Raw genomic sequence first — 56,105 nt, 5'->3', positions numbered from 1 at the left:
GTGGTTGCCGGTGCCGGTTCCAACAACACCGAGGAAGCCGTCGGGCTCGTGCAGTATGCCGAAAAGGCCGGCGCCGATGCTGCCCTGGTCGTAACGCCCTATTACAACAAGCCGACACAGCGCGGCCTCTACGAGCATTTTGCCGCTGTCGCCCGGGCGACCAAGCTGCCGATCATCATCTACAACATCCCGCCGCGCTCGGTCATCGACATGATGCCGGAGACGATGGGCCGGCTGGCGCACGACTTCAAGAACATCGTCGGCGTCAAGGACGCCACCGGCAAGGTCGAGCGCGTGTCGGAGCAGCGCATGACCTGTGGCAAGGATTTTATCCAGCTTTCGGGTGAGGACGCTTCCGCGCTCGGTTTCAACGCGCATGGTGGTGTCGGCTGCATCTCAGTGACCTCGAACGTCGCGCCGCGGCTCTGCGCCGAATTCCAGGAAGCAACGCTTTCGGGCGACAGTGCGAAGGCGCTGGAGCTGCAGGACCGTCTCTTGCCGCTGCACAAGGCGATCTTTATCGAGCCCGGCGTATCCGGCGCGAAATATGCACTGTCGAAGCTGGGCAAGGTCGAGAACGTGCTGCGTTCGCCGCTGGTGACTGTCGAGCCGGCAACGGCCGAGAGGATCGATGCGGCCATGAAGCACGCCGGCTTGATCAATTAGCGAGCCCGTTTGGGAAGTCTGCTCCCGCGGTCATCTGAAGGCGCCACCTGCGCTTCCGGTGTTCCCGTACTATATGTACGCTCCGCTCCGGTTCTCGGTAGCACCATCATCTGACTCGCGGGAGCGAGTTTCGAAACGGACTCTAGACCTCATGAACCAAGTCAGAAAAGCCGATCCCAACAACAAGACCGTTGCCGAAAACCGCAAGGCGCGGTTTTCCTATGAGGTGCTCGACACGATCGAGGCCGGCCTTGTGCTGACCGGAACCGAGGTCAAGTCGCTGCGTCAGGGCCAGGCCAACATCCAGGACAGCTATGCCTCGGTCGAAGGCGGCGAGATCTGGCTGATCAATTCCTATCTGCCCGAATATCTGCAGGCCAACCGCTTCAACCACGAGCCGCGCCGCCGCCGCAAACTGCTGCTCAACAAGCGCGAAATGGCCAAGCTGTCGCAGAGCGTGGACCGCGAAGGCATGACGCTGGTGCCGCTGAAAATCTATTTCAACGACCAGGGACGCGCCAAGCTGCTGCTTGCCGTCGGCCGCGGCAAGAAACTGCACGACAAGCGCGAGACCGAAAAGCAACGCGACTGGTCGCGCGAAAAAGGCCGGCTGCTGAAGGAGCGCGGGTGATCGGGAGATAGCCTGCAAAGCCAACGGTCTGGTTTTCAACGCCGAACAACCGGCAAGTCCAACAGGGGTGGTCTTGAAGAAGCGGATTGTTCTCTGGGGCGCGGCCAGTCTTGCTCTGGCATGTGTCATCGCTGTGGGGGGAGTGGCCTATTTCCGCACCTACTCTCCCGACCGCGACCGATATCCGGTCAGAGGCATCGACGTCTCCCATCATCAGGGCCGGATCGACTGGCGGCGTGTTGCCGCCGATGATGTGGCTTTCGTCGTCATCAAGGCGACTGAAGGCGGCGACCATGTCGACGACGCCTTCGCCGGCAATCTGCGCGAGGCCCGCGCCGCCGGACTCGCCGTCGGCGCCTATCATTTCTTCACCTTCTGCCGGCCGGGCGCCGACCAGGCGAGGAATTTCATCTCGGTGGTGCCGCACGATCAGCCGCTGCTGCCGCCCGTGGTCGACATCGAGTTCGGCGGCAACTGTCCGCGGCGCCCGTCGCCCGAACAGTTGAATGCCGAACTCCACGCCTTCCTCGGACCTGTCGAGGCGGCATTCGGCAAGCCGGCGATCGTCTATCTTACGGATGAAGCCGAGGCCGCTTATGCCGGGCAAATCGCCGCTCGCCCACTCTGGCTACGCTCACTGCTCATGGAACCGGACCGCCCTGACTGGATCTACTGGCAGTACCACAATAGGGGGCGCGTGAACGGCATCGAGGGGGACGTCGATCTGAACATTTTGCAGGGCGGGCCGGAGAAGTTGGCGGCGCTGCTCGCCTCCACACCTTGATGAACAGGCCCGATCCGATGCCGGTCCCGTTCTTCGGCAGCCTGCCATGCCCCCAAACCATTCACGATCCAGCTGATGTCGAGACAGCCAGACTTTCCCTGGTGCTGCGTCGACCCATCGCCGAATAACCCATTCCGGCGGCCATGATGGCGATGGCCACGCATTGAATAGCCAGCGGGGTCTCGCCAAGCACGACCATGCCGACCATCACGGTGGCGACCGGCACACCCGGCAGGAACAATGATGCAGCCTGTGAGCCCAATCGGTCAACAATGTAAGTGTAGAGGAACATTGCGGCAGCGCCCGCGAGAAGACCTTGAATGACGATCTGGCTGGCGATTTCGGCGCCTGCGGCGGCATGGAGGCCGCTTGGCGCCAAGACATAAAGAAGTGGCAGCGGCAGGCAGGACAAAAGCACGACGCTCGCGGTCGCCGTGACCGGGTCGACACGCCATCGCTGCACAAGAACGGCATATGTGGAAAACATCGCGCCCGATCCGATAAACAGCAGGTCCCCGAACAGGACATCGCTGGCGCCGGTGCGCGCCGGCGCTATGAACAGCAACAAGCCGGCGATGATCGTGACGACGCCAATGATCCGCCGACGCGACGCGCTTTCCCTGAACAGCGACAATAGGAACGAGAAGAACACGATCGAGGCCGGGCAGAGCGCCGCGGCATGGGCGGCGGGCGCGTGGGTTAGACCCCAGTTGATGATCAGCGGATAGGGCAATCCGGCCAGTGCAGCCAACGTCAGTCCACGCCGCCAGCCCAGCGCCTTCATGGTCGCCAGGCCGCGCCTCCAGACGATCGGCAGGAACACCGCGCCGGCACCGGCAAAGCGCAGGCTGGCCATGTCGGTGGCCGTCAGATGCTCCCTGAGGCTGAAGCGGGCGGCGACGAACTGCGCTGCATAGATGGCGATCATGACAAGGCCGGCGATCACCGCCAGTCTTGTGTCTCCCGTGTCTCGTCCGTCCGCCATGTCAGTTCCGCCGCATGTTCATGTCGCCAGGAGGAGACAGCCCTCGACCTTGCGATGAAGCGCAGCCTATGGTCGAAATGATCGCGACAAAATACGCTGTTTTTTAGAATTTGAAGTGTAATTCACGCAAATAGGAGGGCTTGAACGTGAATCCTGAACCAGTTGACCTGGACGCCGTCGACCGCAGTCTTCTGCGACTGCTGCAGGAAGATGGGCGCCGCACCACGCTCGACCTGGCAGCGCGCGTCGGCCTGTCACCAACCGGGGCCAGCCAGCGCGTGAAACGCCTGTTTCGCGACGGGTTCATCACCGCCGTCAGGGCGGTGCTCAATCCGGCAAAGATTGGCCGCGGCATGCTTGTCTTCATCGAGGTGCGGCTCGATCACGCGGCCCCGCATATCTTTGACCGCTTCGCCGAGGCGGTGGCAAAGGCGCCCGAGGTTCTGGAATGCCACATGGTCGTCGGCGGCTTCGACTATCTCGTGAAGGCCCGCATTGCCGAGATGGCCGACTATCAGGACTTTCTCAAACGCGTCATCCTGCCGCTGCCGGGGGTGAAGGAGACACATACCTATGCCTCGATCGGCGACGTGAAGCCGGATGCCTTGCTGCCGGTGTGAGCAGGCACCGCAGACCGCGCGGTATCCGAGAGCTCAGTTCTTCAGGAATGCCGCGATCTCGCCAAATACCCTGACGAACATGTCTTCGGTCAACACACCGGTATTGGTGTTGTAGCGCGAGCAATGGTAGCTCGAAAACAGCATGATGCCGCCGGCTTCCAACTGGCCGCCATGTTTGAACGGATAGGCGGCGACGCGCCCGCCCAGTGCCCGCACGGTCGACTGGTGCGCGATCGATCCCAGCGCCAGCACGGCGCGCAGGTTGGGAAAGCGAGCGATCGTCGGCACCAGGAATGTCCGGCAGGTAGCGATCTCGGCACCGACCGGCTTGTTCTCCGGCGGCACGCAGCGCACCGCGTTGGTGATCGCCGTGCCGAGGAGTTCCAGCCCATCATCGGGCCGCGCCTTGAACTCGCCGCGTGCGAAGTTGTGGGCAATCAGTGTCGAATAGAGCAGGTCGCCGGCATAGTCGCCGGTAAAGGGGCGCCCGGTGCGGTTGGCGCCGCGCAGGCCAGGCGCCAGACCAACGATCAGAAGCTGGACGGTATCTTCGCCGCCCAGTGGCAGGAAGGTCGGCACCGGCGCGTTGAACCATGACGGCTCGCGCTGCCGCCATTCGGCGATGAAATCATGCAGCCGCGGGCAGAGCGGGCAATCGCGGCTGGGTTCGGAAAGCGAAGGGGCGGTCAAGTCGACCGGCCTCAGTAGTCGTCCTCGTCGACTTCAGCCGGTTCGGGCCGCCGTGCCGGTCGTTCGGAGGGATCGCGGCCGACTTCGTTCTTCAGCGTCGCCAGGTCGATGAAATGGTCGGCCTGCCGGCGCAGGTCGTCTGAGATCATCGGAGGTTGCGAGGCCATGGTCGAGACGATCGACACCTTGCGGCCACGCCGTTGCAGCGCTTCGACCAGCGTTCGGAAATCACCGTCTCCGGAGAATATGACATAGTGGTCGACGACATCGGCGAGTTCCAGGGCATCGACGGTAAGCTCGATGTCCATGTTGCCCTTGATCTTGCGGCGGCCCGTCGAGTCGGTGAATTCCTTGGCCGGCTTGGTGACCACCTTGAACCCGTTATAGTCGAGCCAGTCGATCAGTGGCCGGATCGAGGAGTATTCCTGGTCCTCCACCAGCGCGGTGTAATAATAGGCGCGCAACAGGTAACCGCGCTTGTGGAAGCTCGCCAGGAGCTTGCGATAGTCGATGTCGAACCCGAGCGCGCGCGATGTGGCGTAGAGATTGGCGCCGTCGATGAACAGGGCGATTTTTTCACGAGGGTCGAACATGGAAATAATCCTTTTCGAAAAAACGGCCGTCTAAACGAAATGCGGTAGCGACTATCGGTCAGGCTCTAATAACCGGCCGACCTTGGACCAATCGAGATAACGCCAGTTTGGTGGCAATCCAAGGGCATGTGGCGCACTGCAAGCAATTGTGATCGTGGCGCCGAACCCTGGACCCGGCTGCTTTGCTAGATCGGGAGTTCGATATTGAGATTGAGTGCCCTGTGGGCCCGCATTGCCATGATGCTTGTATTTTGGCGCCGTTCGGGTTATGGACCGCGCCTGTTTTCCATCAAATCCAGGCATGAAAGGGGCAGTCCATGGCCCGCGTAACCGTTGAAGATTGCATCGACAAGGTCGACAACCGCTTCGAGCTGGTGCTTCTGGCCGGCCACCGCGCCCGTCAGATCAGCCAGGGCGCGCAGATCACCGTCCCGCGCGACAACGACAAGAACCCCGTCATCGCACTGCGCGAGATCGCCGACGAGACGCTGTCGCCCGATGATCTCAAGGAAGATCTGATCCATTCGCTGCAGAAGCATGTCGAGGTCGACGAGCCCGAAGCCGATGGCGAAGTGATCGCCGATCAGACCGGCGGCGCTGTTGCGGCCGCCGAAGCCGACCACGCCGAGGAGAACGTCACCTTCGACCGGATGACCGAGGAAGATCTCCTGGCTGGCATCGAAGGCCTGGTGCCCCCGGAAAAGAGCGACGACTACTAAGCCCTCCGTTCCGGCGGTCGCTGGAACAATCTTCCGGCACTTCCGTCCCGGCGGTTTCGTGGCTATCTAGTACCAACTGTCGCAAATACCAGATGCAGCTTTGGCCGCACTTGGCATAATGCGTGAATCTGGTATTTGCGACAGTTGGTACCGGCATGCGCCGTACAACAGTGCGGCGCATGATTCATTTCATCGCCGAGAGATTTAGCCCATGATGCGTCAGTATGAGCTTGTCGAGCGCGTCCAGCGCTACAAGCCTGACGTCAACGAGGCGTTGCTCAACAAGGCCTATGTCTACGCCATGCAGAAGCATGGTCACCAGAAGCGCGCTTCCGGCGATCCCTATTTCTCGCATCCGCTCGAAGTCGCCGCCATCCTCACCGAGATGCACATGGACGAGGCGACCATCGCCGTCGCCCTGCTGCACGATACCATCGAGGACACGACGGCGACGCGGGCCGAGATCGACGATCTGTTCGGCCCCGAAATGGGCAAGCTGGTCGAGGGCCTGACCAAGCTCAAGAAGCTCGACCTCGTCTCCAAGAAGGCCGAGCAGGCGGAGAACCTGCGCAAGCTTTTGCTGGCGATCTCGGAAGATGTTCGCGTGCTGCTGGTCAAGCTCGCCGACCGTTTGCACAACATGCGCACCCTCGATCACATGCCCGAGGCCAAACGCCTGCGCATCGCCGAGGAGACGATGGATATCTACGCGCCGCTGGCCGGGCGCATGGGCATGCAAGGCATGCGCGAGGAGCTGGAAGAGATCGCCTTCCGCTTCATCAATCCGGAAGCCTACCGGGCCGTCACCGCGCGGCTCGCCGAGATATTCGAGCGCAACAAGGGCGTGCTGACCGACATTGAAAAGGCGCTGTCGGCCCTGTTTGAAAAGCACGCCATCAACGCCGGCGTGAAGAGCCGGCAGAAGAAGCCTTGGTCGGTGTTCCGCAAGATGGAGGCCAAGGCGCTGTCCTTCGAGCAGCTGTCCGACATTTTCGGCTTCCGTGTTGTCGTTGACAGCGTCGAGGACTGCTATCGCGCGCTGGGTGCCATCCACACCACTTGGTCGATGGTGCCCGGCCGTTTCAAGGATTACATCTCGACCCCGAAGCAGAACGACTACCGTTCGATCCACACCACCATCGTCGGGCCTTCGCGCCAGCGCGTCGAACTGCAGATCCGCACCCGCGAGATGAACAAGATCGCCGAATACGGCGTCGCCGCCCATTCGATCTACAAGGACACCGGCGGCAAGACGAACGGCGCCGGCCATGCGATCTCGAAGGAGACCAACGCCTACGCTTGGCTGCGCCGTACCATCGAGCAGTTGGCCGAGGGCGACAATCCCGAGGATTTTCTCGAGAACACCAAGCTGGAGCTGTTCCAGGACCAGGTGTTCTGCTTCACGCCGAAAGGCATGCTGATTGCCTTGCCGCGCGGCGCCACGCCGATCGATTTCGCCTATGCGGTCCACACCGATGTCGGCGATACCTGCGTCGGCGCCAAGGTCAATGGCCGCATCATGCCGCTGATGACGGAACTGAAGAATGGCGACGAGGTCGAGATCATCCGCTCCAAAGCGCAGGTGCCACCAGCCGCATGGGAATCGGTCGTCGTCACCGGCAAGGCGCGCGCCGCCATCCGCCGCGCCACCAAGAATGCGATCCGCAAGCAGTATTCTGGCCTTGGCGCGCGTATCCTGGAGCGTGCCTTCGAACGAGCCGGCAAGACCTTCACCAAGGAAAGCCTGAAGCCCGTGCTGCACAGGCTGGCACGCAAGGACATCGAGGATGTGCTGGCATCCGTGGGGCGCGGCGAACTGGCCTCAACCGATGTCATGAAGGCGGTGTTCCCCGACTACAAGGACGAGCGCGTCACGCCGGCAGCGCCCAAGCAGCGCGAGGAGGGCTGGTCGAAGATCCGCAACGCCGCAGGCATGCTGTTCCAGATACCTGGCCGGGCCGCGCGCAAGGACAAGGACCAGCCAGGCGCCGGCGCCGTGCCGATCCGCGGCGTGCGCGGCGACCTGCCGGTGCGCTTCGCGCCGGAAGGCGCGGTCCCTGGCGATCGTATCGTCGGCATCGTCCAGCCGGGCACCGGCATCACCATCTACCCGATCCAGTCTCCGGCGCTGCAGGCCTTCGACGATCAGCCGGAGCGCTGGATCGACGTGCGCTGGGACATCGACGAGCGCACCAAGGAACGGTTCCCCGCGCGCGTCTCGGTCACCGCCATCAACGCGCCGGGTTCGCTTGCCGATATCGCCCAGGTCGTTGCCTCCAACGACGCCAACATCCATACGCTGTCGATGGTGCGCACCGCGCCCGATTTCACCGAAATGCTGATCGACCTCGAAGTCTGGGACCTGAAGCATCTCAACCGGCTGCTGTCGCAGCTCAAGGACAATTCGAGCGTCAGCGATGCGCGGCGCGTCAATGGCTAGCGATAGCCGACCATGGGGGACGAGATGAATACCGACGAAGTGCTGGACATATTCCGTGAGGCTGGCGCTGTTCTGGAGGGTCATTTTATCCTGACGTCGGGCCTGCGCAGTCCAGTTTTCCTGCAGAAGGCACGCGTCTTCATGCATGCCGACAAGACCGAGCGGCTGTGCAAGGCGCTGGCCAAGAAGATCCGCGCCGCCGTGCCAGGCAAGATCGACTATGTCGTCGGGCCGGCGATCGGCGGCCTGATCCCGGCATACGAAACCTCGCGCCACCTTGGCGTGCCGGCGATCTGGGTGGAGCGGGAAGGGGGCGAGTTCCGCCTGCGCCGCTTCGAGATCGATCGAGGCGCCCGCGTCGTCATCGTCGAGGACATCGTCACCACCGGTCTGTCGATCCGCGAAACCATTGATTGCCTGCGCGACGTTGGCGCAGAGGTGGTCGCGGCCGCCTGCATCATCGACCGTTCGGCCGGCAAGACCCATGTCGGTGTGCCGTTGATCGCGCTTGCCGAATATGAAGTTCCAGCCTACCCGCCGGACAGGTTGCCGCCGGAGCTTGCCGCCATCCCGGCCATCAAGCCGGGCAGCCGCAACATCTGACGAGGAGGTCGAAATGATCGCCGGCATCGACCATTTCGTGCTGACGGTCCGCTCGGTTGAAGCGACCTGCGACTTCTACCGGCGCGTGCTTGGCATGCGGCGCCTGGATCAGCCGAACCGGCCGACAGCGCTTCTGTTCGGTTCGCAGAAGATCAACCTGCACGAAGTCGGCCGCACTTTCGAGCCAAAGGCGAGGACGCCGACGCCGGGTTCTGGCGATTTCTGCCTAGTGTCGGCGGTGCCTCTCGCCGAAATCCAGGCCGGCCTCGCGGCCGACGGCGTTGCCATCGAAGTCGGTCCGGTTGAGCGCATCGGCGCGCGAGGACCTATGATGTCGGTCTATTTCCGCGATCCCGACGACAATCTGGTCGAGGTCAGCGAATATCTGAAGTAGGCACCGCGCCGGAAGGATATCGTCTCGGCCCCGGATGGTGACCTTGTCGAAGCCGGCCGGAACCCCTGGCCGCAAATCGGTCATCCGGCTGCGACAATTAGCCGAAACCACTTCTCAAATTCGCCGCGATTGTCCGATGTGGAGAAGATGGATCTGACCAAAAATCTGGCGCTGCGGACGCTGAGCGTACGGCCTTCGGTTGTTGTTGGGCTTGCGGATGGCTATATCAAAGTCGCGATTGCCTTCTGGCGACCGTAAAGCGCAAGATGTGGCGGTCGCAGCCTGGCTGGAAACAGCCGGCGTGTAAGCTGTGAACTGTCGGGAATAGGAAGAGAGTGCTTTTTCGTCGCCGCAAGCCTGATGGCCTTTTCGAGCGGGTGCGTACCTATCTGTGGCCGCGCCGTTCGTTTTCGCGCTCGCTTCAATATTTCTCCAAGCGCATTCTGCGGCTGAAGGCCACCCCGCATGCGGTGGCGGCCGGCGTCGCCGCGGGTGTCTTTGCTTCGTTCTTCCCCGTCGGTTTCCACTTCATCATTGCCGCCGTTCTGTGTTGGGTGATCGCCGGCAATCTGGTGGCCGCCGCTCTGGGAGCCGTATTCTTCGGCAATCCGCTGACTTTTCCGCTCTTGTGGGGCGCATCCTGGGAAACCGGCAAGCTCATCCTGCACGATCGCCTGCCGACACACGGTCCGCCGGCGCATCTGGGCGAGATGCTGCACACGCTGTCCTTCGCCAAACTATGGCATCCCGTCCTGGAGCCGATGCTGATCGGCGCGGTGCCGCTCGGGCTGGTGTTCGGCCTGGTGTTCTACGGCATCACGCGCTGGGGCATGAATGTCTTCCGCGAACAGCGGCGCAAGCGGCTGGCCGAGCGCGCGAGACGCCGTGAGCATTCGCCTCATCCCGGCGGAAGCGTCGGTTCCGCCGCCCAATGATCATCGGCATCGGCAGCGACCTGATCGACATCACACGCATCGAGAAATCGCTTGAGCGTCACGGCCAGCGCTTCATCCAGAGGATCTACACCGAGGTGGAACAGGCGCGTTCGGAGAACCGGCGCGCCCGCGCAGCTTCCTACGCCAAGCGCTTTGCCGCCAAGGAGGCGTGCGCCAAGGCACTGGGCACTGGTCTGGCACAAGGGGTCTTCTGGCGTGACATGGGTGTCGTCAACCTGCCCAGCGGTGCGCCGACGATGGCGCTGACCGGCGGGGCGCTGGCGCGGCTGGAAAAGATCCTGCCTCAAGGTCATCGGGCGGCGATCCACCTCACCATCACGGATGATTTCCCGCTCGCTCAAGCCTTTGTGATCATAGAGGCGTTACCGGTCGAAGAAGCGCCACATTGATTGCATCTGACGACCGGCATGGACGTTGCCCAGCGCGCGCCGAGACTCTATACCATCCAACGCACAATCGAGGACGACATGAGCGTGGCTGAAAAATCTCAGAAGAAATCCGGTGGGCTTGGCGAAACCGTCAGCGTCATCGTCCAGGCGCTTTTGCTCGCCCTGGTCATTCGCACGCTGCTGTTCCAACCGTTCTCGATCCCGTCGGGCTCGATGCGGCCGACGCTTCTGGAAGGCGACTATCTGTTCGTCACCAAATGGTCCTACGGCTATTCACGCTATTCGCTGCCTTTTGGACCGGACATTTTCTCGGGCCGCATCTGGGGCTCCGAGCCCAAGCGTGGCGACGTGGTGGTGTTCAAGTTCCCGCCTGATCCGTCCGTCGACTACATCAAGCGCGTCATCGGCCTGCCCGGCGACAAGATCCAGATGAAGGATGGCCAAGTCTTCATCAATGGCGTTGGCGTGCCGCGCGTCAAGACCGGCCAGATCGACAATCCCGACATCACGGAAAAGGATTATCCGATCGACGTCTATCGCGAGACGCTGCCCGATGGTGTCAGCTACGACACGCTCGACCTGTCGCCGAACTCGATTGGCGACAACACCCGCGAATTCGACGTGCCCCCCGGCCACTATTTCATGATGGGCGACAACAGGGACAATTCCGCCGACAGCCGTTTCACCGTCGGTTATGTTCCGGCCGAGAACCTGGTCGGCCGCGCCAACCTTGTCTTCTTCTCGATCGCCGGCAAGGCTAGCCCGCTCGAAATCTGGAAATGGCCGTCGCTGATGCGCGCTTCGCGCCTGTTCCACTTCGTCAACTGATGGCCTTGAAGCGCCCGACAGGCGAGACTCTGGCCGGTTTGGTGATGGCCAGGACCGGCCATGTTTTCAGGGACATCCGCTTACTTGAGACCGCCTTGACGCATTCCAGCGCGGTCAAGGCGGCAAGCAACAATCAGCGTCTTGAATTCCTTGGCGACCGCGTGCTTGGTCTTGTCGTCGCCGATATGCTTTTCGAGAAATTCCCTGATGCACCGGAAGGTGAAATCGCGCCCCGTTTCAATGCGCTGGTCGATGCAAAGACATGCTCGGAAGTCGGCATCGAGATGCAGCTGGAGAATCTGGTCCGGGCCGACGCCGCCTTGAAGACGCGATCGCGCGGCTCCGGCGGAAATTATCTGGCTGATGCCGTCGAAGCCCTAATCGCGGCAGTTTATCTCGATGGTGGTATCGACGCCGCGCGGCGGTTCGTTCTGCGTTATTGGGAGCCACGTTCGAGCACGGTTGTGACGAAGCCACGTAATCCGAAATCCGATTTGCAGGAATGGATTGCCAAGACGAGTGACGCGCGCCCCGAATATGTGATCGAAAAACGCGAAGGGCCCGACCATCAGCCGGTCTTCACTATTTCTTTGCAGGTTAGCGGCTTTGCACCTTCCATCGGTACCGGCGGCTCCCGCAGGGCGGCCGAAGAAGCGGCGGCTTCGGCATTTCTCGTGCGCGAAGGCGTGTGGGCCAATAAAGGGAGCGCGGCATGACCGCCGAAGACACCGCAGCCGCTCCCGTCACGCACTCCGGCTTCGTCGCGCTGATCGGCGCGCCTAACGCGGGCAAGTCGACACTGGTCAACCAGCTGGTCGGCGCCAAGGTCTCGATCGTCACCCATAAGGTGCAGACGACACGCGCCATCGTGCGCGGCATCGCCACGCACGACAACGCGCAGATCGTCTTTGTCGACACACCGGGCATCTTCAAGCCCAAGCGGCGGCTCGACACCGCGATGGTGACCACCGCCTGGGGAGGCGCCAAGGACGCCGACATCGTGCTGCTGCTGATCGACGCCGAGCGCGGCATCAGGGGCGATGCTGATGCCATCCTCGAACGGCTGAAGGACGTGCGCCAACCGATGGTGCTGATTCTCAACAAGGTCGATCGGGTCAAGCACGAGGCGTTGCTGGCCCTGTCTGCCGCAGCGAACGAGAAAGTGCCGTTCCAGCGCACCTTCATGGTCTCCGCGCTGACCGGTTCCGGCTGCAAGGACCTCCTCGACTATCTGGCGCAGGCGCTGCCGGCCGGCCCCTGGTATTATCCGGAGGACCAGATTTCGGACCTGCCGATGCGCCAGCTGGCGGCCGAGATCACCCGCGAAAAACTCTATCTCAGGCTGCATCAGGAATTGCCCTATTCCTCGCACATCGAAACTGAGAAATGGGAAGAGAAAAAGGACGGCTCGGTGCGCATCGACCAGACCATCTTTGTCGAGCGCGACAGCCAGAAAAAGATCGTGCTCGGCCACAAGGGCGAGACCATCCGCGCCATCGGGCAGGCCGCGCGGATGGAAATATCAGGCATACTGGAACAGAAGGTGCACCTGTTCCTGTTCGTGAAAGTGCGCGAGAACTGGGGCGATGATCCCGAGCGCTACCGCGAGATGGGGCTGGAGTTCCCCCGCTAAGGCCGAAAAATCCTGGCGCGTCATCGCGCGGTGCTGGCCGACCACAAGCATTGGGCGTGAGGCTAATGCATGTCGCCCCGAAGCGTCCTCGGTTCCGGGACAACGACAAAATCAGAAGCTTACAGCAGGTCGGCGAATCCGATTCGCCGCGACGTGCTGTAGAGCACGTCGCGGTTTTACGCGAACCGCGAACGGCTCCCGGGTGGCGGAAAGCAGGCCAAAGCGAAACGCCGGCTCCACCATGCGGCCTGCGATTGGCGCGAGACCAACTCAGATTCTTGGCAAGCCGCCAACGAAGCGGCGACGCGTGCTGAGGCCGGCTTTCCGCGCCGTGATCTGGATCTGCTGATGGTGTTGTTTTCGCGCCGACAGCGATACGAGGACAGAAATCACAAATTTCTCAATTTATTTTAGATTTAGAGTTTAAAAGACCGCAATTCATAGAGTAAACTGGGTATATGCAGAAGGATACACTTAATTATTACAAAAATATGACGATGTTCCATTTGTGCCATTTTAAATTCAAGCAAGCTCTCATTAGTGTTATTTGTGCAACACGTATTTAATCTGTGGCGAGAATCCAGCGCATTTATGGAATTGTCATTGAAGGTGGACGATTGGTGGGTATGTTCGCCGCGAAAAGGGGACGCGGTGCGGGCCTTTTTCATTGTGGGGGTGAGGCGGGAAAACATATCGCCAGCCACAATTCAGAAGCCATTTTTTCAAACTTGACTGGAGAGGTCAGAAAATGAACATCAAGAGCCTCCTTCTCGGCTCAGCCGCGGCTTTGATCGCGGTGTCCGGCGCGCGCGCCGCGGACGCGGTTGTCGTCGCCGAACCGGAACCGGCCGAATACGTCAAGATCTGCGACGTCTACGGCGCCGGCTATTTCTACATCCCGGGCACCGAGACCTGCCTGCGCATCGGCGGCTATCTCCGCTATGACATCGGCGTCGGCGATTCCGGCACGCTGGATGGCGTCAACAACGTTGGCGATCACATGGACGGTGGAAACCACGACACCTACTACAAGAACATGCGCTTCACGCTGAGGACGTATACCGGCCAGGAAACCGAACTCGGCACGTTGAAGACCTTCACCGAGACCCGCTTCCAGTTCGGCAACTCCTCGGGCGACTATGATGGAAGCTCCTCGACCTCCTGGCAGGCCGGCAACAAAACCACCAGCCTCAACTTCGCCTGGATACAGCTCGGTGGCCTGCGCGTCGGTAAGGATGAAACTGCATACGACCAGTTCATCGGTTACGCGGGCAACGTCATCCAGGACACGATCATCCCGTACGGCGTCAAGGACACCAATGTCGTCCAGTACTATTTCGACGCTGGCAGCGGCTTCACGGGCGTGGTCTCGCTCGAAGAAGGCACGGGCGTCAACACCATCGACAGCTATGTTCCGCATGTCGTCGGCGGCTTGAAGTACAAGGGCGACTGGGGCGCGATCACCGGTGTTGTCGCCTATGACAGCAACTACGAGGAAGTGGCCGGCAAGGTTCGCCTGGATGTCAACGTCAGCAAGGAACTGTCGCTGTTCATCATGGGCGGCTACGGCACCGACGACAACCTCACAGACGACGCACACAATGCCATCGACGTACATGGCCGCAGCCAGTACAAGCCGTGGGGCGGCAACTGGGCCGTCTGGGGCGGCGGTACCTACAAGTTCAACGAGAAGACCTCGTTCAACGTCCAGGCTTCGGCTGACGACGACAAGAACTATGCTCTCGCCGCGAACGTCGCATACACCATCGTCCCGGGCTTCACGGTCACGACCGAAGTCGACTGGGATCACTACGGCAATTTCGGCAATCCATCCATCTACGGCAACTGGTCCAAGGCCGACAAGAAGGACAGCGTCGGCGGCATCGTCCGCTTCCAGCGCAACTTCTAACGGATCGACTGACCTCACCAACCGCCCGCAGCACATTGCTGCGGGCGGCTTTTTTATGCCTCGTTGCGAGAGCCGGCACAGGCGCCAGACCCATACCTTGATTTCGCCACCCGATCGGTGAAAAGCTCCTGATATGGAATGGCGCGACGAGGGAATCATTCTCGGCACTCGCAGGCATGGCGAAACCAGCGCCATTCTCGAGGTGATGACGCGCGCCCATGGCCGCCATCTCGGCCTCGTGCGCGGTGGCCGCTCGCGCAAGCAGCAGCCCGTTCTCCAGCCAGGCAATCGTGTCGATCTCTTGTGGCGCGCGCGCCTCGACGAGCACCTGGGCACTTTCCAGGCCGAAGCCATCGAGATGAACGCCGCCCGGCTGATGGACAGTGCCATTGCCGTCTACGGCCTTCAGACGATGGCGGCGCATCTGCGCCTGCTGCCCGAGCGCGATGCCCATGGTGGCCTCTACGAGGCGCTTTCGGTGATGATCGTTCATCTCGACGACGCAGATGCCGCCGGCGAACTGGTGGCGCGCTTCGAGCTTCTGATTCTCGATGAACTCGGCTTTGGCCTTGATCTCAGCCAATGCGCCGCCACCGGCACGAGGCAGGATCTGGCCTATGTCTCGCCTAAGTCTGGGCGCGCGGTGTCGCGTGAAGCCGGGGCGCCGTGGCACGACAAGATGCTGGTGCTGCCCGCCTTCCTGCGGCGCGGCTCCGGCCAGCGCGCCAATCATGCGGCGATCGCGGACGCCTTCCGCCTGACCGGCTTCTTCTTCACCCGTCACGTCTACGAGCCGCGTGGCATCGATCAGCCCGATGCACGCGCCGGCTTTCTGGCCGCACTGCGCAAGCACCATGCAATGCAGAAGCCCATCGCTGGAGAGTGCGCGGCCAGAGAAATCATCCTATGAGCGAAGTCGAACTCTATCCGGGCCGGCTCTCGCCGCTCGGCCTCGGCACCATTCCTCATGCCGACATCCTGAAATACACCGGCTTGGAATTGCTGCAGCGAATCGTCGACGGCAAATACCCGGCACCACCGATCTCCTTCCAGCTCAGCTTCGCGTTGACCGAAGTATCGGAAGGTCGCGCCGTGTTCCGGGGCGTGCCGAACGAACGCCACCTCAACCCGCTGGGCGGCGTTCACGGCGGCTGGGCGGCGACGCTGCTCGATTCAGCGTTGGCGTGCGCGGTGCAGACCCTGCTCGACAAGGGCGAGGCTTACACGACTGCGGAGTTCAAGGTGAACCTGACGCGGCCAATCACGCCCAGGACCGGTGAGGTTGTCTGCGAAGGCAAGGTGGTTCACAAGGGCCGCACGCTTGCCGTTTCGGAAGCGACGCTGAAGGATGCCGGCGGCAAGCTGCTGGCTTTCGGTACCGAGACATGTTCGATATTTCCAGCCGCCAATCTGGCGGCACGTTGAATTTTCAGCCGTTTAGCCGCCGTATTTCAATGTCAGTGACATGAAGCGTCAGTGAAAACTGGCCTGGTTTGGGGGAACCGCCATGTTTGAGAGCCTGATCGGCCTCGTCGCCATCATTGCCTTGTTCGTCATCATTTCGCGTCAGCAGGGCCGCATTGGTCTGATCGAGCGCGAACTTGGCGCACTGCGCAACCTCGTGCTTTCGGGCGCGGTATCGCCCACGGTCAAGCCGTCGGAACTGGAGGCGGCGCAGGGCAGGGCCGACACGGCTCCGGTGGCCAGGCCTGCCGACATCGCCCCGGCAGCAACCGGCGAGCCGGCCCCCGCGCTACAGGCCACGGAGGCGGAAATCCCGGCCGGAGGGCCCGGCCCTTGGAGCGCCCCCGAGATCACACCGAAAACGCCAGAGGTCGCGCCGGCCGCGGTCGCCAAAGCCGCTCGCCAGTCCGACGTTGAAACCGCGCTCGGCACGCGTTGGGCGGTCTGGGTCGGCGGCATTGCGCTGGCTCTGGGCGGCTTGTTCCTGATCCGCTACACCATCGAGGCCGGCATTTTCGGACCCGGCGTGCGGCTCACCATGGCGGCGGTGCTCGGGTTGGTGCTGATCGCCGGCGGCGAGTTCATTCGCCGCACCGGCTTCAAGGTACCGGTGCAAGGTATTGCCGGCGCCTATATTCCGGCGATCCTGACCGCGGCCGGCGCCTTCATCCTGTTCGGCACCGTCTATGCCGCCCATGGCATTTACGGCTTTATCGGCCCGGCGCTTGCCTTCACGCTGCTCGGTGCGATCGGCGTTGCGACCATTGCCGCCGCTCTCGTCCATGGCCAGGCGCTGGCCGGCATCGGTCTCGTCGGCGCCATGGTGACGCCGGTGCTGATCGCTTCGCAGGCGCCCAATCCGTGGGCGTTGTTCGGCTATCTCGCCATCGTGCTCGCCGCCACTGGCGTGATCGCCCGCATGCGCGACTGGAAGACGCTGATGGCGGCCGCTTTTTTCGGTACCGGCGTCTGGACCATCCTCTACATGACCGACGCACCGGGCGCGAACTTCTCCGCCATACTGCTCATCGACGCTGTAACGCTGGCTGTGCTTGCCCTTGTCTGGCTGAGCAGTCGTGGCGGCGAGACCGGACTAGCAGGGACTTTCGACTGGCCATCCATCGTGCCTGGACTGTTCGTCGCCTTCTCGGCGCTTGGCCTCTCGGTTGACCCGGTCTTCGCCGCTGCCGGTGATGCTTTGCCGGGCGCGGTGCTGCTTGTCGTGATGATAGCGGTCGCGCTCTACCGCCCACTGGCGCTGCCACTGCTTTATGGCGCGGGACTGGTGACGGTGCTGATCTATCTCGGCATCATCCCGCCAACGTCTATCGCTTCCGACTTTTCGGGCGGCGCTTTGGGTGTTGATGGGGTGCCCTTGGCCACCGCTGACGCGCTGAGCTTGCGTATCGGTATTGGTCTCGGTCTTGTTTTCGTCGCCGCTGGTTTGTGGGCCGCGCGCCGCTTCGCCGCCACGGCGCAGATCCGAGCAGCCTCTTGGGCTGCATGGGGTGTCATCGTGCCGCTGATCGTCCTGCTGGCGCTCTGGTTCACGTTCGGCAATCTCGACCGCGACTTTGTCTATGCCGCCGTCGCGGCCCTGCTGGTCCTGGTCTTCGCCGCCGGCGGCGAGTGGATCGCGCGGGCTGAGGAACCGCCGCACAAGGGGGGAGCCGCAGTGTCGTTTGTTTTGGGCGGCGCGGCAGTCGCCGGCCTCCTGATGCTGCATATGGCTTTTGATTCCGGTTGGACCACCATCCTGCTTGGTGCCGCCGCGATCGTGCCGGCGCTCGCCACGCGCTGGCGCTCCTATCCTGTGCTCGGCTGGATTTCGGTCGCCGCTGTCATCGCGGTGCTTGGCCGCGCCGCCTTCGATCCGACGATCGTCGGATCCGAATTCCTGGCGACGACGCCGGTCTTCAACTGGTTGCTGCCGGGCTACGGCGTGCCGGCGCTCGCCTTCGGCTTCGCGGCCTGGCAACTCGCCCGCACCACCGATGGCCGTCCACGCCTGGCCATGGAAGCGGCGGCGGCACTGTTTGCGCTGCTGACGCTCGCCATGCTGGTGCGTCACGCAATGCATGGCGGCGTCATCAACAGCGATGCGCCGACGCTCGCCGAACAGGCGATCTACACGCTGATCGCCGTCGGTGCCGGCGCCATCCTGATCGCCATCGACAGGCGCTCGCCAAGCTCGGTGCTGCGCTATGGTTCGATGGCGGTGGGCGTGCTCTCGGCCGCCTTCATCGTCATCCAGCATTTTCTGGTGCTCAATCCGTTGTTCACGGACGAATCGACCGGCCGGATACCAGTCTTCAACCTCTTGTTCCTCGCCTATCTCCTGCCGGCCGTCGCCGCCGGTGGTCTGGCGCTCTATAGCAGGGGCAAGCGGCCGAAATGGTATTCGGCCATGCTGGCGCTGATGGCGGCGCTGCTTGCCTTCGCCTATGCCACGCTTTCGGTCAGGCGCCTGTTCAAGGGCGAGTTCATCGGCATGTGGAGCGGCCTTGGGCAGTTGGAGACCTATACCTATTCGGCGCTCTGGCTGGTTATCGGCGTGGCGCTGCTCACGGCTGGCGTCTGGCTGAAATCGCAGGTGCTGCGCATCGCCTCCGCCGCGCTGATCGCGGTGGCCGTCCTGAAAGTCTTCCTGTTCGACATGTCGGAACTGGAAGGTGTGCTCAGGGCGCTGTCCTTTATCGGGCTCGGCGCCGTTCTGATCGGCATCGGCCTGTTCTACCAGCGGCTGCTGACGCGGGCGGCAAAGGAGAAATTGCCGGCCGGCGAACAATAATAGCCGGAATTCAACACTGCGCGGGAATAAACCGGCATCCGCCGGCGTTATCTCATTGTTGGGTGACCGAAGCGGTGGACCGCTTCGCGCTGGCTGTTTGCGCCGTGCCGGGAAGGCGCGTTCTATCGGATCAACAAGGGCGACCTCAGAACCAGCGGTCATGGACGAAAAAAAGGCAGCAATCCTTGGTGAAATACCGCGCCTGCGCCGCTACGCACGCTCGCTTCTGCGCGGCCGTGATGCTGCCGACGACCTCGTTCAGGACTGCCTCGAGCGTGCGCTGTTGCGGCTCGACAACTGGCAGACGGGAGAAAGCCCCAGGAGGTGGCTGTTTACGATCATGCATCATTTGTTCATCGACCAGATGCGCAAGGTGAACCGCCGCGGCGAAGCGGCGATGCTGCCGCTGGAGGCGGGCGAGGCGGTTGCCCAGCCGCCCGAACAGTTGGAGGGCATCGCTTCGCGCGAGATCATCGACGCGTTGCAGGCGCTCAGCCCCGATCGCCGCGCGGCCATCGTCATGGTTGCCATAGAAGGCTTTTCCTATGCCGAGGCTGCCAACATTCTGGGTGTTCCCGCCGGCACGCTGATGTCGCGCATCGCGCGGGGGCGTGAGGAATTGCGTGGGCTGCTGGACGACACAGCGCGCCGCCGCGCCATAAGGATCGTCGAGAAATGATCCGCCGCGATTTTTCCGAACGGGACATCCATATGGCGCTCGACGGCGAACTGCCGGCCGATGAGCGCGCCGCCTACGATGCCTGGCTCGACGCCAATCCCGAGATGAAGGCCAGGAGCGCCCGCTTCACCGCCGACCGGGAGGCGTTGCGCTCGGCCTTCGCCGGCGTGCTGGACGAGGTGGTGCCAGTGCGCTTGCGCAAGGTGGTGCTCGGTGAAGCGCCTGTTAAGGCAGCAGTGCCACGCTCACGCTGGTGGCTTGCCGCCGCCGCGGCCGTGCTTCTCGCCACGGGCGGATTTGGCGGCTACTTTGCGGGTATCGGAGGGATCGGGCAGGAGGATCCGGCGGAGGATCAGCTCGCCGAACAAGCGATCGCCGCCCATGTCATTTATGCCGCCGAGAAGCGGCACGCGGTGGAAGTGCCGGCCAGCGACAAGGATCATCTGCAGACCTGGCTGTCCAGTCGGGTCGGCCTGAAACTGGTGGCACCGGACCTGAGCGCGAACGGCTTCCAACTGGTTGGCGGCCGGTTGCTGCCGGCGGGGGAAAGCAAGGCCGCGATGCTGCTCTACGAAGACGACAAGGGCGAGCGCATATCCCTCTTCGTGACGGCGGAATCGACCGAGAATGCCAAGGGCACCTATGCTTCGGCGCAGGACGGTCCGCAGGCCGTCTACTGGCTGGATAAAGGCTATGGCTGTGCCGTCGTTGGTTCGCTGCCGCGCGAGCAGTTGGCGGCCGTGGCCAAGAGCGCGTATGGCCAGCTTCTGGCCGGTCTCTCCAGCTGAGCCGGCTGCGATCTTGCGCGGTCGGCTGGCATGAAAACAGCGATTCCGTTCAAAGCTTGTCAGCTTCCCTGCCGTCGCGGAAAGTGTCACAATTCGGCCCTAATCAAGGAGCGATAGCGCTTGATGAATACCGGCGCTTCGGCCGGTGTTTGCGACGCTTTTCGACCGGGGACGTTGCCGCAACGCGATCGAGGTTTTCTCAAGCCGCATGCCTGCCGAGATCCGCACGGCCCGCGCGTCTGACGTCGATGACCTCGCCGCCATCGAGAAAGCTGTATTCTCGAGCGACCGCATTTCCCGCCGCTCCTTCCGCCTGTTCATCGAGCGCGAGACCGCCGAGACGCTGGTCGCCGAAATCGATGGCCGAGTCGGCGGTTATGCGATCGTGCTGTTTCGCAAGGGCAGTGGGGTAGCACGGCTTTATTCGATCGCCGTCGGACCGTTTTTCGGCGGGCTCGGCATAGGCCGGCAATTGCTGGCCGCGGCAGAAGAGGCAGCCTTCGAACACGACCGCATGATGCTGCGTCTCGAAGTGCGCGAGGACAATGGCCGTGCCATCAGCATCTATGAACAGGCCGGCTACCGCAAGATTGGCCGCGAGCCCGGTTATTACGAGGACGGCGCGACGGCACTGCGCTATGAAAAAACCCTGCGCGGCGACCTTCCGGTCGCCACCAGGGTGCCATTCTATCAGCAGACCTGCGAGTTCACCTGCGGTCCATGCTGCCTGATGATGGCCATGGCCAATTTCGATCGTGGCTTCGTGCCCGACCCGGTGATGGAAATCCGACTCTGGCGCGAGGCGACGACCGTCTTCATGATGTCAGGACCGGGCGGCTGCGAACCATTCGGCCTGGCTGTCTCGGGCTACGAAAGCGGGCTTGCGGCGGAGATTTACGTTTCCTTCTACGGCGCATTGTTCCTGCAGTCGGTGCGTAGCGAGGACAAGCGCCGGGTCATGGAACTGGCACAGGTCGACTTTCGCCGCCGCGCGGAACTTTACGGCATCCCGGTGAATTACCGTCCATTCACCATCGACGATATCAGGGCGGCTCTCGCCGGGGGCAAACTGGTGCTGGTGCTGATCAGCGGCTTCCTGATGTTCGGCAAGAAGGTGCCGCACTGGGTGCTGGCCATCGGCGATGATGGCGATCATATTCTGATCCACGATCCGTGGGTCGAGGATGAAAGGCAGGAAACCATCCTTGATGCCGCCAACATTCCCGTGCCTTACGGCATCTTCATGAACATGGCGCAGTTCGGCCGCGACGGACTGCGTGCCGCCATCACTTTGGGAAAGAGATAATGACCTGGGTCATTCTTACCGGCAGGCAGAGCGATCTCGACCAGGTGGCGACGCCGCACAAGATCATCACCAATCGCGACTATCTCGCGCATCCCTCGCTGTTTCGCGGTCAGCGGCCTAAGGTCATCAACCTGTCGAACAACTACGGCTATCAGAGCCGCGGCTACTATGCCTCGCTGCTGGCGAGTTCGCGCGGCCACAAGGTCATCCCGACCGTGGAGACGATGATCGACCTGTCGGAGCGCAAGCTCTACGAGCACGCCTTGCCGGAACTGGAACTGGCGCTCAACAAATGCCGCAAGGATCTCGGCGGTGTATTTCCGGCGAAGGTCTGCATCTTCTTCGGCATCGGCCCGTCCAAGGTCTGGGACCGTTTCGCCAAGCTGTTGTTCGACTGGTTCCGGGCGCCGGCGCTCGAAGTCCATATCAAGGACAGCGCCGAATGGGCTTCGATCCGCAAGGTCGGCTTCCACCCGCTGGCTCGGATGACGGAGGACGAGGAAAAAAGCTTCATCCAGTGCCTGGAGACCTACACCAACCGCGAGTGGCGCGACACCAAGGGCCGCACGCCGGCGCGCTACACCTTCGCCACGCTGGTCGATCCGCATGAGGAATTGCCGCCTTCGGAAATCTCTTCGCTGCGCTACTGGGCCAAGATCGCCGAAAAGATGGGGGTCGAAATCGAGCCGATCACCAGAAAAGATCTGGCCAAGCTCGCGAATTACGATGCACTGTTCATCCGCGAGACCACCTCGATCTCCAACCATACTTACCGCTTCGCTCGCCGCGCCCAGCAGGAAGGCATGCCGGTCATCGACGACCCGCTGTCCATGATCCGCTGCACCAACAAGGTCTATCTCAACGAACTGATGGCCTACAACAAGGTGCCGGTGCCGCCGACGGTGATGATCGCCGGCACCTCTGACCTCGAACTGGCCGCACAGACGCTGGGTTTTCCCCTAGTGTTGAAGATCCCCGATTCGTCCTTCTCGCGCGGCGTCAAGAAATGCGAGACCCTGGAGGAACTGACGCGGCTCGCGACCGAATGGCTGGAGGATTCCGACCTTCTCATCGCGCAGAAATTCATCCCGACCGAATATGACTGGCGTGTCGGCGTGCTCGGTGGCCAGCCGCTGTTTGCCGTGCACTATCTGATGGCCAAGAAACATTGGCAGATCGTCAACCACAAGGCCAATGGCAAGCCCGACCAGGGCGGCATCAAGACCTTCACGCTGAAGGAGACGCCGGCCCATGTCGTCGAGACCGCCGTCAAGGCGGCGCGCTGCATCGGCGACGGCCTCTACGGCGTCGACCTCAAGGAGACCAAGGACGGCGTCTTCGTCATCGAGGTCAACGACAATCCAAACCTCGATCACGGCTGGGAAGATTCCGGCGAGAAGGACGAGGTCTGGGTGCGGCTGACGCAGTGGTTCCTGGAGCGGCTCGACCGGCCGGGGCGGTAATCATCCGAGGGGAAATATGCAGTTCATCGTCATTGAGGATTTCACCGGCTGCGACCGCAAGGAAATCTACCGCCGGTTCCGCGCGACCGCGGCCGCCTGAAGCCGGAGGAGCTTGTCGTGCATCACAGCTGGATCGCGGCTGACATGAGCCGCTGTTTCCTGCTGGTGGAGACCGATGACGTCACGTCGCTGCAGCGCTGGGTCGTCGAATGGGCTGACTGATCTGGTCGAGTTCGAGATCGTGCCCGTGGCGACCAGCAAGGACATGGTGGCGGCCTTGAGCGGGCACCTCTGACCATCTCCCTCCCGGTCAGCGCAGCGCCGGCGAGCCAACCGCGCGTTGGCATTGGTTGACCAGCCAATCGCGGAACGCGGCCACAACATCGCGGCTTGCGCTTCGCTCTGGAACCGTCAGGCAATAGGGCTGGCGCAATGCAATCGCGCCGCCGGCCGGCCGGACCAGCCTGCCGTCCTCCACGGCTTCGGCACAATAAATCCCTTGCGCCAGCGCCACGCCCAACCCCGAAATGGCGAGGTCGAGGGCCGCGCGCGACGAATTGGCCGAAAGGCCGCGCCGTGCCGCTCGGCCAGGGTGAGCACCCGCGGCCTCGAACCAGTTGGGCCAGGACGGAAACGATGCGCCTGTCGGCCCCCAGTCGGTGTGGATGAGCGGCAGCCCGGCGAGCGGCTCGCCCGCCTTGGTGATGCCGGCAAGCCCCGGCGCGCAGACGGGATAGACGGCGTCCCGGGCGATCTCCTCGGTGCTCGCGATAATGCGGGCCATAGGAAAGCCTGATGTCGATCAACTCGCGGTCGAACGACACCGGGTCGTCATCGCCCCGGAGCGATATGTCGGCGGCGCCGTGGCTTGCGACAAAGCCGGCGAGGCGCTGCGAGAGCCAGCCCATGGCCATGGATGGCGGCACCGACACCACCAGGCGCGGGCGGAATGCATCGGCGCCCAGTTCGCGCGAGACGCTGCCGATCTCCTGGAAGGCGACGGTCAGCCGAGGTAGCATTTCCACGCCGGCCTCGGTGAGGACAACGCGGCGGTTGATCCGATGAAACAGCTTGCGTTCCATCTGCACCTCCACGGTGCGGATAAGCTGGCTGACGGCGGCGGCCGAAACCGAAAGCTCTTCCGCCGCCGCGGCAAAGCTGCCCGTGCGCGCCGCGGCCTCGAAAGCCTGAAGTCCTTTCAGGGATGGGGATGTGGCCATGATCGCTAAATAGGTAAGGTAAGCTTATCTAAATCGCAGAAATCGTCGTTTCTGGAAAGTTTTTTCGTCGACTAGAATGGCTTCATCATTCTTCAGCCTGGAACGAAGCCGATGGACCATCGCGACATTATCGCCTCATTGACACCGGAAGAGCGCAACCGCCTGACGGCCAAGTCCGATGTTGCGGGCCTGTTCCAGCTCTGCACTCACTTGGGTGCGATTATCTTCATTGGATCACTGATCGCGGCCGAGGTCCCATTCTGGCCGTTGCTGATGCTGCCGCAAGGCATCCTGATCGTGTTCCTGTTCACGCTGCTGCATGAGACGGCGCACCGCACGGCTTTCGAAACACAGTGGCTGAACGACGGCGTGGCGCGGCTGTGCAGCCTGGCCATCGCGCTGCCGGCCGACTGGTTCCGCTACTTCCATTTCGCTCACCACCGGTACACGCAGGATCCCGAAAACGACCCCGAGCTTGCCTCCCCGAAGCCCGAAACCCTGCGGCAGTACATTGTCCACGTCTCTGGGCTTCCGGTGTGGTGGGGCCATCTCAAGACACTCTACGCCAATGCGATTGGCGGTAGTCAGGAGAGCTATGTACCGCTGAAAGGCCGACGCAAGGTGCGGGCCGAGGCGCGCGCCATGATTGCCTTCTACGCTGTCCTCATTCTGCTCGCCGTCTATTTCCGGCTCACCGTGCTTTTCTATGTCTGGATCATTCCCGCTCTGCTCGGACAGCCATTCCTGCGCCTCTATCTGCTGGCCGAGCACGGTCGTTGCCCGCTGGTGGCCAACATGCTGGAAAACACCAGGACGACGCTGACCAGCTGGGGGGTGCGCAAGCTCGCCTGGAACATGCCGTTCCATGCCGAGCATCATGCCTATCCCGGCGTTCCGTTTCACCAATTACCGCGGTTTCATGCGCTGATCGAGCGGCATCTGAAGGTGGTCGAGCCCGGCTATGTCAGCTTCCATGAGAAATACCTGGAAACGCTGCGCTGACTTGCGCTGACGCCATCAGCCGGTCTGGCTGCGTGTCGCACGCGACTTCAGCAGGCGCTGGATGTCGGCCGGCTTTGACGGCACGCCGATCAGATAGCCTTGCGCCTCGACACAGCCATTGTCGCGCAGCATGTCGAGTTGCGCCTCCGTCTCGACGCCTTCGGCCGTGACGACGATGCCAAGCTCGGCACCCAGCCCGATGATGGTCCGAACGATGGCCGCCGTGTCGCGGTTGCCCATGTCGCGAATGAATGATCGGTCGATCTTGATCTTGTCGACCGGAAAACGCCTGAGGTAGCCGAGCGAGGAATAGCCGGTGCCGAAATCGTCCAGGGCGATGCGGATGCCGAGCTCACGCAACTGGCGCAGCGTTTTCAGCACGGCCTTGCTTTCGTCCATCAGCACGGTTTCGGTGATCTCCAGCTCCAGCCGTCCAGCCGGAACGCCGGAAAAAGCCAGCGCCGAGATCACCCCGCGGGCAAACCCGTTGCTTTTGAGCTGCACGGCCGAGACATTGACCGCAATGCGTAGGCCGGGTGGCCAGCTTGCGGCCTCTGCGCAGGCTTTCCTCAGCGCCCACTCGCCGAGCGGCACGATCAGCCCGGTCTCTTCGGCGACCGGGATGAAGTCGTCCGGCGCGACAGTGCCACGCCCTGGTGAATGCCAGCGCATCAAGGCTTCCGCGCCGGTGATCTCGCCGGAAGTGATGTTCATGATGGGCTGGAAATGGAGATCGAACTCCTGGCGCGGCAGTGCTGCCTCGAGGTCCACTTCAAGCGCCCTGCGGGCCTGCACGACAGCATCCATTCCGGGCTCGAAGAAGCGATACAGGTTTCGTCCTTCGCTCTTCGCCCGGTAGAGCGCCGTATCCGCGTTTTTCAGCAGCGTGTCGGCGTCCCTGCCGTCGTTGGGGAAAACGGCAATGCCCATGCTGATGCCGACATGCATGTCCCGGCTCTTGTCTCTAAATGGTTTTGCGATTGCTTCGACGATGCGCTTTGCCAGTTTTTCGGCATCGCCAATGCCCTTGAAATGGAACTGCATGACGACGAACTCGTCGCCGCCGAAGCGGGCGACGATGTCTGTTTCGTTGCGGACGCAATGCCGCAGCCTCTCGGCTACGCTTCTCAGCAGCCAGTCGCCTACGGGGTGTCCCCAGGTGTCGTTGACCGCCTTGAAGCGGTCGAGATCGAGCGAGAAGATCGCCAACGGCTTGGCTGCCGCGTCCTCCAGCGCAAGATCGAGCCGTTCGCGAAACTTCGAGCGGTTGGGCAGTCCGGTCAGCGTGTCGTGATGCGCAAGATGGGTCATGCGCTCTTCGGTCCGGCGGCGCTCGGTCACGTCGTCGAAAGTCACCACCCAACCGCCGCCGCTCATCGGCCGGCGTGTGACCAGAACCGTCCTGCCGTCGGTCAGATGCCGGTAGGCCGAATGCGTCTTTGCCGCCGCCAGACAGGCTTCGGTTTTGGCGACTTCGCTGTCGACGTCGATCTTCATGTAGATGCCGAGTTCCAGCAATCGTTCGAGTGCGTTGCGGTGCGTCGTTCCAAGCGGGAAGTCCTCCGCAGTGACATTATAGAGCTCCAGAAAACGCCTGTTGCGCACAATCATCTTGCCGTCGGCGTCGTACATCAGCAGGCCTTGCGACATGTTGGCGAGTGCCGCGTCGAAACGGCGATGCTGCTCCTTGAGATCCTGCTCGGCGCGCCGCTTTTCGGTGATGTCCTCGTAGATCGAAACCCATCCACCCAGGGCAAGCGGACGGTGCGAGATGTTGATGATGCGGCCGTCAGACAGCGTCTCCTCGTAAGTTGAGGGTTTTGCCTGGTCGATATAGGGCTTGCGGATGGCGTAGAGTTCTTCGGCGCTTTGCGAGGCAACCCCGATATCGACGCTGTGCCGCAGAATGTCGACGAAGCGGATACCTGGCCGTACCACTTTGGCGTCGAGCCGGAAGATGTTGATATAATTGCCGTTGCAGATGATCATGCGCTCGTCGGCGTCGAACATGCACAGGCCATGCGACATGTTTTCGACAGCAGCTGAAAAGCGTTCGTTCTGCTCGCGCAGCTCATCTTGCATGCGGCGCGGGTGTTCCATGCCTCCGGCCGCCCGTAACGGGACGACCGAACCACCCTTGACATCCACGACGGGCATGAGGCGCCCCTGCGATGCTTGATCGAACACCACACTGTTGACGCTTCCGGTTAATTTAGCGTTTTCTATCCTAGCGCGGACGTCGGAACGTGATGCCGCGACTTCTCGATCGCCGAAAACCGCTTCAGGAACGCATTCTGCGCTGAGGTCACCGAGCGTGGCGCGAAGTCGAAGCGCTCGGCGGAAAAACCGCGCGGCCGGCCGAAGAACTCGGTCGCCTCGGCGGTCGAAAACCCGGCAAGCAGCGTCGCCTCGAAATAGGCGGCGATCTGGTCGGCGCGCTTGATCTCCTTGCGCAGGATCGCACCCGGTTCCGGCGGCAGCGAGAAGCGCAGATGGATGGCGCGCTGCAGGCGCACTTCGCAGTCCTTGTAGCTGCCGCCCATCACCGACTTGAATGGCGAGATCATGTCGCCGATGACATATTCGGGCGCATCGTGCAGCAGCGCCGCCAATTGGTCGTCGGCCGAAGCCTTGGGCACCAGCTCGTTGAACAGTGCCTCGACCAGCAGTGAATGCTGGGCAACCGAAAAGGCGTGCTCGCCGCTGGTCTGGCCGTTCCAGCGGGCGACGCGGGCAAGCCCATGGGCGATGTCCGAGATCTCGATGTCGAGCGGCGAAGGGTCGAGAAGGTCGAGCCGGCGGCCGGACAGCATACGCTGCCATGCCCGTGGCGGCGCACCGGCGCGGTCTGCCGCCATCAGGCTTCCCCCGCGCCGGCGATTTCCTGCGGAAAGCTGAATTTGGCCCAACTGGGGATGATGAGCGTCACCGGTACGTCACCCGCCAGGATCGGCTGGCCGGCATCGAGCGCCGCCTTCACCCTGTCGATGCGGGCGATGGCGAGCCCTGTCACGGTAGCACTCGAGCCGAGCGTGCCGACCGGCCGCCCGCCGACGGTTAGCTCGGCACCCGCAGCGGGCAGGGGAAGCCCAGCCTGGACAATCAGCACCCGCCGCCGGGCGGTGCCTCGATGCTGCATGCGCGAGACGACCTCCTGGCCGACATAGCAGCCCTTCTTGAAGCCGACGCCGCCCATTTCGTCGAGCAGCACGTCATGCGGGAACGCATCGCCAAGTGCATAGTCGGCCCCGCTCTCGGCGACGCCGTGGGCAATGCGAAAGGCCTGCCACGCGCCAATGTCGCCAGCGTCCGCGGTGCCGGCATGGAAGCGCGTGACGCCTTCGTCACCAAAGCGCCTGTCGGCAAGCGCGGTTGAATCACTTTCTGAGGCGATTGACTCTTTTCCCCAGGCGACAGTGACAAGTGCCTGTCCCGACTTCGCAATCTCGACCTTGGCGCGAAGCTTGTAGAGCATCAGCCGGCGAATGAAATCGTCTGAAATGTCGGCACGGCATTCGATGCGGAAGGCATTTTCGCCTGCCCGTGAGATCAGGAAGTCGAACAGGATCTTGCCTTGCGGCGTCAAAAGCGCGCCCGGCTTTGCCTCGCCATTGCCAAGCGTATCGAGATCGGTGGTCACGATGTTCTGCAGAAAATGCTCGGCATCGGGGCCGGAGACGGTGATGAGCGCGCGATCTTTCAGCAGGGCAAAGGGCATGGGGCGGATTAAAAGCCTGATCTTGCAAAACGGTTGGCCATTACGTAAGCCGCTGACACTCCTCCCGCAAGAGAGCATCACCATGACCTACGACCTCATCCTGACAGGCGGCATAGTGGTCAATCATGACGGCGAGGGGCCACGCGACATCGGCGTGAAGGGCGGGCGCATCGCCGCGATCGGCGATCTGCGCCAGGCATCGGCTGGCGAGACGATCGACTGCCGGGGCCTGCATATCCTGCCCGGTGTCGTCGACAGCCAGGTGCATTTCCGTGAGCCGGGACTGGAACACAAGGAAGACCTGGAAACGGGTTCGCGGGCCGCGGTGCTGGGCGGTGTCACCGCCGTGTTCGAAATGCCCAACACCAATCCGCTGACCACCAGCGAGGCAACGCTTGCCGACAAGGTCCGGCGCGGCAGCGGCCGCATGCATTGCGATTTTGCTTTCTGGGTTGGCGGTACCCGCGACAACGCCAGGGACGTCGGCGAGCTCGAACGTTTGCCGGGGGCTGCGGGAATAAAGGTCTTCATGGGATCGTCCACCGGTGACCTGCTGGTCGAGGACGATGAAGGCGTCGCCTCGATCCTGAGGAATACCCGCCGTCGCGCCGCTTTTCATTCGGAAGACGAGTTCCGGCTGCGCGAGCGCCTGGACGAGCGCGTCGAGGGCGATCCGTCATCGCATCCGGTCTGGCGTGACGAGATCGCCGCCTTGCGCTGCACCGAGCGGCTGGTGCGCATCGCGCGCGCCGTTCGTGCCCGCATCCATGTCCTGCACATCTCGACCGCCGAGGAGATCCTGTTCCTCGAACAGCACAAGGATGTTGCGACCTGTGAAGCCACGCCGCACCATCTGACGCTGAGCGCCGACGACTATGCGCGGCTTGGCACGCTGATCCAGATGAACCCGCCGGTGCGGGACAAACGCCATCGCGACGGCGTCTGGCATGGCATAGCGCAAGGCATCGTCGACGTGCTCGGCTCCGACCACGCGCCGCACACGCTGGCCGAGAAGGCAAAACCCTATCCGGCCTCGCCCTCGGGTATGACCGGCGTGCAGACGCTGGTGCCGATCATGCTCGACCATGTCAACGCCGGCCGGCTGACCCTGCAGCGCTTCGTCGATCTCTCCAGCCATGGCCCGCAGCGCATCTTCGGCATGGCCAGAAAAGGCCGCATCGCCGCCGGCTATGACGCCGACTTCACCATTGTCGACATGAAGCGGCGCGAGACCATCACCAACGCGCAAGCCGGCTCGAAAGCCGGCTGGACCCCCTATGACGGCAAGCAGGTCACGGGATGGCCGGTCGGCACGATCATTCGCGGTCAGCGCATTATGTGGGACGGCGAAATCGCGACGCCAGGCCAGGGGACGGCGGTGGAGTTTTCCGAGGCGCTGCCGGGTTAGCCACCTGTGGCTGTGCGTCACGTCTTTGATTTTTAAGCGTTCCGCATTATGTTCAAGGCATCATGCGGACACATGTCGCGCCTATGATTGACCCCGCCGAGTTTCCAGAGCTGCAAGCGCTCCTGTGGAATCGCGATGTCGCGCGACTGATCCCGGCCAACGAAGCATTTGCGTTGTACGAGCGCAATTGGCGCTTTGTCGATCAGACACGGCTTACGACGCGCGAGAAATTGCTTATCCAGAACTCGCCAGGGAATTCGGTCACGGTATCCTTCTGACTGCCGGCTGAATTGTCCTCCGTGGTGTTTTTCGCCTCGTATCTGCAACATCAAACCGGACACGTCGCGTGCGCTAGCGGTGCTATTTCGGTTCTTCGAAACGAAAGCATTCGCATTTGGCCGGATGCCGACGTCAGTGCAAAACCTGCCGGCCTGCTCAAATAGCAACATCGTCCACGATGCTGTTCGCATCCTGGCGCAGCCAGGGGGGGCCTTCAGTCGCCGGCGACGAAGAAGGTCCATTGCCCGGCTGGCGTGATGCCGACGCGATAGAAGATGTAGGCTCCGAACTGCTTCATGTCGTCGAAATCGCCGGCGGTGACGATCTTGAACAGCTCGACCCGTTGCTTGGCGTCGAGCTTGTCCAGCGGCAGCGCGAAGAAATACGGCCAGACATAGAGGTCCTGTGGCGTGCCTGCATCGACATGGACGTAGCCTGCGGAAAGCACTTCCTCCAGAATGGCCAGGATCTCCTGGCCATCAGGGTCGCCGGACAGCCCCTTGAGGAAGGTGATGGCGTCGCCGTCGATGTCGGCCAGCGACAGCTGGGTCATGCTGTCGCCCTTGCCGATCAAAGGCCTGAGCTTCTCGATGTCGCCGCTCTTGCAGGCCTCGATGATCAAGTCATGCATGCGCCGCACGGGCTCGGGCAGCTTGCCGAGATCATAGACGACTTCCGGCAGAGGTGCCTCGGGATCGACACGCGGCCTGTTGCTGCCGCCATCCGATGGGCTGTCCGGCTCAGCGGCGTCGGGAGCGGCCGGCTGGCTTGTCGAAGGCGGCGTTCCCACCGGGTCAGGCATGGGAATCGCGCTTCCGGGCGGCGAAACATCGTCCTCCGACGGTGTGGCTGGCGCGGGGAGCTCTTCGCGTTTGATCTCGCTCAGCGCTTGAGCCGGACTGCTGGCCATGCAAGTCGTGAAGGCAACCGCGGCACAGCAAGCAGCGAGGCGGATGTAGAGGCCCAAGCCCTTCGGCTTGCCTGACATCGGAAAATTCACTGCCCGTATCTCCCTACTTCCGGGCATGACACCCGAACGGCATTCGATCGTCAGAGAACCTGATATCGGTTCAGTGCCGCAGCCGCTCAGGTTCGAAGGCGCCTGCGATCACCTTCTCGCGCATGCGGTCGAGCAGGGCAAGGGCCGAGGTTTCGCCGTTGGCGCGCAACATTTCACCGAATGCCGTCTCAAGGGCCGCCTCGGCGATGATTTCTGGCTCAATACCGGCCGAGAGGCCTTCCGCCCAGGCTTCGCTGTGGCTCTCAACCGCCGTCAGGCGCTTCTCTTCCCTGACCAGCGCGTCGATGTCGTTGGCAGCATGTTCCATAAGCGATGTCCACCCTTCCAAGCGGCAACCCATCAGTGTGGATCAGGCTTGATCTGTTCCATTCATAGGCAGCTTCAAGTAAGTATCTGTAAATACGACATTTTTTTGATCGTCATTTACAGGGGCCAACTGTGTTTGGCGAAGCTGCGTTTCAACCCGTATCAAACTTAGCCGATTAGCCTGGCCTGCGGGGCGAAAACCTTCAGTTTGAGTTAATTGCGCCTTCGCGTGATAACGTTTGATTAACGCTGTTGCAGAAGTGCAACATCAGAATTGCACCAAGATGTGGGCGGCGACAAGCCGGATATATCGAGATCCCTGGCGGTGGGCCTGATATCTGTTGATGAATGCTCAGTTGCCATACCGCGAGGCGATATCGCGCGACAGCGTCTCGCCTTCTTTCATGTAACGGCTGATGGCTTCAGTGGCCGAAGCGGTGCACTGGGTATAAGTGCCGCCGAAGGAACGGTAGCCGCGATTGAAGCTGGCGATGAAGCGGGCGCGGCGCTCTGGGTCCGGGTTTTCCGAATCGAGCAGTTTTTCCATCTCGCCACGCCACTGGTCGCCCTTCTCCCCGCAGAGATTGCGCAGGAAATGCAGCGACCCGAGAACTTCCGCCAATCGCATCAGCCCCGGCTCGAACGGCGACTCGGCACTGAAGGCAGGCCGCGCCGGGACGACCGCGCTGACCGCAAGGCAAATGGCAAGGAGCACTGACGGACGGTTCATAAACCTTCTCTGCCTGACGGCTTAGGCCTTGTGGTCTGCCTGATGGCCCGAGACGTCGTGGCTGGCGAGACAACATAAGCCTTGTGACGAAACAATTTGTCGCCTGCAAGGCGGTTTTTCAGTGCCGTGTCAGCGGGCTTGAACGGGACCGAGGAGTTCCTCGGCGACCGCGAACACCGAGCCGGCGAGCGGCAGCAGGGTCATCTCCTTGAGTGTATAGAAGGCGGCTGTCTCGGCGTCGTCGCGGGCCTCGGCCTCGCCACCGGCATAGATGGCGCCGAAGACCGTGAGGAGATAATCGACCGGGTGGCTGTCTTGCCTGCCGTCGATGTGGATTTCCCGAAGCGGGCGAAAGCCGGCGGCGCGCAAGCCGGTCTCTTCCATCAGTTCACGCCGTGCCGCGTCCTCCAGCGTCTCGCCGGCTTCGACCTTACCGCCGGGAAAGGCGTAGAGCCCTTGCGAGGGCGAACGCGCCCGCTTGACCAAGAGTACGGTGTCGCCGCGCACGACGGCTACGGAAACGGCCGGAAGTACCTTGCGTGCTGTGTCCATCGATCCTTGATCAACTCATTTGAGACAGGTCTTTTGTGGACCGGCAGCATGGGCAAGCTTTAGCGGTTGCGCAACGCCGGTTCGATCGCCACTTTCAACACCGAACTATTCGAAAGACACAATCGATCATGTGCGGACGTTTTGCCTTGACCGCCACGCCGGACCAGACCGCTGCCTTGCTGGGCCTTGCGGAGCTGGAGGATTTCCCGGCCCGCTACAACATCGCACCGACACAGCCGGTCCTGATGGTGACCGCTGGCGTGCCGCGAGCCCCAGGCTCCAATCTGCCGGACCGACAGCCGATGCTGGTGCGCTGGGGCCTGATCCCAGCTTGGGTGAAGGACACCAGGGAGTTTCCGCTGCTGTTCAACGCGCGCTCCGAAGGTGCGATCGAGAAGGCCTCGTTCAAGGCCGCCATGCGCCATCGCCGCGCGCTGGTGCCGGCATCCGGTTTCTACGAATGGCGGCAGACCGGAGGCAAGAAGGGGCAACCCTATTGGATCCGGCCCAGGCATGGCGGGTTGATCGCCTTTGCAGGTCTGATCGAAACCTATGCCGAGCCCGGTGGCTCGGAGATGGACACCGGCGCTATCCTGACCGTCAACGCCAACGCCGATATCGCCCATATCCATGACCGCATGCCGGTGGTGGTCGATATTTCTGACTTTGCCCGTTGGCTGGATTGCCGCACGCTCGAACCGCGCGATGTCGTCGATTTGCTGCGGCCGGCGCAGCCCGATTTCTTCGAGGCGATCCCTGTCTCCGACCTCGTCAACAAGGTTGCCAACACTGGACCGGAGATTCAAGAGAGGGGCGAAATCGGGCCGGAACCCGAGAAGGTCAGGCGCCAGAAACCTAGCGCGGACGACAGTCAGATGACGCTGTTCTAGCGAAACCGGTCGAAGTCTAAGTTCAGGACGCCTGTTCTCGCCCTCATCGTCGGCGATTGCGCCAGCCGCGTCATCTCAGGCAGCGCGAGGCGACACGATCTTCTGCGCCGGCTTCTTCTTCTTGGCGGTGTGAAGAAGGGCAGCGACGATGGCGGCCGGGCCGATTGCGCGATAGTGGTTGGCCAGCGCCGGTTGCTTGGCGCGGTTGGCTTCCTGCTTGCTTCGAGGCATGTTTCTCTTCCCTGGTAACATTTCCGTGTCTGCGTTTGCTGGTTGATTCCGACCAAATCGTGACGCGTGGTGATCTAGCCGGCGAATGTTTCATGACTGTGCCGACATGTTTAATAAAATGTTTCACTGACTGATTCCGCGTGACCGGGCGATGCGTTTGCCAGCCCTCGCTACCTTTTTCCCGGAATCCGCGACTTGACGGCAACACTGGTCAGGGCGATAAAGCCGCCGATGAAAACGTCTTTCGCCATTTGTGGCATTTGCATTATTGGCTAGCCTCGCGCTGGTCCGGACGTTTTCGCCTCATCTTCCCCAGATTGGACAAACGCCCCGGCCAGCAGGCTGGAACCTGATTTGCGCCTTGGCGCTGGGCTGGCTCCATCCAGACAAGAAGTTCTGAACGGGAAGCATGGAATGTCTGACGCATCAAAGGGCCTGCGCCTCTACAACACGCTGACGCGCACGAAAGAGGGCTTCGTGCCGATCGATCCGCTTGACGTGCGCATGTATGTCTGCGGCCCGACCGTTTACGATTTCGCCCATATCGGCAACGCCAGGCCGGTGATCGTGTTCGACGTGCTGTTCCGCTTATTGCGCCACCTCTACGGCGAGACGCACGTCACCTATGTGCGCAACATCACCGACGTCGACGACAAGATCAACGCGCGGGCGCTGCGCGATTTCGGCGGCGAGATCGCTTCGGGAACCCTTTCGCTCAACGAAGCGATCCGACGGGTGACCGAAAAAACGGCCGACCAGTTCCACAGGGATGTCGCGACGCTTGGCTGCCTGGAGCCGACGGTCGAACCGCGCGCCACCGAATTCGTCGAACCGCGCGCCGACGGCAAGGCTGATATGATCACCTTGATTAAGCGCCTGATCGAACGCGGCCATGCCTATGTCGCGGCAGGCGAAGTTCTGTTCGATACGGCCTCGATGCCCGACTATGGTCAATTGTCGAAGCGCAATCTCGACGAGCAGCAGGCCGGTGCCCGCATCGCCGTCGACGCCCACAAGAAGAACCCCGGCGATTTCGTGCTGTGGAAACTGTCATCGCCGGAAGAGCCCGGCTGGCAAAGTCCATGGGGCAGGGGCCGGCCCGGCTGGCATATCGAATGCTCGGCCATGTCGGCCGCCTATCTCGGCGAGGTCTTCGACATCCATGGCGGCGGCCTCGATCTGATCTTCCCGCATCATGAGAACGAGATCGCCCAGTCGCGCTGCGCCCACGGCACCGATGTCATGGCCAATGTGTGGATGCACAATGGTTTCCTGCAGGTCGAGGGCCAGAAAATGTCGAAGAGCCTCGGCAATTTCTATTCGATCCACGAATTGCTCGAGACCGAGACCTTCGGCGGCCGCAAATGGCCTGGCGAGGTGCTGCGGCTGGCGATGCTGATGACGCACTACCGCGAGCCGATCGACTTTTCCGTGCGCAAGCTTGAGGAGGCGGAGAACACGCTCCGCAAATGGAAACGCGCGTCGGACCTGGCGCCGGCTGCGGGAAGCCAGGTGCCGGCGGAAGTCGTGGAGGCGCTGTCGGATGATCTTGCGACCTACGCGGCCTTCCAGCAACTGACCCAGCTTGCCGGTGAGGCGAGCGACTTCAGCGGCGCTGGCGAGAATGGCGCCGCGGCTTCCTTGAAAACCTCGCTCGCATTCCTCGGTTTCGACGTCGGCGCGGCCAAGGTCGACGAGGCCGCGATTGCGGAAACCATCGCCAGGCGCCTGCAGTTCATCGCCGCCAAGAACTGGGCCGAGGCCGACCGCATCCGCGATGAACTCCTGGCGCAAGGCGTGCAGTTGAAGGATGGCAAGGATCCGGTCACCGGCGAGCGCGTGACGACGTGGGAGGTGAAGCGGTGAGGGTGGCGCCAGGCACCTTTGCGGTTTTGGCGGGGCCGCCGGTGACAGCCGATCTCCCCCCTTGCGGGGGAGATGTCCGGCAGGACAGAGGGGGGTGTGACGGAACACCGGCGTTTCCGTTTGTTCACCCTCGCCGCAAACATTTATTGAGAAGGCAGTGGTCGCAAGCTGATAGGTCGGCGGGACAGCACCCCCCTCTGCCCTGCCGGGCATCTCCCCCGCAAGGGGGGAGATCAGCTCTCGTCGCCGATTTCGCTAATTGCCGGCGAAGGGGTGTTTGATGGGGCACGATCTCGTTCCGTCCCGTCAGCGCAAAACGCAAAATCCATGCGGCGCGTCATGACCGATGCCGAGCTGAAGCTTTGGAATGAGTTGCGTGCTCACCGGCTGATGGGAATGAGCTTTCGGCGGCAGGTGCTGATTGGGCCTTATATCGTTGACTTTGCTTGCTCGGCCCATCGTTTGATAGTTGAAGTTGACGGCAGCCAGCATGCCGGCGCGGAACATTCAAGACGCGATCAGGCAAGAAGCGCTTATCTGAGCGCCAGCGGCTGGACCATCCTGCGCTTCTGGAATGACGACGTGATCCGCGATATCGACAATGTCTGCCAGCACATCGTCAACTCGGCTGGCATGGCCAACGTGCCGGAGCCAGCAACGGAGGAGCTCGTTCCATGATCGACCATCTCGGCATCACCGTTTCCGATTTCGATGCCTCCAAGGCCTTTTACAATAAGGCGATGGCGCCGCTGGGTGGCTCGCTGCTTTATATGGTGCCGCAGGAATACACTGGTGGCGCCAAGGTCGGCGGCTATGGCCGCGACCGGCCGGTGTTCTGGTTGAGCGCGGCCAGGGAAAAGCCCCGAGATCATCAGCACGTCGCCTTCACCGCGCGCAGCCGCGCCGAGGTCGACGCCTTCCACGCCGCCGCCCTTGCAGCCGGCGGCAAGGACAATGGCGGACCGGGCCTGCGTCCGCACTATCACCCCAACTATTACGGCGCCTTCGTCCTCGATCCCGACGGCAACAATGTCGAGGCGGTCTGCCATGATCCGGAGTGAAAACCAATGAGCCTCGACAACCGGCCTGTCTACACAGGCGGCTGCCAGTGCGGTGCGGTGCGCTTCCGCGTCGAAGGCGCGCTCGGCGACGCCTCGGTCTGCCACTGCCGCATGTGCCAGAAGGCCAGCGGCAATTTCTACCTGCCGCTGGTCTCGGTGCGCGGCGCCAAGGTCGACTGGACGCGCGGCGAACCCAAGCGGTTCCGTTCCTCCAATGCAGCATGGCGCGGTTTCTGCGCCGAATGCGGCACGCCGCTGACCTTCGAGGCGCCCGACGGCATGGCTCTGGCGATCGCCGCCTTCGACGATCCGGCTGGTATCGCGCCGACCATCCAGTGGGGCACGGAAGCAAAACTGCCCTATGTGGATTCCATTCCGCGATTGCCGGGCGAGGACACGATGGCGGATATCGGCTCGGCTCCTTATCTCGCCGAGCTCGTCTCCTATCAGCATCCCGACCACGACACCGACCGATGGCCGCCGGAGGAAAGACCATGACCGAAACTGTCCGAACCGGCGGCTGCCAATGCGGCGCCGTGCGCTTCCGCATCAAGGGGGCGCTGGGACGTGCGTCCATCTGCCATTGCCGCATGTGCCAGAAACAGTTCGGCTCCTTCTTCGGCGCGCTGGTGACGGTACCCAAGGATGGCGTCGAATGGACCCATGAAGAACCAAGTTATTTCCAGTCTTCGGTCAACATCGATCGCGGCTTCTGCGCCCGTTGCGGCACGCCGCTGACCTACCGGCAGCCCGGCGGGCTCGAGATCGCCATCGGCGCCTTCGACGACCGCTCGGATCTGGCGCCGCGGATCCAGGTCAACTATGCGGCACGGCTGCCTTGGGTCGAGACGATCTTCGACCAGCCTGTCCACCAGGATCCCGATTATTACGCGCGGCAGGAGCAAATCATCTCCTTCCAACACCCCGATCACGAAACGGCCAACTGGCCGCAACAGGGCCTGAAAATATGAGCTTGCGCACCCTCTATCCGGAAATCGAACCGTTCGACTCGGGGATGCTCGATGTCGGCGACGGCCATATGGTCCATTGGGAGCGGTCAGGCACCAAGGGCGCCAAGCCGGCCGTGTTCCTGCATGGTGGACCGGGCGGCACCATCTCGCCAAAACACCGGCGGCTGTTCGACCCCAAGCTCTACGACGTCATCCTGTTCGATCAGCGCGGCTGCGGAAAGTCGACGCCGAACGCCTCGCTGGAGGCCAACACGACATGGCATCTCGTTTCCGACATCGAGCGACTGCGCGAAATGGCCGGCTTCGACAATTGGCTGGTGTTCGGCGGTTCCTGGGGCTCGACGCTGGCGCTCGCCTATGCCGAGACACACCCTGATCGCGTCAGCGAACTGGTGGTGCGCGGCATCTACACGCTGACCCGCGCCGAGCTCGAATGGTACTATCAATTCGGCGTCTCGGAGATGTTCCCCGACAAATGGGAGCGTTTCCTGGCGCCGATCCCGCAGGCCGAGCGCGGCGACATGATGGCCGCCTACCGCAAGCGGCTGGTCGGGTCCGACCGAAAGGCGCAGATCGAGGCCGCCCGCGCCTGGAGCCTGTGGGAAGGCGAGACGATCACGCTGCTTCCTGAACCCGAAACCAGCGGTCCGTTCGGCGAGGACGACTATGCCGTCGCCTTCGCCCGCATCGAAAATCACTATTTCGTCCATGCCGGCTGGCTCGAGGAGGGACAGTTGCTGCGCGATGCCGGGAAGCTCAAGGACATCCCCGGCACCATCGTTCACGGCCGCTACGACATGCCGTGCCCGGCGCGCTACGCCTGGGCGCTGCACAAGGCCTGGCCGAAGGCGGACTTTCATCTGATCGAAGGCGCCGGTCATGCCTATTCGGAGCCGGGCATCCTCGACCGGCTGATCCGCGCGACGGACAAGTTTGCGGGCAAATGACGATGAGCCGCGAGCGCCTCTATCTCTTCGACACCACGCTCCGCGACGGCCAGCAGACGCCGGGCATCGACTTTTCGGTCGAGGACAAGATCGCGATTGCCAAACTGCTCGACGAGTTCGGCTTCGACTATGTCGAAGGTGGGTATCCCGGCGCCAATCCGACCGACACTGCATTCTTCCAGCAGAAGCGCACGGCACGCGCAAAATTCGTTGCGTTCGGAATGACCAAGCGGGCTGGGGTCTCAGCCTCCAACGATCCGGGGCTGGCGGCGCTTGTCCAATCGAAATCGGACGCCATCTGCTTCGTCGCCAAGAGCTGGGACTACCATGTTCGCGTGGCGCTCGGTTGCACCAACGAGGAGAACCTCGACTCCATAAAAGTGTCCGTCGAGGCATCGGTCGCTTCGGACAAGGAAGCAATGGTCGATTGCGAGCATTTCTTCGACGGCTTCAAGGCCAATCCGGACTATGCGCTCGCTTGTGCGAAAACGGCCTACGACGCCGGTGCGCGCTGGGTGGTGCTATGCGACACGAATGGCGGCACGCAACCCTCGGAAGTGCGGGCAATTGTCGAGAAGGTCATTGCCGCAGGCATTCCGGGCGAGCAACTCGGCATCCATGCCCATGACGACACCGGCCAGGCGGTGGCCAATTCCCTTGCCGCCGTCGAGGCCGGCGTGCGCCAGATCCAGGGCACGCTGAATGGCATCGGCGAACGTTGCGGCAACGCCAATCTGATCTCGATCCTGCCGACACTGGCGCTGAAGCCGGCTTTCGCCGACCGCTTCGAGACGGGAATCTCAGCCGAAGCGCTTACCGGCATTTCGCGCCTGTCGCGCGCCTTCGACGAATTGTTGAACCGCGCTCCGGAAGCGCAGGCGCCCTATGTCGGCTCCTCCGCCTTTGCCACCAAGGCGGGTATCCACGCTTCGGCGCTGGCCAAGGAGTCGGCGACCTATGAGCATGTGGAGCCGCAGGCCGTGGGCAACCGCCGCCGCGTCATGGTCTCCGACCAGGGCGGCAAGGCCAATTTCCTCGCCGAGTTGAAGCGGCGCGGCATCGATGTGCCGAAGGACGACCATCGGCTCGACGCCCTGATATCGGTGGTCAAGGAGCGTGAGGCCTCGGGCTACGCCTATGAGGGCGCCGACGCCTCCTTCGAACTCCTGGCGCGCAAGATGCTGCATGGCCTGCCCGAATTCTTCCACGTCACCTCGTTCCGCTGCATGATTGAACGCCGCTTCGATGCCAATGGCCAGTTGAAGACGGTGTCGGAAGCAGTGGTCAAGGTGCTGGTCGAGGGCGAGGAGAAGATGTCGGTGGCCGAGGGCCATGGCCCCGTCAACGCGCTCGACATTGCGCTGCGCAAGGATCTCGGCAGATACCAGAACGAGATCGCGGATCTCGAGCTTGCCGACTTCAAGGTGCGGATCCTCAATGGCGGCACCGAGGCCATCACCCGGGTGCTCATCGAATCGCATGACGGTACCGGCGCGCGCTGGTGGACGGTCGGGGTCTCGGAAAACATCATCGACGCGTCGTTTCAGGCGCTAATGGATTCGATCGTCTACAAGCTGATGAAGAATCGCGAGATGGCGGGGCTGGTGGCGGCGGAGTAAGTTTGAACCATCAGCGAAAGTCCATTGATCCATCAGAACTTTGCGATGGTATTGCCAAGATTACTGGGCCATAGCGTTGGGCCATGGCCGCTGAAGCAATTACTCCCGATGCAGAATCGAAAGCCCGCCGCGGCTTCTTGCTGGCGCTGGGTGCCTATCTCTTGTGGGGGTTGCTGCCCTTCTACATGAAGGCGGTGGCGCATCTGCCGCTTGCCGAGGTGATTGCACACCGCATCGTCTGGTCGGTGCCGATTGCCGCGGCGGTCCTGGTCTGGGCCGGCCGCACGGCCGACTTCAAGGTGGCGATCCGCTCGCCTCGCACCATCGCCATGGCGGGGCTGACGGCGGCGCTGATCTCGGTCAACTGGGGCATCTATGTCTGGGCGATCGCGGTCGACCGCACCGTCGAGACGGCATTGGGCTATTACATCAACCCACTGGTGAACGTCGTGGTCGGCGCACTGCTGCTCGGCGAGCGGCTCGACCGGTTGCAGATCGCGGCGGTGGTGCTTGCGGCGGTCGCCGTCGCCGTGCTGACAATCGACGGCGGCAAACTGCCCTGGGTGTCGCTGGCATTGGCGTTTTCCTTCGCCGCCTACGGCTTCTTCCGCAAGACGCTGCCGATCGGTCCCAGCCAGGGCTTCCTGCTCGAAGTGCTTTTGCTGTCGGTGCCGGCGCTGGGCTACATCGTCTTCCTTATCGCCACCGGACAGGACCATTTCGTCTCCAGCAATGGCACCGACACCGCGCTGCTCATCGGCTGCGGGCCGGTGACGGCCGTGCCGCTGCTGCTGTTCGCCTTTGGCGCCAAGCTGCTGCGCCTCTCGACCATCGGCATCATGCAGTACATAGCGCCGACCATGGTGTTTCTGATTGCCGTGCTGATCTTCGACGAGCCGTTCGGCACCACGCAAGCCATCGCCTTTGCCCTGATCTGGGCGGCCCTTGCGGTCTATTCCTGGTCCATGCTGGCGACGGCGCGCCGGGCTACATCTGCCCGAGCCGCCTGACAAAAAGATAGGTCACGCCCGCGATCAGCAGCGACGCGCCCGTGATCACCCAAAAACCCAACGGGGTGTTGACCAGCGGCAAACCGCCGACATTCATGCCGAACAGGCCTGAGATGATGGTCATCGGCAACAGCACCGCCGTCATCACCGAGAGCACGTAAAGCAGCCGGTTCGACTGCGTCGTCAGCTTGGCCATCAGCTCGTCCTGTAGCAGCCGCGTGCGCGCCTGCAACTGCTCGCCGTCATAGTGCAGTGTCTGTGCGCGGTGCGAAAGCCGCGCCGCCATGTCGTTGATCGAATCCGGCAGGTCGTTGCGGTGCGAATGGTCGAGATGGCGAAACAGGTTGGTCAGCGTCGCCATCTGCCGGTGGATGACCACCAGATGCCGGCGTGCATCGACCAGCGCCTGCCGCTCATTGTGCCATGCGTCGCAGACGATGCGGTCCTCAATGCCGTCGAGACTGTCGCTGAGTGCCGCGAGTTCCGTCGCCATCCCGTCGAACGACTGGCCGACGACAGCCTCGATCAGCTCGGCCGGAGACCGGAACTTGCGCGATCCGTTCTCGATCGCCTTGCGGATGTTGTCGACCGATTGCAGCGGCTGCTTGCGGGCGCCGACCAGCATCGTGTCGTTGAGGGCGAAGCGGAAATGACCAAGCCCGCCGGCTTCCGCTGAATAATCATGACGCAGGTCCGGCAGATCGCCATAGAGCCAGTCATCCTCGAGGTCGATGTGGCAGCCATGGCTGGCGGTCAGGAAGGCTTCGCGCACCGGTGCCGGCAAGGCCTGATCGGCGCCGATCTCGTGGCGGGCGCGCATGTCGGAAAGCTGGTAGCTGCGCCATGTCCAATGCGCTGCGGCGGTATCCCTGGTCCGCACCCCCTCGGTGGTAAAGTGGTAGATGAAGAACAGACCGTGCTCATCGGGCAGGTAAGGCGACAGGTCAGTGCCTTCGGAGGGGATGGCGATGTTCATGGCGGCTTCGCCGGTCTCTGATGCGGTCGGGGTCGCGGGGGCGGCCAAGCGCGATTTCTAGCACGGCATCCCCGATTTAGTGTGACTGTTCCGTGACGGCGCGCCCCCCTTACAGGACGCTGGTGATCCCGCCATCCACCAGCAGCATCTGTCCGTTCACGAAACTGGCGGCGTCGGACGCCAGGAACACGGCAGCGCCCGCGAGTTCCCTCACTTCGCCCCAGCGCCGCATCGGCGTGCGGCCGGTCAGCCAGGCGGAGAATGTCTCGTCGGCGACCAGCGCGGCGTTGAGCTCGGTCTTGAAATAGCCCGGCGCGATGGCGTTGACGCGCACGCCGTGCTGGCCCCATTCGCCGGCCATCGACTTGGTCAGCATGGTGATGGCGCCCTTGCTCGCCGCGTAGGGCGCGATCGACGGGCGTGCGAGCACGCTCTGCACCGAGGAGACATTGATGATCGACCCCCTTTGGCGCGCGATCATGCCCTTTACGACGGCCCGGCTCACCTTGAACACGCCGTCCAGGTTGGTGGCCATCAACGCGTCCCAGTCGGCGTCGCTGAAGGTCTCCAACGGCGCCCGTCGCTGGATGCCGGCATTGTTGACCAGGATGTCTATCGGTGCGGTGCCGGTTTCCGCCGCCGCGATTGCCTGGTCGACCGACTGGGTGTCGGTTACGTCGATCACCGCTTCCGTGATCGAATGGCCCGCGGCGCGCAACTTGTCCGCGGCCGCTTTCAGATCGTCGGCCTTGCGGCCGCCGATCGTGACGCGCGCGCCGGCGCTCGCAAGCGCCTCCGCGAAGGCGAGGCCCAGGCCACGGCTGGCGCCGGTGATGAAGGCATGCTTGCCTTCGAGGCCGAACAGTTGGTCGAGATAGTCGGTCGAATGCAATTTGCACCTTCATCGATTGCGATTTGTCGCCCGTCAGTCGAAGGCTCGTTCGGCCCTTGGCAAGCGGCAGCGCCAGCGTGCCGCGTGGCTTGATGAGATGCAAGGCGCTTGTCGGCCTGGCGGTCCTGCTGACGACCTCGATTGTCGCGGCCGTCGGCCTCAGCGCTTCGGCCCAAATCCCGGACAGGGATTGAGTGGCACGATCGCGGCAATGTCCATCATGCCAGCCTTGACCAGTGGCAAGGTGGCGAGATGGCCGCGCACATCGGCATCGCTGCCGACTTCGAACATCATGCCGCTGCCGGGAATGTCGCCGACCTGGGGCAAGCTGCTCGGAGGGAGCAGGCAGTAGGCAGTAGGGGGAAGTGTACGCTCCGACACTGCAAACCTACTGCTCTCCCGCAACCTTACATCTTGTCGATCACCGACTGGACGCCCTCGGTCGGTGCGTCGACCGAGGAGCCGGCGACCATGATGGCGGCGACGATGGCCTCGGGATCGTTGACGACCAGCGGCTTCACACGCTGCGCGGTATGAATGAAGCCTTCCGCCGCCATGTGATCAAGCAACGCCGTCATCGGATCCCAGAATCCGTTGACGTTGCCGAAGACGATCGGTTTGCGGTGATGGCCAAGCTGCGCCCAGGTCATGATCTCGACGATCTCCTCGACTGTGCCGATGCCACCAGGCAGCGCCACAAAGGCGTCGGATTTCTCGAACATCTTGTGTTTGCGCTCGTGCATGTTGTCGGTGATCGACAACTCGTCGAGCCGGTCAAGCGCGGTTTCGGTTGCTTCCTTGTTGATCAGGAAGCGCGGAATGATGCCCGTCACCTTGCCGCCGGCCTTGAGCGCGCCTTCGGCGACGGCGCCCATAATGCCTTTGGTGCCGCCGCCATAGACCAGCCGCAGGCCTGCCTTTGCAATTGAGCGTCCAAGCAGGTGGCCGGCCTTGACATAGATTTCATCGCGGCCCGGAGATGAGCCGCAATAGACGCAAACGGATCGAATCGTGTTCATGCCGATGATTGGTGATTGGGTCTGAAAGCGCGGTCAAGCCCTAGGGTTGAGAAGGCCGGGCTTTTTCTTGTCGGTCATGGCAAAACACGCTAGACCGGCGTTAGGTGGCTAAGGGGCAGGGAAATACATGGCAATCAATCCATTGAAGGCGTTCTTGTTCGCGGCGGGTGGGACCGTAGCGGCCGCGGGAACCGCCTATGTATCGGGCGCACTCGACCCGTATCTTCATCGCACACCGCCGGCGGAAGTCGCGGCGTTGACGCCGTCCGCGGCGCCGAAGCCGGCCGATCCTGGCACGGAAGGGCGCCTGCCGGCTCCGACGATGCCGGCCACGCCGGGCGCGGCACCTCAGGCGACGGCCCCGGCAGCACCTGCAACCGACGCTGCGGCGCCTGCGGCGCCCGCGACGGCGGGTCCGGTCGCGCCGACTTTCGATGTCGTACGGGTCGAGAGCAACGGCTCGATCGTCGTTGCCGGCAACGCGGCGCCCAACTCGAAGGTCGAAATTCTCAACGGCGCGACGGTGATCGGCTCCACGGTTGCTGGTCCCGATGGTGCCTTTGTCATCGTGCTCGAAGATCCGCTGAAGCCCGGCGACTATACGATCGCCCTGCGTTCGACGGTTGGCGCGGTCGTGACCGCCTCGGCGCAGACCGCAGTCGTCTCGGTGCCCGCGAATGCAGCTGGCCAGGTGCTGGCCATGGTCGAGGAGCCGGGCAAGCCGGCCGAACTGCTGACCGTTCCGGCATCTGAGCCAAAGCCGGCGCCGGCAACCGGCGACCAGGCTGCCGCTCCTGCTGCTGAAGCGCCCGCCGCGCCGGCGACGGCCACGCCAGCCGTGGATGAAGCAAAACCCACTCCGGCGGCACCGGCCGCGCCCGCGGCAGCCGTGGCCGAACCAAAGATCGTGGTCGAGGCAGTCGAGATCGACGGCAACAAGATCTTTGTCGCCGGCCTCGCCGATCCGGGCCGCAAGGTGCGCGCCTACGCCAACGACATCCTGCTCGGCGACGCGCAGACCTCGTCGGACGGCCATTTCCTGGTCGAGGCGACGCGCGATATTCCGGTCGGCAGCTATACCATCCATGTCGACGGCCTCGATGCCGATGGCGTGAAGGTGGTGGCCCGCGCCGCGGTGCCCTTCGAGCGCGAACCGGGCGAGGCGGTCGCCGCCGTTGCCCCCGCCGAGACCAAGCCCACCGAGACCAAGCCCGCCGAGGCCAAGCCCGCGGCGCCCGCTGTTGCCGCCGCTGCTCCGGGCGAGACCGCGCCGGCTCCCGCCGCGCCAGCCACCGAGGCTCCGGCTAACGTCGCAGCAGCCACGCCGCCAAGCGACGTGCCTGAAATCGTGTCGCCCAAGCTCGAACATGCCGACAGCGCGGTCATCATTCGGCGCAACGACACACTGTGGCGGATCTCACGGCGCGTCTATGGTCACGGCGTGCGCTACTCCACCATATACCTCGCCAACCAGGACCAGATCAGGAATCCGAACCGCATCTGGCCGGGGCAGGTGTTCAAGGTTCCGGAAAAGTCGAAGGAAGGCGAAGCCGCCGACCTCAAGGCAATGGGCGAGCAGGCGACGACCGCACCGATGAAGACGGAATAGGGATAGACCGGCAATTCCGGCGATCTACCCATCGGCCTAGCTTGCCCTGTCATCGTTCATCGTCTATCGCCGATGAACGATGACAGAATGCGTTCCCTTACCAGACCATGCCGCCTCGGCACTGCCTGGCTGCATGCCGGACAGCCGCGCTGTCGCGGCGCGGTTCGCAGCACTTTCGCATCCGGCGCGGATCGAGATACTGAGGCATCTGTCGGCCAGCAATTCCTGCTGCTGCCGTGAGGTCGTCGACCGTTTCGCTCTGGCCCAGTCGACGATCTCCCAGCATCTGAAAATATTGGTCGAGGCGGGCCTCGTCCGGTTTGAGCCCGACCGTCAGCGATCGCGCTATGCGGTCGATCGCGCGGCACTTGCCGACGTATCGGCATCGCTGGGCGCGCTCATCAATTCCTGCTGCTCCGGCCGCTGACCCTCTCACCCAAAAGGCAAGAAAAGTGGCCGAAAAAACCGTCTCCGCCGACACCTCGACACTCACGACACTGCGCAATCTCTGGCCCTATATGTGGCCGGCCGACCGCGCCGATCTCAGGGCGCGGGTGACCTGGGCGACGCTGCTGCTGGTCGTCGCCAAGGTGACGCTGGTCGCCGGTCCCTATTTCTTCAAATGGGCGACCGATGCGCTGGCGGGCGGCTTCAAAACGCCACCGCCGCTGCCATCGTTCATGCTTGCCCCGGTGATGCTGGTCATTGCCTACAATGTGCTGAGGCTCGTCCAGCTCGGCTTCAACCAGCTGCGCGATGCGCTGTTTGCCCGGGTCGGCCAGCATGCGGTTCGCCAGCTTGCCTTCCGCACCTTCGTGCACATGCATCAGCTGTCGCTGCGCTTCCACCTGGAGCGCCGCACCGGCGGCCTGTCGCGCATCATCGAGCGCGGCACCAAGGGCATCGAAACGATCGTCCGCTTCATCATGCTCAACACCGCGCCGACGATCCTCGAATTCGCGCTGACCGCGGGCATATTCGGTTTCACCTATGGCTGGAAATATGTGGCCGTGGTGGCGGTCACCGTCTGCCTCTACGTCTGGTTCACGGTCAAGGCCAGCGACTGGCGCATCTCGATCCGCCGCGACATGAACGACAGCGACACCGACGCCAACACCAAGGCGATCGACTCGCTCCTCAACTTCGAGACGGTCAAGTATTTCACCAATGAGCGCATGGAGGCCGAGCGCTTCGACCGCTCGATGGCGCGTTACGAGATCGCCGCAACCAAGACCTGGACCTCGCTCGGCTGGCTGAACTTCGGCCAGGGCTTCATCTTCGGCGTCGGCACGGTCGTCGTCATGTGCATGTCGGCGCTGGAGGTGCAGGCCGGCACCCAGAGCGTCGGCGATTTCGTTTTCATCAATGCCATGCTGGTACAGCTTTCCGTGCCGCTCAACTTCATCGGCTTCATCTATCGCGAAATCCGCCAGGGCCTCACCGACATCGAGCACATGTTCGACCTCCTCGACGTGCCGCAGGAGATCGTCGACAAGCCCAACGCCAAGCCGCTGGCCGTCAGCGCCGGCAAGGTCGAGTTCCGCGACGTCCACTTTTCCTATGATCCGAACCGCAAGATCCTGAAGGGCGTCTCCTTCGAGGTGCCGGCCGGCAAGACCGTTGCCATTGTCGGGCCGTCGGGTGCGGGCAAGTCGACCATCTCGCGGTTGCTGTTCCGCTTCTACGACGTGCAGGGTGGCCAGGTTCTGATCGACGGCCAGGACGTGAGGGACGTGACGCAGGACAGCCTGCGCGCGGTGCTCGGCATGGTGCCGCAGGACACGGTGCTGTTCAACGACACCATCGCCTACAACATCCGCTACGGCCGTGTCGGCGCCGGCGAGGAGGAGGTGCGCAAGGCCGCCGAACTCGCCCAGATCGGGCCGTTCATCGAGAAGCTGCCCGACGGCTACAAGTCGATGGTCGGCGAGCGCGGGCTGAAACTTTCCGGCGGCGAGAAGCAGCGCGTGGCGATCGCCCGCACCATCCTGAAGGCACCGCCGATCCTGATGCTCGACGAAGCCACTTCGGCGCTCGACAGCCACACCGAGCAGGAGATCCAGGCCGCGCTCGACCTCGTCAGCAAGGGCCGCACCACCATCGTCATCGCCCACCGCCTGTCGACGGTTATTGCCGCCGACGAGATCATCGTGCTGAAGGACGGCCAGATCGCCGAGCGCGGCACTCATGTCGAGCTGATGCGAAAGCACGGCCTCTATGCCTCGATGTGGGACCGCCAGCGCGAGGCGACCGAAGCCGAGGAGCGGCTGCGCATTGCCCGCGAAAGCGACGAACTGGGTGTCGTCGTACGCCGGCGCACATCGGAGATGTCGTAGCTCAAAAAAGCTCTTGACCTCAACTTAGGTTGAGATTGTAGACCGTCGCCCGAGAGCCGCAAAACAGCATTGTCGAGGACGGAATCAAATGGATATGAGCTTTACGAATCAGGACGTTAACGGCGGCAGCGTGTTCAGGGTCGACAAGTTCGTGGTGCCCGCCAATGCCCGCGATGAAATCCTCGCAAAGGTGAAGATGACGCATGAGTTGCTGCGTCTGCAGCAAGGCTTCGTCCAGGACTTTCTGCTCGAGCAATTCTCAGGGCCGGGCGAATTCAACCTGGTCACCATCGTCGAATGGGAAAGCCAGGCTGCCGTCGACAATGTGGTACCGATCGTCAAGGCTGCGCACGAGCGCATAGCCTTCAACCCGCAGGAGACGATCGCCCGGCTCGGAGTGCGAGCTGATATCGCCAATTATCAGCGCGTGCCGGGACTCTAGCCAGGCCACCCCACACTCGGTGCCGGCGCTTCAATGCCGAGCACCTTGCCGGTGCGGGCGTCGCTTGTCATACGCTCGAAGCCGCGCCACTCGGCGGCGGTGATGAACAGCGTTTTCCGGTCCGCAGCGCCCAGCATGCAGGCAAAGCAGCCGCGATCGGCGGTGACGGTCTGCAAGACGTCACCGCCTTCGCGCACCCGCACGCAGTGCTTGTTGGGAACGTCGGCATACCAGACCGCCCCGTCCGCATCGAGGCAGATGCCGTCGGGATATCCGTCGAGATCGGCCCAGGTGCGTCTGTTGGACAAGGAACCGTCGGCGGCAATGTCAAACGCGCTCAGCCGGTTGGCATGGGATTCGGCAATGATCAGCGTCTTGTTGTCCGGGGTCACCGCCATGCCGTTCGCAAAGGCGATAGTGTCCGCCACTTGCCTGACCGCGCCATCCGGTGTGACCAGCACGATGGTGCCGGGACCGAAATGCTGGCCGGCCGCCGGCGCCGGCCCGCCACCATTGACGTAGATGTTGCCGCGCCCGTCTACGACGATCTCATTCCATGGGCTTTTCGACAAGCTGCGCAGGTCGGCGTGGGTGACGAGCGAGCCATCGGCTTCCTGCCGCAACAGCAGGCCCTCGCGGCCTGAGACAACCAGCAGACGACCGTCCGGCAGCCAGTCGATGGAGTAGGGCAGGACAGCCGGAATCGTGAGCATGATCTTGCGGCTGCCGCCGGCATCGACGGCGATGATCTCGCCGGTGCCCCAATCGCAGACCCACAGGCGTCCGTCATGCCAGCGTGGCGATTCCCCGAAGGCGAGACCTTCCATGACGATGTACGGTTTGTCGCCGGACGATATTCGCATGATCAGGAGCCTCCGTTGCGCGCGTCATCGGCCCTTGCGATGAAGCGCTTCCCACCAAGGACGGGCGAGATGAGAGTCTCCCGACAGCGGACCGCTGTATTTTCGCGCAGGAAGAACGCCGCATCGGTGTGACGTTGACGCCACAGGTGCCGGTCTGCGCAAGGGCGGCGTCGGCGCAGATAGGTTTTTCGGCCATTCTGGCTGCCTTGGCGCAGTCAAGGGATGGCTTTTGACGGCACGACAGGCATGCGACCCGGTATCCATTTCACGACACACGGAGCGCCCGGCTATCCGCGGTCACAGGCCCGCCCTTGCCCGTTCATCCGCGCCGGCGATTGTCGCGTTGCGGGCAGGGGGTGTTTCGGCTATTGAGGCCGGACCTGAAACAGGGACCGCCCCCAGCCCATGAGCCTTGTCGACACGGTCAAGAACGCGTTCGTACCGATCCATCGCGAAGGCTATCCCTTCATCGCGGCGTTTGGCGCGGCGACGCTGTTCCTCGGCTATTTCTCCTCGATCCTGTTCTGGATCGGGCTGATCCTGACCGCCTGGTGCGTCTATTTTTTCCGTGACCCCGAGCGCGTCACGCCTGTTGACGATCGCCTGGTGGTAAGCCCCGCCGATGGCATCGTCTCGGCGGTCGGGCCGGCCGTGCCACCGCGCGAGCTTGGCCTCGGCAATGTCGAGATGACCCGCATCTCCGTGTTCATGAACGTCTTTTCCTGTCACGTGAACCGCTCTCCGGTGCGCGGCCGCATCGCCAGGATCGAACATCGGCCGGGAAAATTCCTCAATGCCGAGTTGGACAAGGCGAGCACGGAAAACGAGCGCAACGGCCTCGTCATCGAGAGCCCCAACGGCACGGTGGCGGCAGTCCAGATCGCCGGCCTGGTGGCGCGCCGCATTGTCTGCTGGACCGAGGCCGGCGCTTCGATCGGCACCGGCGAGCGTTTCGGCCTGATCCGTTTCGGCTCGCGCGTCGACGTGTTCCTGCCCTTGACCGCCACGCCGCGCGTCGCCGTTGGCCAGACGGCGGTCGGCGGCGAAACCGTGCTCGCCGAATTCGGCGGTGTCGCCGGCACGCCCCTCGTGCGGATTTCCTGAAGGTGGGCACGCAGTATAAAAAATTCGAGGCCCATGCCAGCGGCGGTCCGCGCATCCGCGAGATCCCCATGCGCATGGTGCTGCCCAACCTGGTCACCGTGCTTGCCATCTGCGCCGGCCTGTCCGGCATCCGCTTCGGCTTCGAGGGGCGTTTCGAGCCGGCGGTGGTGATGGTGCTGCTGGCCGCTTTTCTCGACGGCATTGACGGCCGCCTGGCGCGGATGCTGAAGGCGACCTCCAAATTCGGCGCGCAGATGGATTCCCTGGCCGACATCGTCAATTTCGGCGTTGCGCCGGCACTAGTGCTCTATGCCTTCCTGCTCGACCGCGCCGGCTCGCCAGGCTGGATCGCGGCACTGCTGTTTGCGATCGCTTGCGGGCTGCGGCTGGCGCGTTTCAACGTGCTCGACGACGAGAAAGCCGACCGCCCGATATGGCAGACCGAATATTTCGTCGGTGTGCCGGCGCCGGCAGGCGCCGTTCTGGTGATGCTGCCGCTCTATCTCTATTTCCTGCGGCTTGGGGTGGAGCCCAGCCGGCCGGCCGCCTTCGTCGCCACCGGCTTCACCATCCTGGTGGCCTTCCTGCTGGTCAGCCGCTTGCCAGTCTATTCAGGCAAGAGCATCAAGATCCCCGGCGACAGAGTGCTGCCGGTCATCCTCGCCGTCGTCCTCTACATTCTCTTGCTGATGACCTATCCCTGGTACACGCTGACGGCATCGGTCGCGGGCTACCTGATCTTTCTCCCATTCAGCGTGCGCGCCTATTCCAAGCGAGCCAAGCTGGAAGGCGAGAAAGTGCCGCCTTCGGACATAGGTTAGAAAGTCGGCCGAAGTCCTTGGTCCGACTCAGGCCGCCACGCCAAGTCCGAGCCGGTCGATCGCCAGCTTTCTCGTCGACACATAGTCGGTCTTGCCGGAACCGAGCACCGGGATCTCCTCGACCTTGACGATGTCGTTCGGCACCATCAGTTCGGCCGCTCCGGCCTTTTTGCCGAACTGACGCAACTCCTCGGCGCTGGCATCGTCGGCGGTGGTGACCAGCACGATGCGCTCGCCCCGCCTCTTGTCCGGCACCGCCACCGCCGCATGGCGTTCTTCCGGCCAAAGCGACTGCACCAGCATCTCGACCGCACCCAGCGACACCATCTCGCCAGCGATCTTGGCGAAGCGCTTGGCGCGGCCGCGAATGCTGATGAAGCCTTCGCGGTCGACGGCGACGATATCGCCCGTGTCGTGCCAGCCGGTCAGGGGCTGGAGCTCGCCGGGGCGGTCCGCGGTCATGTAGCCCATCATCATGTTCGGCCCGTCGAGCCACAACTGGCCGGCATCGTTGATGCCTTCGACCGGCTCCAGTTTCATGCGAATGGCCGGCAGAAGCCGGCCGACCGTGCCGTCGCGGCCGTGGATCGCGGTGTTGACGGCAACCACGGGCGCCGCCTCGGTCAGTCCGAAGCCCTCGATGATCTCGGCCTGGAAGCGTTCGCGATAAACGCGGCGGGTATCCGGCTTCACCGCCTCGGCGCCGGCGACGACGAAGCGCAGACTGGAGAAATCCCCGTCCTTGGCGGTGCGCGCATAGTTGGCGAGGAACGTGTCGGTGCCGAACATGATGGTCGGTTTCACCTTGCGCGCGATCTCGGGGATGAGCTTGTAGTGGAGAGGCGAGGGATAGAGGAACAGCTTTACCCCGGTGACCAGTGGCAGGATGGTGCCGCCCGTCAGGCCGAACGAATGGAACACCGGCAACACGTTGAGCAGGATGTCCGCCGGCGAAATGGTGATCCGCGCCTCGGCCTGCATGGCATTGGCGAGGAGATTCTTTTGCGACAGAACAACGGCCTTCGGCGTGCCTTCGGAGCCCGAGGTGAACAGGATCACGCCGGGCTTTGCCGCGTCCTGTCGCTGCAGCGGCAGGCGCCACAGCAAGGCGGCTGCAAGCTTGTCCAGCGTGGTGACGCTTTCGCGTACATCTTCCAGCCACAGCAGCCTGGCGCCGCCCTTTTCAACCGCGGCGACGATATCGGCGAGATCGGCCTTCTCGACGAAGGCACGCGAAGAGACAACGGTGCGGATGACGGCGGTGCGGACAGCCGCGGTGACGCTTGCCGGCCCGGCCGTGTAGTTGATCATCGCCGCCACACGGCCCGCCGAGAGCAGGCCGACGAGCGACAGCACGACGCCGTTGGCGTTGGGCAGCATCACCCCCACAGCTTCGCCCGGCGCCGTCACCGCCTCGAAGCGCCTGCCCAGCACCCGCGCGCCGATGAACATCTTGCGGTAGCTCAGCGCCCCGGAAATGACGTCCTCGATGATCGCATGCGAAGCGCCGATCCTGGTTGCGGCGTCGCGCATGGCAAGGAACAGGCCGCGGTCGAGGTCGGTGCCAAAAAGCCGGGCCTCCGCGACGCGGTCGAACAGCGCATTGGTGTTGGAAGCCTGGTCCGGATTGCGCGCCACCAGCTCGGCGATCGTCATCGGCTCCAGGACACTGACCGACAGCCGTGGAAACCAGTGACGCGGTGCCTTGTCCGCCGGCGTCAGCGACACCGGCAGGTTGCGGGCGCCGGCGACGAAGATCGGCACGATGCGGGCGTCGGCCTGCATGGCGATGCGGGTGACGGCGCGGAACAGCCGAAACGTCTTGACGTCGGGCTCGACCGCGTCCGGCAGATAGACGGCCAGCCGGCCCTTGCCCTTCAGCACGCGCACCAGCCGGCGGCTGACGAAGACATGTTCGGCGTTGAAGGCAATGGTGCGGCCGAGTTCGCGCCACGGTTCGAGCCAAGGCGAACGCGCCGAGACCTCGTCGAGTATATGCAGCGTGTCGTCGGGCAGCAGCGACAGCATCAGCGCCGGCTCGAAGCGCGACTGGTGCGAGATGACATAGATGACCGGCACCTGCGCCTTGCGAGCGATCTTAATGCGATTGTCGCTGATCCGGTAGGCGAGCTTGAACGGTGCGTAGAGCAGCGCTTGGGTGAAGCGCAGGCCGAGGCGGAATTTTTCCACCACGCCGATCAGCAACCAGGCCACAACCAGACCCGCAAGCAGCGCCAGTGTCAGGATCATGCCGCGTCTCTCCCAACGATTTTGTCATTGCGGCTCTTGTGCGGCCGCTTCGGGGGCAGAGCCTAGCGGAAGTCGAGGCAAGGTCAATGCGGAAGGGGCGCCCTCACGCCGCGTTCAGCCGCCCGCTGATGAAACGGAACTCCTGCGTCTTGCCGCCGTAGCCATAGGCCGCTGCCGGAACCTCATGCACGAAAGCATAGCTCTCCTGGTGCACGCCGCCTAGCAGGCGGCCAAGGGCATCGAAGATCGCCTTGAGATAGGCCTCCAGTTCGAGCTTTGTGTTGGTGCCGTCGACCACCTTGATGTCGAGCCAGAATGTGTTGGTGCCGTGCTCGGCGAGCGACTTGCCGCCGGCGAACCAGTGCTGCGGATCGAGATAGGACACGGCAACTGCGGTGATCGTCGGATCCTTGCGCAGATGCGTGGCGGTGATCTCGGTTATTTCCCTGGCGATGCTGGCCGACAGGGTGGCGTCGGGCTTGCCGGTGACGCTGACATTGATGATGGGCATTCTTCTCTCCTTGGTTTTTAGCGGCGTGGGCGCCGTTGAAGACCATGCCATCATCTTTTGATCGAAAAAACTGAATTGTTTTCAAATGACGATTCGATAATATCGAATTATGGAAACGCTTGATCCCGACCTGCTCAGAACCTTCCTTGCTTTCGTCGACAGCGGTTCGCTGGCGCAGGCGGCGGCCAATGTCGGCCGCTCACCCTCGGCGGTGACGGCGCAGATGCAGCGCTTGGAAGAGATCGTTGGTGAGCCGGTTCTGGCGCCGCAGGGCAGGCGGCGCGGCCTGACGCCGGCAGGCGAGGATCTTGTCGGGCACGCCAGGCGTATTCTTGCTGTGCATCGCGAGGCCTGGCTGGCGCTGAAGGGCGCACGCGCTGCCGGGCGCGTCGCCATCGGCACGACGCAGGATTTCGCCGATAGCGGCCTGCCGGACCTGCTGCGTGCCTTCGCCTCCAGCCATCCCCGCGTCAGGATCGAATTGCGTGTCGGCCGCTCCGCCGAACTGGGGCAGGCGTTACAAGCTGGCAGCCTCGATCTGGCGATCGTCATGCGCCAGGCTGCCGTGCCGGACGAGGTCGGCGTGCTGCGCGAGCCGATGATATGGCTGTGTTCGAACAAGGGACTGGCCTCGCGGCAGGAAGAATTGCCGCTGGCGCTGCTCGACCCCTATTGCGGATTTCGCGAGGCGGCGCTCGCCGCCCTCGACGCGGCCGGCCGCCGCTATCGCATCGCTGCCGGCAGCGCCAGCCTGGCCGGGCTGCGCACTGCGGTAAATGCCGGTGTTGCGCTGACCTTGCGAACCCCGCGCTTTGCCCATTCCGGCATTGTCGAAGCGCCCCGCGAACTTGGCTTGCCGCCGGTTCCGATGGCGGATTTCGCGATCCGGCTGCGCGCCGGTGCCGATGCGCCCGCGGGCGATCTGGCGACGCTGCTCGGCGGTAGCCTCGCTTTGTCCGGACCGCTTGGTTGATTGGCGAGGCGCGAAGTTCCGTCGCCGGTCTTTTGGCATGGAAAGCCGACTTGCGGTCGACCCGTCTGTTGCAAAGCAAAAGCTGTCGCAAAGAAAAAGCCGACCTTGCGGTCGGCTTGGAGTAGGACGGGCCGAGGGGTTTGGGGG

Annotated in this window: 58 protein-coding genes and 2 pseudogenes (1 of these 60 running past the window's edge); 41 read left to right on the top strand and 19 right to left on the bottom strand. The window is 63.0% G+C overall.

Annotated features, from left to right (window positions below):
- The 3 genes from dapA to FJW04_RS29560 form a co-directional block, all read left to right on the top strand.
- On the top strand, positions 1-666 hold the 3' portion of the coding sequence (dapA, locus tag FJW04_RS29570) for a 4-hydroxy-tetrahydrodipicolinate synthase (RefSeq protein WP_015318586.1). The gene continues 216 nt to the left of window position 1, outside the view; 666 of the gene's 882 nt are visible here — the last part of the coding sequence; its start codon lies off the left edge, out of view; it ends in the stop codon at positions 664-666.
- A gap of 151 nt (positions 667-817) precedes the next feature.
- Complete coding sequence (smpB, locus tag FJW04_RS29565; RefSeq protein WP_006202221.1) at positions 818-1,297, top strand: SsrA-binding protein SmpB; 480 nt, start codon at positions 818-820, stop codon at positions 1,295-1,297.
- A 73-nt stretch (positions 1,298-1,370) separates the two neighbouring features.
- Complete coding sequence (locus tag FJW04_RS29560) at positions 1,371-2,081, top strand: GH25 family lysozyme (RefSeq protein ID WP_140718328.1); 711 nt, start codon at positions 1,371-1,373, stop codon at positions 2,079-2,081.
- Positions 2,082-2,142: 61 nt separating this feature from the next.
- Here the strand turns inward: FJW04_RS29560 and FJW04_RS29555 are convergent, their stop codons facing one another.
- On the bottom strand, positions 2,143-3,066 hold the full coding sequence (locus FJW04_RS29555) for a DMT family transporter (RefSeq protein WP_140718326.1): 924 nt from the start codon (positions 3,064-3,066) through the stop codon (positions 2,143-2,145).
- Between the two features lie 146 nt (positions 3,067-3,212).
- On the opposite strand from FJW04_RS29555, the gene FJW04_RS29550 reads away from it, so the two are divergent.
- Positions 3,213-3,686, top strand: coding sequence for an Lrp/AsnC ligand binding domain-containing protein (locus FJW04_RS29550; RefSeq protein ID WP_015318584.1), 474 nt, complete (start codon positions 3,213-3,215; stop codon positions 3,684-3,686).
- Between the two features lie 33 nt (positions 3,687-3,719).
- Here the strand turns inward: FJW04_RS29550 and FJW04_RS29545 are convergent, their stop codons facing one another.
- Together FJW04_RS29545 and FJW04_RS29540 are read right to left on the bottom strand one after the other, a co-directional pair.
- Positions 3,720-4,376 (bottom strand): uracil-DNA glycosylase, encoded by a 657-nt coding sequence (locus FJW04_RS29545; RefSeq protein WP_140663089.1) that lies wholly within the window; start codon positions 4,374-4,376, stop codon positions 3,720-3,722.
- Between the two features lie 11 nt (positions 4,377-4,387).
- Entirely contained in the window at positions 4,388-4,969 is a 582-nt protein-coding gene (locus FJW04_RS29540) for an NYN domain-containing protein (protein ID WP_015318582.1), read from the bottom strand.
- A 317-nt stretch (positions 4,970-5,286) separates the two neighbouring features.
- On the opposite strand from FJW04_RS29540, the gene rpoZ reads away from it, so the two are divergent.
- From rpoZ to FJW04_RS30510, 18 genes are all read left to right on the top strand, one after another.
- Positions 5,287-5,688, top strand: a complete 402-nt coding sequence (rpoZ, locus tag FJW04_RS29535; protein WP_140718324.1) for a DNA-directed RNA polymerase subunit omega — start codon at positions 5,287-5,289, stop codon at positions 5,686-5,688.
- 211 nt (positions 5,689-5,899) lie between these two features.
- The gene (locus FJW04_RS29530; RefSeq protein WP_140718322.1) at positions 5,900-8,128 is read left to right on the top strand and encodes a bifunctional (p)ppGpp synthetase/guanosine-3',5'-bis(diphosphate) 3'-pyrophosphohydrolase; all 2,229 of its coding nucleotides are present in this window, start codon (positions 5,900-5,902) and stop codon (positions 8,126-8,128) included.
- Between the two features lie 24 nt (positions 8,129-8,152).
- The gene (gene pyrE / locus FJW04_RS29525; RefSeq protein ID WP_023771628.1) at positions 8,153-8,731 is read left to right on the top strand and encodes an orotate phosphoribosyltransferase; all 579 of its coding nucleotides are present in this window, start codon (positions 8,153-8,155) and stop codon (positions 8,729-8,731) included.
- A 13-nt stretch (positions 8,732-8,744) separates the two neighbouring features.
- Entirely contained in the window at positions 8,745-9,125 is a 381-nt protein-coding gene (locus tag FJW04_RS29520) for a VOC family protein (protein WP_015318578.1), read from the top strand.
- A 335-nt stretch (positions 9,126-9,460) separates the two neighbouring features.
- A complete protein-coding gene (locus FJW04_RS29515) occupies positions 9,461-10,060 on the top strand; it encodes a DUF2062 domain-containing protein (protein ID WP_015318577.1) in 600 nt (199 codons plus the stop codon).
- Positions 10,057-10,470 (top strand): holo-ACP synthase, encoded by a 414-nt coding sequence (acpS, locus tag FJW04_RS29510; RefSeq protein WP_015318576.1) that lies wholly within the window; start codon positions 10,057-10,059, stop codon positions 10,468-10,470. The genes FJW04_RS29515 and acpS overlap by 4 nt, the downstream gene beginning before the upstream one ends.
- Positions 10,471-10,548: 78 nt before the next feature.
- Complete coding sequence (lepB, locus tag FJW04_RS29505; RefSeq protein ID WP_027144187.1) at positions 10,549-11,298, top strand: signal peptidase I; 750 nt, start codon at positions 10,549-10,551, stop codon at positions 11,296-11,298.
- The gene (gene rnc, locus FJW04_RS29500) at positions 11,298-12,014 is read left to right on the top strand and encodes a ribonuclease III (protein ID WP_140718348.1); all 717 of its coding nucleotides are present in this window, start codon (positions 11,298-11,300) and stop codon (positions 12,012-12,014) included. The genes lepB and rnc overlap by 1 nt, the downstream gene beginning before the upstream one ends.
- Positions 12,011-12,931, top strand: a complete 921-nt coding sequence (gene era / locus FJW04_RS29495) for a GTPase Era (RefSeq protein WP_015318573.1) — start codon at positions 12,011-12,013, stop codon at positions 12,929-12,931. Before rnc ends, era begins: the two co-directional genes overlap by 4 nt.
- A 748-nt stretch (positions 12,932-13,679) precedes the next feature.
- On the top strand, positions 13,680-14,840 hold the full coding sequence (locus FJW04_RS29490) for a porin (RefSeq protein ID WP_140618485.1): 1,161 nt from the start codon (positions 13,680-13,682) through the stop codon (positions 14,838-14,840).
- 133 nt (positions 14,841-14,973) lie between these two features.
- Positions 14,974-15,750 (top strand): DNA repair protein RecO, encoded by a 777-nt coding sequence (gene recO / locus FJW04_RS29485; protein WP_140718320.1) that lies wholly within the window; start codon positions 14,974-14,976, stop codon positions 15,748-15,750.
- Entirely contained in the window at positions 15,747-16,265 is a 519-nt protein-coding gene (locus tag FJW04_RS29480) for a PaaI family thioesterase (protein WP_140718318.1), read from the top strand. The genes recO and FJW04_RS29480 overlap by 4 nt, the downstream gene beginning before the upstream one ends.
- Before the next feature lie 82 nt (positions 16,266-16,347).
- On the top strand, positions 16,348-19,095 hold the full coding sequence (locus tag FJW04_RS29475; protein WP_140718316.1) for a DUF2339 domain-containing protein: 2,748 nt from the start codon (positions 16,348-16,350) through the stop codon (positions 19,093-19,095).
- 160 nt (positions 19,096-19,255) lie between these two features.
- Positions 19,256-19,774, top strand: coding sequence for an RNA polymerase sigma factor (locus FJW04_RS29470; protein WP_140618480.1), 519 nt, complete (start codon positions 19,256-19,258; stop codon positions 19,772-19,774).
- A complete protein-coding gene (locus FJW04_RS29465; protein ID WP_140663082.1) occupies positions 19,771-20,562 on the top strand; it encodes an anti-sigma factor in 792 nt (263 codons plus the stop codon). Before FJW04_RS29470 ends, FJW04_RS29465 begins: the two co-directional genes overlap by 4 nt.
- Positions 20,563-20,770: 208 nt before the next feature.
- Entirely contained in the window at positions 20,771-21,868 is a 1,098-nt protein-coding gene (locus FJW04_RS29460) for a peptidase C39 family protein (protein ID WP_140663080.1), read from the top strand.
- A complete protein-coding gene (locus FJW04_RS29455; protein ID WP_140663078.1) occupies positions 21,868-23,331 on the top strand; it encodes a RimK family protein in 1,464 nt (487 codons plus the stop codon). The genes FJW04_RS29460 and FJW04_RS29455 overlap by 1 nt, the downstream gene beginning before the upstream one ends.
- 117 nt (positions 23,332-23,448) lie before the next feature.
- Positions 23,449-23,553, top strand: a complete 105-nt coding sequence (locus tag FJW04_RS30510; protein WP_246674063.1) for a DUF3303 family protein — start codon at positions 23,449-23,451, stop codon at positions 23,551-23,553.
- Positions 23,554-23,641: 88 nt separating this feature from the next.
- On the opposite strand, the pseudogene FJW04_RS29445 reads toward FJW04_RS30510, so the two are convergent.
- Positions 23,642-24,551 (bottom strand): annotated as a pseudogene (locus FJW04_RS29445) (LysR substrate-binding domain-containing protein).
- A gap of 111 nt (positions 24,552-24,662) precedes the next feature.
- Here FJW04_RS29445 and FJW04_RS29440 point away from each other — a divergent pair.
- Positions 24,663-25,553, top strand: a complete 891-nt coding sequence (locus tag FJW04_RS29440; protein ID WP_015318563.1) for a fatty acid desaturase family protein — start codon at positions 24,663-24,665, stop codon at positions 25,551-25,553.
- 15 nt (positions 25,554-25,568) lie between these two features.
- Here FJW04_RS29440 and FJW04_RS29435 read toward each other — a convergent pair whose 3' ends face one another.
- The 3 genes from FJW04_RS29435 to FJW04_RS29425 form a co-directional block, all read right to left on the bottom strand.
- Positions 25,569-27,710, bottom strand: coding sequence for an EAL domain-containing protein (locus tag FJW04_RS29435; protein ID WP_140718314.1), 2,142 nt, complete (start codon positions 27,708-27,710; stop codon positions 25,569-25,571).
- Between the two features lie 65 nt (positions 27,711-27,775).
- Positions 27,776-28,411: an HD family hydrolase gene (locus FJW04_RS29430; protein ID WP_015318561.1), complete on the bottom strand. Its 636-nt coding sequence runs from the start codon at positions 28,409-28,411 to the stop codon at positions 27,776-27,778.
- The gene (locus FJW04_RS29425) at positions 28,411-29,271 is read right to left on the bottom strand and encodes a folate-binding protein YgfZ (RefSeq protein ID WP_140718312.1); all 861 of its coding nucleotides are present in this window, start codon (positions 29,269-29,271) and stop codon (positions 28,411-28,413) included. Before FJW04_RS29425 ends, FJW04_RS29430 begins: the two co-directional genes overlap by 1 nt.
- 76 nt (positions 29,272-29,347) lie before the next feature.
- Here FJW04_RS29425 and FJW04_RS29420 point away from each other — a divergent pair, with 76 nt between their 5' ends.
- Together FJW04_RS29420 and FJW04_RS29415 are read left to right on the top strand one after the other, a co-directional pair.
- Positions 29,348-30,679, top strand: a complete 1,332-nt coding sequence (locus FJW04_RS29420) for a dihydroorotase (protein ID WP_181173086.1) — start codon at positions 29,348-29,350, stop codon at positions 30,677-30,679.
- A 62-nt stretch (positions 30,680-30,741) separates the two neighbouring features.
- Positions 30,742-30,968, top strand: a pseudogene (locus tag FJW04_RS29415) (hypothetical protein).
- A gap of 204 nt (positions 30,969-31,172) precedes the next feature.
- Here the strand turns inward: FJW04_RS29415 and FJW04_RS29410 are convergent.
- From FJW04_RS29410 to FJW04_RS29395, 4 genes are all read right to left on the bottom strand, one after another.
- Entirely contained in the window at positions 31,173-31,958 is a 786-nt protein-coding gene (locus FJW04_RS29410) for a hypothetical protein (protein ID WP_181173085.1), read from the bottom strand.
- 70 nt (positions 31,959-32,028) lie between these two features.
- Positions 32,029-32,286 carry a hypothetical protein gene (locus tag FJW04_RS29405; RefSeq protein WP_015318556.1) on the bottom strand — a complete coding sequence of 86 codons (258 nt, stop codon included), beginning with the start codon at positions 32,284-32,286 and terminating at the stop codon, positions 32,029-32,031.
- Positions 32,287-32,637: 351 nt separating this feature from the next.
- Positions 32,638-33,015, bottom strand: a complete 378-nt coding sequence (locus FJW04_RS29400; protein WP_140718306.1) for a TIGR02301 family protein — start codon at positions 33,013-33,015, stop codon at positions 32,638-32,640.
- A 129-nt stretch (positions 33,016-33,144) separates the two neighbouring features.
- Positions 33,145-33,567, bottom strand: coding sequence for an NUDIX domain-containing protein (locus FJW04_RS29395; protein ID WP_140663065.1), 423 nt, complete (start codon positions 33,565-33,567; stop codon positions 33,145-33,147).
- A gap of 128 nt (positions 33,568-33,695) precedes the next feature.
- Between FJW04_RS29395 and FJW04_RS29390 the strand changes: the two genes are divergently transcribed.
- The gene (locus tag FJW04_RS29390; RefSeq protein ID WP_140718304.1) at positions 33,696-34,457 is read left to right on the top strand and encodes an SOS response-associated peptidase; all 762 of its coding nucleotides are present in this window, start codon (positions 33,696-33,698) and stop codon (positions 34,455-34,457) included.
- Between the two features lie 75 nt (positions 34,458-34,532).
- Here FJW04_RS29390 and FJW04_RS29385 read toward each other — a convergent pair whose 3' ends face one another.
- On the bottom strand, positions 34,533-34,688 hold the full coding sequence (locus FJW04_RS29385; RefSeq protein ID WP_015318552.1) for a hypothetical protein: 156 nt from the start codon (positions 34,686-34,688) through the stop codon (positions 34,533-34,535).
- A 414-nt stretch (positions 34,689-35,102) separates the two neighbouring features.
- Here FJW04_RS29385 and cysS point away from each other — a divergent pair, with 414 nt between their 5' ends.
- From cysS to rarD, 8 genes are all read left to right on the top strand, one after another.
- Complete coding sequence (cysS, locus tag FJW04_RS29380) at positions 35,103-36,554, top strand: cysteine--tRNA ligase (protein WP_140718302.1); 1,452 nt, start codon at positions 35,103-35,105, stop codon at positions 36,552-36,554.
- Between the two features lie 339 nt (positions 36,555-36,893).
- Positions 36,894-37,232 carry an endonuclease domain-containing protein gene (locus FJW04_RS29370; protein ID WP_140718298.1) on the top strand — a complete coding sequence of 113 codons (339 nt, stop codon included), beginning with the start codon at positions 36,894-36,896 and terminating at the stop codon, positions 37,230-37,232.
- A complete protein-coding gene (locus FJW04_RS29365; protein ID WP_140718296.1) occupies positions 37,229-37,615 on the top strand; it encodes a VOC family protein in 387 nt (128 codons plus the stop codon). Before FJW04_RS29370 ends, FJW04_RS29365 begins: the two co-directional genes overlap by 4 nt.
- 6 nt (positions 37,616-37,621) lie before the next feature.
- Positions 37,622-38,113: a GFA family protein gene (locus FJW04_RS29360; protein ID WP_140718294.1), complete on the top strand. Its 492-nt coding sequence runs from the start codon at positions 37,622-37,624 to the stop codon at positions 38,111-38,113.
- Positions 38,110-38,586 (top strand): GFA family protein, encoded by a 477-nt coding sequence (locus FJW04_RS29355; RefSeq protein ID WP_140663054.1) that lies wholly within the window; start codon positions 38,110-38,112, stop codon positions 38,584-38,586. The genes FJW04_RS29360 and FJW04_RS29355 overlap by 4 nt, the downstream gene beginning before the upstream one ends.
- Entirely contained in the window at positions 38,583-39,533 is a 951-nt protein-coding gene (gene pip, locus FJW04_RS29350; protein ID WP_140718292.1) for a prolyl aminopeptidase, read from the top strand. The genes FJW04_RS29355 and pip overlap by 4 nt, the downstream gene beginning before the upstream one ends.
- Positions 39,530-41,152, top strand: a complete 1,623-nt coding sequence (gene cimA, locus FJW04_RS29345; protein ID WP_181173083.1) for a citramalate synthase — start codon at positions 39,530-39,532, stop codon at positions 41,150-41,152. Before pip ends, cimA begins: the two co-directional genes overlap by 4 nt.
- Before the next feature lie 83 nt (positions 41,153-41,235).
- Positions 41,236-42,162: an EamA family transporter RarD gene (gene rarD, locus FJW04_RS29340; RefSeq protein WP_140718288.1), complete on the top strand. Its 927-nt coding sequence runs from the start codon at positions 41,236-41,238 to the stop codon at positions 42,160-42,162.
- Here the strand turns inward: rarD and FJW04_RS29335 are convergent.
- The 4 genes from FJW04_RS29335 to FJW04_RS29320 form a co-directional block, all read right to left on the bottom strand.
- Positions 42,140-43,138 (bottom strand): transporter, encoded by a 999-nt coding sequence (locus FJW04_RS29335; protein ID WP_140718330.1) that lies wholly within the window; start codon positions 43,136-43,138, stop codon positions 42,140-42,142. The genes rarD and FJW04_RS29335 overlap by 23 nt on opposite strands.
- A 109-nt stretch (positions 43,139-43,247) precedes the next feature.
- Complete coding sequence (locus FJW04_RS29330) at positions 43,248-44,030, bottom strand: glucose 1-dehydrogenase (RefSeq protein ID WP_140718286.1); 783 nt, start codon at positions 44,028-44,030, stop codon at positions 43,248-43,250.
- A 159-nt stretch (positions 44,031-44,189) separates the two neighbouring features.
- A complete protein-coding gene (locus FJW04_RS29325; RefSeq protein WP_181173087.1) occupies positions 44,190-44,357 on the bottom strand; it encodes a hypothetical protein in 168 nt (55 codons plus the stop codon).
- An 80-nt stretch (positions 44,358-44,437) separates the two neighbouring features.
- Entirely contained in the window at positions 44,438-45,049 is a 612-nt protein-coding gene (locus FJW04_RS29320) for a TIGR00730 family Rossman fold protein (protein ID WP_015318539.1), read from the bottom strand.
- 127 nt (positions 45,050-45,176) lie between these two features.
- Between FJW04_RS29320 and FJW04_RS29315 the strand changes: the two genes are divergently transcribed.
- The 4 genes from FJW04_RS29315 (at position 45,177) to FJW04_RS29300 (ending at position 49,436) form a co-directional block, all read left to right on the top strand.
- The gene (locus tag FJW04_RS29315; RefSeq protein ID WP_140718282.1) at positions 45,177-46,658 is read left to right on the top strand and encodes a LysM peptidoglycan-binding domain-containing protein; all 1,482 of its coding nucleotides are present in this window, start codon (positions 45,177-45,179) and stop codon (positions 46,656-46,658) included.
- A 79-nt stretch (positions 46,659-46,737) separates the two neighbouring features.
- Positions 46,738-47,085 carry a metalloregulator ArsR/SmtB family transcription factor gene (locus tag FJW04_RS29310; protein ID WP_015318537.1) on the top strand — a complete coding sequence of 116 codons (348 nt, stop codon included), beginning with the start codon at positions 46,738-46,740 and terminating at the stop codon, positions 47,083-47,085.
- Between the two features lie 25 nt (positions 47,086-47,110).
- A complete protein-coding gene (locus FJW04_RS29305; RefSeq protein WP_140718280.1) occupies positions 47,111-48,994 on the top strand; it encodes an ABC transporter ATP-binding protein/permease in 1,884 nt (627 codons plus the stop codon).
- 94 nt (positions 48,995-49,088) lie between these two features.
- On the top strand, positions 49,089-49,436 hold the full coding sequence (locus tag FJW04_RS29300) for an antibiotic biosynthesis monooxygenase (RefSeq protein ID WP_041163878.1): 348 nt from the start codon (positions 49,089-49,091) through the stop codon (positions 49,434-49,436).
- On the opposite strand, the gene FJW04_RS29295 is transcribed toward FJW04_RS29300, so the two are convergent.
- Positions 49,433-50,299 carry an SMP-30/gluconolactonase/LRE family protein gene (locus FJW04_RS29295; protein WP_140718278.1) on the bottom strand — a complete coding sequence of 289 codons (867 nt, stop codon included), beginning with the start codon at positions 50,297-50,299 and terminating at the stop codon, positions 49,433-49,435. The genes FJW04_RS29300 and FJW04_RS29295 overlap by 4 nt on opposite strands.
- Positions 50,300-50,704: 405 nt before the next feature.
- Here FJW04_RS29295 and FJW04_RS29290 point away from each other — a divergent pair, with 405 nt between their 5' ends.
- Both FJW04_RS29290 and FJW04_RS29285 read left to right on the top strand, forming a co-directional pair.
- Entirely contained in the window at positions 50,705-51,403 is a 699-nt protein-coding gene (locus FJW04_RS29290; RefSeq protein ID WP_015318533.1) for a phosphatidylserine decarboxylase, read from the top strand.
- Positions 51,404-51,477: 74 nt separating this feature from the next.
- Complete coding sequence (locus FJW04_RS29285; RefSeq protein ID WP_224584719.1) at positions 51,478-52,224, top strand: phosphatidylcholine/phosphatidylserine synthase; 747 nt, start codon at positions 51,478-51,480, stop codon at positions 52,222-52,224.
- 27 nt (positions 52,225-52,251) lie between these two features.
- Here FJW04_RS29285 and FJW04_RS29280 read toward each other — a convergent pair whose 3' ends face one another.
- The gene (locus tag FJW04_RS29280; protein ID WP_140718276.1) at positions 52,252-54,474 is read right to left on the bottom strand and encodes an AMP-binding protein; all 2,223 of its coding nucleotides are present in this window, start codon (positions 54,472-54,474) and stop codon (positions 52,252-52,254) included.
- Positions 54,475-54,577: 103 nt separating this feature from the next.
- Positions 54,578-54,985 (bottom strand): 4-oxalocrotonate tautomerase family protein, encoded by a 408-nt coding sequence (locus FJW04_RS29275; RefSeq protein WP_015318530.1) that lies wholly within the window; start codon positions 54,983-54,985, stop codon positions 54,578-54,580.
- Between the two features lie 109 nt (positions 54,986-55,094).
- Between FJW04_RS29275 and FJW04_RS29270 the strand changes: the two genes are divergently transcribed.
- The gene (locus FJW04_RS29270; RefSeq protein ID WP_140718274.1) at positions 55,095-55,958 is read left to right on the top strand and encodes a LysR substrate-binding domain-containing protein; all 864 of its coding nucleotides are present in this window, start codon (positions 55,095-55,097) and stop codon (positions 55,956-55,958) included.
- Positions 55,959-56,105: the final 147 nt, after the last annotated feature.

This window comes from Mesorhizobium sp. B2-7-3 (assembly GCF_006440715.1).
GTDB classification, from domain to species: Bacteria; Pseudomonadota; Alphaproteobacteria; order Rhizobiales; family Rhizobiaceae; genus Mesorhizobium; species Mesorhizobium australicum.
The sequence above is the reverse complement of the archived record's forward strand: the minus strand, read 5'-3'. Positions and strand labels throughout refer to the sequence as shown.

Bases quoted from the DNA above. Each gene is read 5' to 3' on its own strand.
- smpB (WP_006202221.1), top strand. From the start codon at position 818: ATGAACCAAGTCAGAAAAGCCGATCCCAACAACAAGACCGTTGCCGAA.
- FJW04_RS29555 (WP_140718326.1), bottom strand. From the start codon at position 3,066: ATGGCGGACGGACGAGACACGGGAGACACAAGACTGGCGGTGATCGCC.
- FJW04_RS29540 (WP_015318582.1), bottom strand. From the start codon at position 4,969: ATGTTCGACCCTCGTGAAAAAATCGCCCTGTTCATCGACGGCGCCAAT.
- rpoZ (WP_140718324.1), top strand. From the start codon at position 5,287: ATGGCCCGCGTAACCGTTGAAGATTGCATCGACAAGGTCGACAACCGC.
- FJW04_RS29530 (WP_140718322.1), top strand. From the start codon at position 5,900: ATGATGCGTCAGTATGAGCTTGTCGAGCGCGTCCAGCGCTACAAGCCT.
- pyrE (WP_023771628.1), top strand. From the start codon at position 8,153: ATGAATACCGACGAAGTGCTGGACATATTCCGTGAGGCTGGCGCTGTT.
- FJW04_RS29520 (WP_015318578.1), top strand. From the start codon at position 8,745: ATGATCGCCGGCATCGACCATTTCGTGCTGACGGTCCGCTCGGTTGAA.
- acpS (WP_015318576.1), top strand. From the start codon at position 10,057: ATGATCATCGGCATCGGCAGCGACCTGATCGACATCACACGCATCGAG.
- lepB (WP_027144187.1), top strand. From the start codon at position 10,549: ATGAGCGTGGCTGAAAAATCTCAGAAGAAATCCGGTGGGCTTGGCGAA.
- rnc (WP_140718348.1), top strand. From the start codon at position 11,298: ATGGCCTTGAAGCGCCCGACAGGCGAGACTCTGGCCGGTTTGGTGATG.
- era (WP_015318573.1), top strand. From the start codon at position 12,011: ATGACCGCCGAAGACACCGCAGCCGCTCCCGTCACGCACTCCGGCTTC.
- FJW04_RS29490 (WP_140618485.1), top strand. From the start codon at position 13,680: ATGAACATCAAGAGCCTCCTTCTCGGCTCAGCCGCGGCTTTGATCGCG.
- recO (WP_140718320.1), top strand. From the start codon at position 14,974: ATGGAATGGCGCGACGAGGGAATCATTCTCGGCACTCGCAGGCATGGC.
- FJW04_RS29480 (WP_140718318.1), top strand. From the start codon at position 15,747: ATGAGCGAAGTCGAACTCTATCCGGGCCGGCTCTCGCCGCTCGGCCTC.
- FJW04_RS29475 (WP_140718316.1), top strand. From the start codon at position 16,348: ATGTTTGAGAGCCTGATCGGCCTCGTCGCCATCATTGCCTTGTTCGTC.
- FJW04_RS29470 (WP_140618480.1), top strand. From the start codon at position 19,256: ATGGACGAAAAAAAGGCAGCAATCCTTGGTGAAATACCGCGCCTGCGC.
- FJW04_RS29465 (WP_140663082.1), top strand. From the start codon at position 19,771: ATGATCCGCCGCGATTTTTCCGAACGGGACATCCATATGGCGCTCGAC.
- FJW04_RS29460 (WP_140663080.1), top strand. From the start codon at position 20,771: ATGCCTGCCGAGATCCGCACGGCCCGCGCGTCTGACGTCGATGACCTC.
- FJW04_RS29455 (WP_140663078.1), top strand. From the start codon at position 21,868: ATGACCTGGGTCATTCTTACCGGCAGGCAGAGCGATCTCGACCAGGTG.
- FJW04_RS29440 (WP_015318563.1), top strand. From the start codon at position 24,663: ATGGACCATCGCGACATTATCGCCTCATTGACACCGGAAGAGCGCAAC.
- FJW04_RS29435 (WP_140718314.1), bottom strand. From the start codon at position 27,710: ATGCCCGTCGTGGATGTCAAGGGTGGTTCGGTCGTCCCGTTACGGGCG.
- FJW04_RS29430 (WP_015318561.1), bottom strand. From the start codon at position 28,411: ATGGCGGCAGACCGCGCCGGTGCGCCGCCACGGGCATGGCAGCGTATG.
- FJW04_RS29425 (WP_140718312.1), bottom strand. From the start codon at position 29,271: ATGCCCTTTGCCCTGCTGAAAGATCGCGCGCTCATCACCGTCTCCGGC.
- FJW04_RS29405 (WP_015318556.1), bottom strand. From the start codon at position 32,286: ATGGAACATGCTGCCAACGACATCGACGCGCTGGTCAGGGAAGAGAAG.
- FJW04_RS29400 (WP_140718306.1), bottom strand. From the start codon at position 33,015: ATGAACCGTCCGTCAGTGCTCCTTGCCATTTGCCTTGCGGTCAGCGCG.
- FJW04_RS29395 (WP_140663065.1), bottom strand. From the start codon at position 33,567: ATGGACACAGCACGCAAGGTACTTCCGGCCGTTTCCGTAGCCGTCGTG.
- FJW04_RS29390 (WP_140718304.1), top strand. From the start codon at position 33,696: ATGTGCGGACGTTTTGCCTTGACCGCCACGCCGGACCAGACCGCTGCC.
- FJW04_RS29385 (WP_015318552.1), bottom strand. From the start codon at position 34,688: ATGCCTCGAAGCAAGCAGGAAGCCAACCGCGCCAAGCAACCGGCGCTG.
- cysS (WP_140718302.1), top strand. From the start codon at position 35,103: ATGTCTGACGCATCAAAGGGCCTGCGCCTCTACAACACGCTGACGCGC.
- FJW04_RS29370 (WP_140718298.1), top strand. From the start codon at position 36,894: ATGACCGATGCCGAGCTGAAGCTTTGGAATGAGTTGCGTGCTCACCGG.
- FJW04_RS29365 (WP_140718296.1), top strand. From the start codon at position 37,229: ATGATCGACCATCTCGGCATCACCGTTTCCGATTTCGATGCCTCCAAG.
- FJW04_RS29360 (WP_140718294.1), top strand. From the start codon at position 37,622: ATGAGCCTCGACAACCGGCCTGTCTACACAGGCGGCTGCCAGTGCGGT.
- FJW04_RS29355 (WP_140663054.1), top strand. From the start codon at position 38,110: ATGACCGAAACTGTCCGAACCGGCGGCTGCCAATGCGGCGCCGTGCGC.
- pip (WP_140718292.1), top strand. From the start codon at position 38,583: ATGAGCTTGCGCACCCTCTATCCGGAAATCGAACCGTTCGACTCGGGG.
- cimA (WP_181173083.1), top strand. From the start codon at position 39,530: ATGACGATGAGCCGCGAGCGCCTCTATCTCTTCGACACCACGCTCCGC.
- rarD (WP_140718288.1), top strand. From the start codon at position 41,236: ATGGCCGCTGAAGCAATTACTCCCGATGCAGAATCGAAAGCCCGCCGC.
- FJW04_RS29335 (WP_140718330.1), bottom strand. From the start codon at position 43,138: ATGAACATCGCCATCCCCTCCGAAGGCACTGACCTGTCGCCTTACCTG.
- FJW04_RS29320 (WP_015318539.1), bottom strand. From the start codon at position 45,049: ATGAACACGATTCGATCCGTTTGCGTCTATTGCGGCTCATCTCCGGGC.
- FJW04_RS29315 (WP_140718282.1), top strand. From the start codon at position 45,177: ATGGCAATCAATCCATTGAAGGCGTTCTTGTTCGCGGCGGGTGGGACC.
- FJW04_RS29310 (WP_015318537.1), top strand. From the start codon at position 46,738: ATGACAGAATGCGTTCCCTTACCAGACCATGCCGCCTCGGCACTGCCT.
- FJW04_RS29300 (WP_041163878.1), top strand. From the start codon at position 49,089: ATGAGCTTTACGAATCAGGACGTTAACGGCGGCAGCGTGTTCAGGGTC.
- FJW04_RS29295 (WP_140718278.1), bottom strand. From the start codon at position 50,299: ATGCGAATATCGTCCGGCGACAAACCGTACATCGTCATGGAAGGTCTC.
- FJW04_RS29290 (WP_015318533.1), top strand. From the start codon at position 50,705: ATGAGCCTTGTCGACACGGTCAAGAACGCGTTCGTACCGATCCATCGC.
- FJW04_RS29285 (WP_224584719.1), top strand. From the start codon at position 51,478: ATGGTGCTGCCCAACCTGGTCACCGTGCTTGCCATCTGCGCCGGCCTG.
- FJW04_RS29280 (WP_140718276.1), bottom strand. From the start codon at position 54,474: ATGATCCTGACACTGGCGCTGCTTGCGGGTCTGGTTGTGGCCTGGTTG.
- FJW04_RS29275 (WP_015318530.1), bottom strand. From the start codon at position 54,985: ATGCCCATCATCAATGTCAGCGTCACCGGCAAGCCCGACGCCACCCTG.
- FJW04_RS29270 (WP_140718274.1), top strand. From the start codon at position 55,095: ATGGAAACGCTTGATCCCGACCTGCTCAGAACCTTCCTTGCTTTCGTC.